Genomic DNA, 45387 nt, shown 5'->3' on the forward strand with positions numbered 1-45387 from the left:
CAGGAAGTTTGCGGTCGACGCCAGCACGTCGGCCATGCTGCCCCAGATGTCGCGCCGGCCATCGCCGTCGGCGTCGACCGCATAGGCCAGGAAGTTCGACGGCAGGACTTGCGTCTGCCCCATCGCACCGGCCCACGAGCCGATCATCTGTGCGCGGTCGATGTCGCCGTTCTGAAGGATCTTCAACGCAGCCATCAGCTCGGTCTGTGCCCATTTTTCTCGTCGGCCTTCGAACCCCAGCGTGGCCAATGCATCAATGGTCGGGATGTCGCCATAGTGGCTGCCGAAGTTGCTCTCGATGCCCCAGATGGCGACCATGATGCTGGGTGGCACGCCGTAACGCGCGGCGGCGGCATCGGCTTCGGTGCGGACCTGCTGCAGCTTCTCCTGGCCCGAGGTGATGCGCTGCGGCGTCACGACAACGTCGATGTACTCCCAGACGGCACGGGTGAACTCGGGCTGCGCGCGGTCGAGCTCGACGACCCGCGGCAGGTAGCGGACGTTGTCGAGTGCGTCGCGCAGCGTGGCCTCGCCGATGCCTGCCGTGCGTGCGGCGTCTCGCAGCGATGCCACCCACTGCGCGAATCGCTGCCACAGCGCTTCGTCGGTGGGGTTCGCGGTGGTGCCGATGGCGGCGCTGTCGGTGCTAACGGGTGAAGCAACCGGCGCTTCGGGTGGCGGCAGGGGTGTCGAGGTGCAACTCGACAGCAGCACGAAGACCAGCATCGCGGCAGCACGCCGAAGGTGGTGGGCCAGTGAAGAGACAGGTGCTTGCATCGCTGCATTGTCACCATCGCGCCAACCCTGGTGCCGGCGCGGAATAGGCGCCCGCTCAGGCAATCGGGGCGCCAGGCCCTCGGACGCCGGCGCCCAATTCACATGTCAACGTGACAGGCCATCAGCCTTTCTGGCTCTTCTTTTTTTCGGCTCGCTCCGACTGTTCCTGCGCCGGTTTGGTCGCCCGCGGCGGCGCGAACGGCGGTGGGAAGCCGACAAACACCAGGAAGACAAAGATCGGCAGCAGCAGGTAGAGCAGCGGTCGCTTCCAGCTCAGGTTCATGAAGATCTGAACTGGGGGCGGCATTGCCTTGGTTCAAGGGCGTGTGGCTTTGTGTCTCACGCCATGCGGCAGGTTCAGGCCGTGCCTTGACCTGCCTGGCCTCGTTGTCATAGAGCCCACATCAGCCGGCACAGGAGCACCGCCTCGGCGCGCTGCGACCGCGGGCGCTGGCGTCAGCCCGCGGCGATCAGTTCGGCGATGCGGCGGGCGATCTCTCCCACCGGCGCGCTCTTCGACACGCCCGGGCGCCCGCCGACCTCGCCGTCCAGTGCTTCGACTTCGGCCGAGGACACCATCGACGTCAGGTAAAGCACAGGGATGCGCTGGGTCAGCGGGTCGGCGCGCAGGCGACCGCAGACCTCGCCACCGTCCATCTCGGGCATGTCGATGTCGCACACCACGGCGGCCGGCTTCAGCCTGATCGCCAGGGCCTGTGCCTCGCGCGGCTCGTTCGTGACATGCACTTCGAACAATGCATCGAGCTTCAGCTCCAGCAGTTCGGTCACGGCGGGATCGTCATCGACGATCAGGATCCTCGGCTTGTCGGCCATCGCTACTTCCTTTCGCCGGCATTGTGCGGGCGTGGTTTGGCAGACTGTGGCGCAACCGCCGCGGGCGGTGTGCGCGATTCCACACTGTCGATGTGGGTGCGCAGATCACCAAGCTTGCGCTGCAGGTCGGCGATCGTCCACGGGCCGTGTTCGAGCTCGCTGCATTGGGCCGCCGCCCAGTGCAACCCATAGAGGCTGAAGCTGCCGGCCAGCCGGTGAGCCTGGCGGCGGACGCCGGCCACATCGCCGGCCAGGCCGGCGGCTTCCATCGTGGTCAGCAGCTGGCGTCGCGACTGGAGAAAGGCCGGCATGCGGTCACTCAGTTCGGGATCGATGACGACGGCCGCCGGGTCGGCCGCTGCGTCCGCAGCAGTCCGCACCGTGGCGTGCGGTGGCACCGGCAACTGTCCGGCCGCCCATTGCAGCGTCTGCAGCAGCACGTCCTTCGACACCGGTTTGCACAGGTAGTGGTCGCAGCCGGCTGCCAGCGCGCGCCGGCGCGTCTGATCATCGTCGTGCGACGACAGCATCACGATGCGGCAATGCGCCAGGGTACCTTGCTGCTGCATCCCTCGCAGCCGTCGCGTGGCCTCGAGCCCGTTCATCACCGGCATGTCAAGGTCGATCAGCACCAGGTTCGGCTGGCATTGCAGCGCCTGTTCCAATGCGGCCCGCCCATTCACCGCGGTGAAGACGGTCAGCGGCGGCGAGGGCATGTAGCGTCGCATCACCAACAGGTTGAATTCGTCGTCGTCGACGGCGAGCACACGCCATGGCGGCAATGCCTCGGGACGAACCGGGGCCGGGCGCAGGGCACCGGCCTGGCGCTGCAACTGCGCATGGGCCTGTGTCGCGCTGGCGGGCCGCACCGTCCATTCGAGTGTCGTGCCATCGGCATCGGAGGTTTCCATCTGCAGCGCACCGCCCTGGATGCGTGCCATCAACCAGGCCGAGTAGGTACCCAGGCCGGTGCCGTCGGATTTGCCGGCGGTCGTGTACTTGTCGAAGAAGCATTCGCGCACCGCTTCGGGCACGGCTCCGAGGTTGTGCAGTGTCAGGCGCAGCGGGTCTTCCCGGCGCAGGTCGATCGTGATCCTGCTGCCGTCCGGTGCGGCCTCGATCGCGTTCTTGGTCAGATTGGCGAGGATCGAATAGCACAGCAGCTCCTCCGCCCAGGCATGAACGCTGGTGTCCGTCGTCACGCCATGGCCGTCGACTCGAACGTCGAGGTGCAGCTGCTTGGTCGCTGCGTGGGCGCGCACGTCGGCCACCACGTTGCGCATCACCTCCAGCAGATCCACCGGCTGTGGCCGGAAGTCGTAGCTGCCTTGCTCCATTCTGAACAGGTCCAGCGACAGGTTCACCAGGTTGAGGATGCGAAACCCCGCGCGCTCGACGATGCCGAGCAGCTCTTCGTCGTCGCTGCTCAGGTGGTGCCGCTCCCGCAACAGGCGGGGGACCGCGATGATCGTGTTCAGCGGCGTCTTCAGATCGTGCCGGCCGATGCGTTCCATGTCCTCGCGCAGGCGCACGTTCTCTTTCAGCGCCTCGTTCTGGCGCTCCAGCAGCTCGGCCTGGGCCGTGATCTGGTCGTGCGAGGCCCGCAGCGCCTGGTCCTGGGCGCGCCGTTCGCTGATGTCGATGATCGCGGCGATCCATCGCACGACGAAGCCCCGGTCGTCGCGCACCGCCATGCCGCTGGCCTGCACCCACACGTGCTCGCCGTCGGCACGCAACAGTCGATAGTCCTCAGGCGAGTAGTACTCGCCGCGCGGGCCCTCCGGCCCCTTGCCCTTGATGAAGGCCACCCAGCGTCGCGTCACGCGCTCGCGGTCGTCGGGGTGGATCAACACCCTGAAGTAGTCGGGCCAGTTGCTGGTGTCGGCATCGGTCGCGTGGCCCAGGATCTCGCGCAGGCGCGGGGAGTAGTAGGTTTCGTGCGTGTGGCCGTCCCAGTCGACGATGCCGACGCGGGCGCCGCGCACCACCAGGTCCAGGCGGCGCTGCTCGGTACGCGTCAGCTCGATCTGCGCTCGCAAAGCCTCCTCCTGCTCGCGAAAGCGCGTCACGTCGAGGTACGAGGTGATGAAGCGGATGGTGCGGCCGGCGGCATCGACCTGCGAGATGCCTTCGGCGTGGATCCAGATGTAGCCGCCATCGCGCCGGCGCAGCCGGTACGACATCGGCTCGCCAGGGTCTTGCTCGCCGCCTATCGGCTTGCGCCGGATCATCTGGCGGAATTGAGCATGCGCTTGCTCGCGGTCGTCAGGGTGCATCATCTCGAAGATGCTGGGCCACGTGCTGGTGTCCTGGCCGGCGGGGTAGCCGAGCATCTCCTTGAAGCGATCGCTGTAGGTGACGATGTCGTGCACCGCATCCCAATCCCCGAAGCCGGCCTTGGTCGAGCGCACCAGCAGCCGCAGGCGCTCGCGTTCAGTGGCCAGGGCCTGCTCGGTCGCCTTGAGGCTCGTGATGTCGATGAAGGTGCAGATGTAGCGCAGTGTGCGACCGTCCGTGCCGACCAGCCCGATCGCCTCGGCCTGCACCCAGACCGCTTCGCCGTCGGCCTGCAACAGCCGGTAGGTTTGCGGGGCGTGCTCGCGAAAGCCGCCGCGCAGGCGGCGTTCGCGCAACTGGGCATCGAAGGCCTGCCGAACCGCTTCCCGGTCGTCGGGGTGAACCTGCTCGAAGAAGCCGGGCCACAGGTCGGTGTCAGCGTCGGCCGGGTGGCCCAGCATCTGCTTGTAGCGGTCCGAATAGCGCAGGCTGCCGGTCGTCATGTCCCAGTCGAGGATGCCGGCCTTGGTTGCCCGCACCAGCAGGTTGGTGCGGTGGCGCTGTTCAAGCCCGCGCAGTTCCTGCGCCGTCAATGCCCGCGCCAGCCGCTGCGACATCGCGGCGGCGGCGGCGAGCACGAAGGCGACCATGCCGTAGGGCACTCGCTGCCATTCGAAACGTTGCTGGATCTGCAGGCTGTCGGCCACCAGCAGCGCTGCGTAGACCAGCATGCCGAGCAGAAAGGCGCTTGCGCCCTCGCGCCGGTGGCGCACAGCCGCCACGAGTCGGGCTGTCAACCAGCCCGCACTGCACAGCGTGACCACCTGCAGGTAGGGCAGCCATGCGGTGAACACGGGCGCCGGCGTGGCCAGCAGCACGGCGACCGGCAGCGCGCTCGCCGCCAGCAGCACTTGCATCGGGCGCCGCTGCATTTCATGCGGGATCGTCTCGCGCACGAAAAGCAGCAGCAGTGGCGTGCACAGGTGCCAGGCCAGGTACTCCAGGCGCAGGTACGTGGGCATCGCCAGCTGCAGCCCGAGGCGTTCGATCAGTCGCTCGTTGGCCATGCCGGTGTAGGCGACGGCGCTCCAGCAGAACAGGCCGAACCACAGGCCGGTCGCCTCGCTGCGGCGCACGAGGTAGAACGCCAGGGTCAACGCTCCCAGCAGCCCGAAGCAGCCCATCAAGGCGAAGTCGGTTGCCAGGTGACGGCCGCGTTGCAAGCCGAGCGTGCTCTCGTCGCCCAACGCGGCGGCTTGCACCATGCCGCCGCGCGCATGCACGAAGTTCGAGACATGCACCACCAAGCGCATCGGGCAACTGGTCGCCGTGAGCGGAACCAGCCGGGTGCCGACCACTGCTTGCTCCTGGGCCGCGCTGTCGGCGGGCTCACCTTGGCGGTGGACGAGCTCGCCGTTGAGGAACCAACGCGCCGCGCTGTGCTGGGCCGGCAGCAGCAGCGCAAGCCGGTCCGCCCGTCGGCATTGCACCGTCAGCTCGTAGCTGCCCCAGAACGGCGCCGATCCGGTGGTCGCATTCCAGGCGCCGGGTACCTGGATCGGCGCACCGCCGCTGGGCACCGATGGCGCCATCGGGTCGACGAAGGCGGCCGGGTGCCAGCGCCACGTCCCGGCCAACGGCACCGCGCCATCGCGGATGGCGTCCCATCCGCGCAGATCGATCAATCCGTCAACGGCCAACGGCACCTGTTTCGACGTGCTGGCTTGCGGCGCTGCCATCGTTGCCATCGACAAGGCCAGCAGAAACAGGCAGCGCAGGAGGAGGGGACGCACGTTGTGGCGGGAGGAAGAGGTGGCGCAGGGCAGTGTAGGCGCACGACACACTTTGAAACGCTCCGGTGGCTGCGGTCGCTGCCAGGGCCCGTGCTTCAATCCTCGTCATGAACACGACCACGCTGCTTGCCTTCACCCTGGTGGCGCTGATCGCCATCGCCACCCCTGGCCCGACCGTGTTGCTGGCCTTGGCCAACGGCTCGCGATTCGGATTGCGGCGGGCGGTGCCCGGCATGCTGGGTGCAATGGCATCGGACTTCGTGCTGGTCGGTGCCGTTGCATTGGGCCTGGGCGCGTTGCTGGCCGCGTCGGAGTTCTGGTTCACGGTGGTCAAGTGGGTGGGCGCGGCCTACCTGGCCTGGCTCGGCCTGCGGCTGTTGCGCTCGAAGGGCGGGCTGGATCTGGCGCAGGCCCCGGTCGAGCAGGGCGGCGCGTCGGCGCGGTCGGTGTTCGCCAAGTCGTTCCTCGTGGCGGTGACCAATCCGAAGGGCTACCTGTTCTGCTCCGCGCTGCTGCCGCAGTTCATCGACGCCGCCGCGCCGCAATGGCCGCAGTACGTGGTCATCGGGCTGCTGTTCGCCGCGCTCGATTTCGCCGTGATGTTCGGCTACGCGGCGGTCGGTGCGCATGCGGTCAGGCTGTTGCACCGCCGCGCCGTGCTGTGGCTGGACCGCAGCTGCGGCGCGGCCCTTCTGCTGCTGTCGGGTTCGCTGCTGGTCTACCGACGCAACGAAGCATAGTGCCGACCGGGCTGGTGGGCATGACGTCTCGCGTGTTCGGTCGGTTGCGCGACCGGCTTCGTCGACCTGTCAAGGCTTGACCGATGCCGGGTCGAGCCGCAATGCCACCTGTGCATGCAGGCGTCGTGCCATCGACTCGGCGGCCATGGAAGTCAGACAATGCCTCGCATGACCGAACACGACATCGTCATCGCCGGCGGCGGTATTGCCGGCTTGTATTGCGCGCGGCGGCTGGCCGATGCAGGGCACCGCCTGCTGATCCTCGAAACCGCGTCCGACCGCTGGGGCGGGCGCATCGAGACCGAAGACCTCGACGGCTTCATCGCCGAGATGGGGCCGATGCGTTTCGAGCCGACGCTGCAGCCGCGCTTTGCCGCGCTGTGCGAAGAACTCGGCGTGGGCCTGGTGCCGTTCTCGGGGCCGAGCGCCGATGCGACGGTGGCGTCCGATCCTGAGCTGCCGCCGGAAGAGCAGGGGCTGAATTCGCTGCAGCTGCTGCAGCGCGGGATCATGCTGATCATGGGCCGCGCGCCCGATGATCAGGCCTGGATCGACAGCCTGACCGAGGGCGACTACATGCGGCTGCGCAAGCACGCCCAGCTGCATGGCCAGCCGCTGTGGGCGACGGGTTTCTGGAACGCGTTGTCGGCGCAGGGCATCTTGAGCCACCGCGCGCTGGTCAAGCTGCGCGACACCGGGACCTTCTATCACATGATCCCGGAGAACCTGAACGCGATCGAGTGGATCATTTGGTGGCTGCGGGCGCTGAAGACAGTGGGCCGTGAGCTGGCCAGTATCGGGGGCGGTTCGGCGCGGCTGACCGAAGAGATGCTGGCCGGCCTGCGTCGGCACCCGAACGTGACGCTGGCGGGCGGCCACACGTTGCTGGGCTTCCGGCCCGCCGGGCTGGGCAGCTCGACGCTGGTGCTGGATGTGCGCACACAGAGCGGCGTCACGCAGCTTTGCACCGAGCGGCTGATCCTCGCGCTGCCGCGGCAGCCGCTGGTCAAGCTCGCCTCGCAGCTGCCGCAGCACATTGAAGAGCAGCTCGACAGCGTCAACGGCTTTCCGATGCTGAAGGTGTTCCTCGTCAGCAATGCGCCGTGGTGGGACTACGACCAGCCGCCGCAGCAGCATGCGCACTGCATGCCGACGCGCGAGGTGCACTACTTCCGCCGCCCGCGTGACAACGACCCCGACGGCCACGGCATGGTGCTGCTGTACATGGACCGGCCGTCGACTGAGTTCTGGCGTCCGTACGTGATCGACACCGACCGGCACGATCGCGCCGAGGTCGATCTCAACCCGCGCATCGTCGACGCGTTCGCGCTGTTCATCGCGCGTGACGTGAAGCGCGCGCTGGAGGCGACCGCGGCGCAGGCGGCGGCCGATGCGGCGGCCGGTGACCCGATCGTCAACCTGACCGACCAGGCGCGCCGTATCTTCGAGCACATGAGCCTCGAAGAGGCGGCGGCGCATGTGCGCCAGTCGATCATCACCTACGGCATCCGCGACTGGGCGCGGGCACCTTACGGCGCGGCCAACCACGGCTGGCAACCGGGCGTGCGCTCGTGGAAGGTGATGGAGGCCTTCAAGGCCTTCGACTTCGGCAGCGGTGCGCGCAACGTGCACATCGTCGGCGAGGCCTATTCCGACTACCAGGGCTTCATCGAAGGTTCGTTGAACAGCGCCGAGATGGCGCTGCGGACGATCCCGTTGCCGTCCGCCAAGCCCGGTGTACTGGTGGATGTTGAAGGCGGCCTGACGAACCTGGGTTGACCGGTTCGCCAGGCCCCGGGGCTCAATGCAGCCCTACTGCAACAGTCGCACGTTGCGCACTTGGAAGTCGACCCCTTGCTGGTCGTCCCAGACCGGGAAGATGCCGAACGGCACGACGATGTTGTCGAGCGTGAAGCACTCGGCGTTCTTCGCACCGGCCACATCAGCGATGTTCAACGTGATCGTGTGGAACTGGCCGTCGGCGGGTGGCTTCACCGCGTCGGGCATGATGTAGTCGACGTTGCGGCAGCCGTCGCCCGGGCTCTCCATCTTGATCGCGAGGCCCTGGGTGTTGGTGCCGTAGCTGCTGACCGCCACGTCGAACTGCAGCGTGCCGTTCGCGTAGTTGCTGAGATTCAGCGCGCTGCCCTTGAAATTGAACGTGCCGTTGCCGCCGTCAGCCGCGAAGTTCAGATCGGCCACGCCGGCGGTGACGGACCAGCCCACGTGCGTGCCGTTGCTCGACCACGAATCCACCGCCAGGTCGCCGTAGAAGCCGGTGGGACCCAGCAGCGTCACGCTCGGCCCCGGCAGCGGGTCGATCGTGGGCGGAGGCGGCGGCACGAGATCTTCGCAGGCGTGGGTGTCGGCATCGCCCGTCGCGTTGACCAGCCAGCGCACGCGCGCGAAGCTGGCGGCGAACGGATGGCTGGTCTGGACGAGGAACGGCGCATCGATGGCACCGAAATCGGCGCCTGCATCGGCAAAGCACGACAACGGGATCTTCACGGTCGTCCTGGTGTTCAACGGCAGCCCGCGCAACACGGTGGTGCCGTCGAGCTCACCGCGGCACGGGTAGCCACAGTCGATGCGCACGATCACGTTGCCGGCCGGCGCCTGGTGCACGACCACGTCGAACGCCAGCACCGCCTTCGCATCCGGGTGGAGGTAGCTCATCAGGTCTTGCGGATGGCGCGTGCCGGGTGACTGCGGGTCGGCGGCCATCGCCTTGAACTCCGCCAGGCCCGTCCAGGCGATCTTCTTCGCGTCCTGCTGCACGTTGACCTGCGCGGTCTCGAGTGTCAGCGTGCCGTCTTCGGTCGCGAGTTTGGCGTTCAGATCGTCGCCAACCGGCATCATCCAGTTCGGCGACGAGCCGATGAACAGCGGAAAGGTCGCGCTCTGCACCTGATTGAACACTTCCAGCGGCTCGGTCGCGGCCGGGCCGGTGTTGCCGGTCTGGCCACAGCCGAGTTCGGGCGTGGTCTCGTCGAGCGTCTTGCCCACCGCAGTGCCGGGTTCGGCATAGCTCAGGCCGTAGCCGAATGCGAACAACGGGTCGTAGGTTGCATCGCCCTTGTTCAACGGCACCTGGCAGGCCGCCTTGGGCCATGAGAACGACAGCTTGCCGGTGAAGTCGACGTTGACCGAACCGTCGGCTTGGCGGAACAGCACGTCCGCGACGCCTTTGCCTTCGGTGCCGGGCAGCCAGGCGGCGACGAACGCGTCGCTGCGGTTCAGCTCCTTGTTAACCCACAGCGGCCGGCCGCTGACCAGCACCGTGACGACCGGCACGCCCTTGTCGTTCAGCGAGTCGAGCAGCGCCAGGTCAGCCGGATAGCGCCTGGCGTGCTCCAGCGTGCCGGTGCGACCGATGTCGCCACCACCTTCGGCGTACGGCGTCTCGCCGATGATCGCGATCACCGCCTTGTAGTCGGTCAACGTCAGGCCGGTGGCGTCCAGCGCGTAGGTCACGTTGGCATCACCCGCCGCTTCGCGGATGCCGGCCAGCAGTGTGTCGCCATTCGGGAAGTCGGCGTTCGTGTTCGAGGTGCCTTGCCAGGTCAATGACCAGCCGCCGGTCTGGTTCGACATGCTGTCGGCACTGCGGCCGACGACGAGGATCTTCTCGCCGCGCTTGAGCGGCAGCACGCCGCCGTCGTTCTTCAGCAGCACCAGCGATTTGCGCACGGCTTCGCGGGCGAGCTCGCGATGGACCAGCGCCGTGGCGTCGCCGGCACCAGCGCGTTGCGAGGGCTTGACCGCCACGCTCGCGCCGTTCTCGATCTTGAACAGCCCGGCACGCAGCTTGACGCGCAGGATGCGCGTGACCGCGTCGTCGATGCGCGCCATCGGGATCTCGCCGGCTTCCACCTGCGCGATCGTGTTCGCGATGAAGGCCTTCCAGTCGTCGGGCACCATCACCAGGTCCATGCCGGCGTTGATCGATACCGGGCATGAGGCATTGCTGCAGGTCCGGGTATCACCGTTCGCGTCGGTGTACTGGACCTGGCCGATGCCGTTCCAATCCGACACGACCAGCCCATCGAAGCCCATCTTGGTCTTCAGCACGTCGGTCAGCAGGTACTGGTTGCCGTGCATCTTGGCGTTGGCGAAGGCCAATGCCTGGCCATCCTTCGTCGTGCCGGTGAAGGTCCAGCTGTTGAACGAGGCCATCACCGTTTGGGCACCGGCTTCCAGCGACGAGTAGTAGCCGGCGCCGTGGATGTTCATCATGTCGGTCAGGCTGGCCTTGGTCTCGCCCTGGTCCTTGCCCTGGTCGGTGCCGCCGTCGCCCATGAAGTGCTTTGCCGTGGCGACCACGGTGGGCCGGCCGGACGAGGTGAACGTGCCCTGCAGGCCGGTCACGTAGCGGCCGCCATAGGCGCCGACGATGGCCGGGTCTTCCGAGAAGCCTTCGTAGGTGCGGCCCCAGCGGTCGTCGCGCACGACGGCCAGCGTGGGTGCGAACGTCCAGTCGATGCCGGTGGCCACCACCTGCTTGGCCACCGCTGCGCCGATGCGCTCGATCAGCTCGGGGTCGTTCGCCGCGCCCAGGCCGATGTTGTGCGGGAAGAGGGTGGCGCCATAGACGTTGCCGTGACCATGGACCGCGTCGGTGCCCCAGATCACGGGGATCTTCACCGCCATGTCGGTGTCCATCGAGGCCTGCCAGTAGGCGTCGGCCAATGCGAGCCAGTCGCCCACGGTGGCAGTCTTCTGGTTGCCGGGCCATGCGCCGCCGCCATTGAGCACCGAGCCGATGTAGTACTGCCGCACCTCGTCGGGTGTGATGCTGGTGATGTTGGGCTGGGTCATCTGGCCCACCTTCTGGGCCAGTGTCATCTTGGCGACGATGTCCTTGATCGCCGCCTCTTGAGCGCTGTCCTGCGCGATCGCGCTGGTCACATGAGGCCAGTCGTCCAGAGGCTTCGGCGGATCGGGTTCATCGTCACCACCGCCGCAGCCGTTCAGCGCGAGCACGAGGCTCGCCGCCGCCAGGGTCAACCACTTGTTCATCTTGTCTCCTCGCTCGTTTGATCGCGCTCCGGCAATGGAACCGATTCCAGTTGTGCGGAGCGCACTCTAGGAGACCTTATCGAATTATTACCATTAGGTTAAATACTTATGAACACTGGCACTGGCTTTGCCGTCACGATGCTTAATGAAAAATGAACAAAACCGCGGGTTCTCACCGTTTCGTTCAGCTTCGGGCTTGATGACAATACGATCAAGTTGGAATCGGTTCCAGATATGACCCCCATGCCCGTGTCGCCTCAGCTCGTTCTTCCGCCCGCCGGCTCGGCGATCTGGCGGCGCGACTTCCTGTTCGGCGCCGCGACCGCGGCCTACCAGATCGAAGGTGCGACCGAGGTCGATGGCCGGCTGCCGTCGATCTGGGACAGCTTCGGTGCCGTACCCGGCAACATCGCCAACGGCGACACCGGCGCGGTGGCCTGCGATCACTACCACCGTTATGCGGACGATGTGGCGTTGCTGGCCGGCTTGGGCTTCAGCGCCTACCGCTTCTCGATCGCCTGGCCGCGGGTGATCGATGAGAACGGCCGCCTGAACCCGAAGGGCGTCGCCTTCTATCAGCGCTTGCTCGACAAGCTGGACGAGCGCGGCATCGCGCCGTACGCGACGCTGTGCCACTGGGACTTGCCGCAGCATCTGCAAGACCGCGGTGGCTGGCTGAACCGCGACACGTCGCTCCGCTTCGCCGACTATGCCGACCAGATCAGCCGCGCGCTGGCCGGCAGGGTGCGCGGGTGGATGACGCTGAACGAACCCTGGGTCTCGGCCTATGTCGGCCATGCCGAAGGCCGCCACGCACCGGGCCTGCGCAGCCCGCGCTATGCGGTCGAAGCCATGCACCATCTGCTGCTGGGCCACGGCCTGGCGGTGCCGGCGCTGCGCGCCAACGACAAGGCGCCTGTCGGCCTGGTGGCCAATGTCAACGGCGTGACCGCAGCTTCTGACAGTGCTGAAGACCAACTGGCCGCGCGACGCGCCCACGCCAACAACAACCTGTGGGTGTTGGACGCCTTGTTCAAAGGCCAGTACCCCGAAGAGCTGCGCCAGCTCTGGCCCGATGCGATCGCACCGGTGCGCGACGGCGACATGGCAACGATCTCTGTGCCGCTGGACTTCGTCGGCATCAACTACTACTTCCGCGCGGTCGTGGCCAGCGACGGCGGGCACGGCTATGTCGTGCAACAGACGCCCGGTGTCGAGCGCACCCAGATGGGCTGGGAGGTGCACCCGGACAGCCTGCGCAACCTGCTGGTCGAGTTCCACCAGCGCTACCCGGAGATGCCGCCGGTCTACATCACCGAGAACGGCATGGCCAGCGACGACCGGGTGCAAGACGGTCGGGTGCACGACGAGCAGCGCATTCGCTACCTCGGCCGGCATTTCGCCGCGATCGACCAGGCCATGCAGCAAGGTGTGGATGTGCGCGGCTACTTCGTCTGGTCGCTGCTCGACAACTTCGAGTGGGCCTATGGCTACGACAAGCGCTTTGGCATCGTCCACGTCGACTACACGACGCAGCAGCGCACGCCCAAAGACAGCGCGCTGGCACTGAAATCATTCTTCCAACAGCGCGCCGAACGCGCCTGACAATCTCGAACCCCAGCAGGAGACAAATCGAATGAACCAGACCACCACCCGCCTGGCCGTTGCTGTTGCGCTGGCTTGTGGGGCCGCTGCCGTCCAGGCCCAGACCAAGGCCGAGGTCATCCATTGGTGGACCTCGGGCGGCGAATCGGCCGCGCTGAAAGAGCTGGCGAATGCCTACAAGGCGGCCGGCGGCGTGTGGGTCGACAGCGCCATTGCCGGCGGCGAGGCGTCACGTGCCGCGGCGGTCAACCGCATCGTCGGCGGCACGCCGTCGACGGCTGCGCAGTTCAACACCTCGAAGCAGTTCCACGACATCATCGATGCGGGCCTGCTGAACAACGTCGACGCCGTTGCGGTCAAGGACGGCTGGGACAAGATGCTGCCCGCGCCGATCCTGAACGCGATCAAGGTCAAGGGCCACTACTACGCGGTGCCGGTCAACATCCACATGCCGGCGTGGTTCTGGTATTCGAAGTCGGCGTTCGCCAAGGCCGGCATCGCCGCCGAGCCGAAGTCGCCGGATGAGTTCTTCGCCGCGCTCGACAAGCTGAAGGCCGCCGGCGTCGTGCCGCTGGCGCAAGGCGGCCAGCCCTGGCAGGAGAAGCTGCTGTTCGACGGCTGGCTCGCCCATGCCGGCGGCAGCGAGCTGTACCTGAAGTTCTACCGCGACCGGGATGCCGCCACGGTGCAGGGCCCGGCGTTCAAGGCCGTGCTCACTTCGTTCAAGCGCTTGAAGGGTTATGTCGACCCGGGCTCGCCCGGCCGCAACTGGAACGATGCGACGTCGCTGGTGATCAACGGCAAGGCCGGCATCCAGCTGATGGGCGACTGGGCCAAGGGCGAGTTTCAGAATGCCAAGCAGACGGCGGGCAAGGAATTCGGCTGCTTCCCCGGCTTCGGGCCGAAATCGCCGTACATCATCGCGGGCGACGTGTTCGTCTTCCCGAAGACCACCGACGCCGCACAGATCAAGGCCCAGCACCTGCTGGCCAGCACCTTCACCGCCCCGGCCACGCAGGTCGCGTTCAACAACAAGAAGGGCTCGATCCCGATCCGCACCGATGTCGATGCCAAGGGCATGGACGCCTGCGCGCAGACGGGTCTGCAGGTGATGAAGGATTCGTCGCGCCACCTGCCCAACTCGGAGATGCTGGTTGCACCGGACGTGGCCGGGGCGCTGCAGGACATCATCACCAAGTTCTGGAACACCAACCAGAGCGTCGATGACGCGGCGAAGGCGATGGCCGCGGCGATCAAGAGCTGACCCGACCAGAGATGAACCTCCACACCGTTCGCCCTGAGCCTGTCGAAGGGTTCATCCTGAGCTTGTCGAAGGATGGTGCTCCGGTGGATGTATTGCGTGCTTCGACACCCCAGCATGAACGGTAGAGGCGCAATGACGATGTCTCGCAAACGCGGGCTGCGCAATGTCGCGGCCTACATGGCGCTGCTGCCGATGGCTGCCACCGTGCTGCTGGCCTACGTCGGCACGATGGCCTGGTCGGTGAAGGTCTCGTTCAGCAGCTCACGCACGCTGCCGATCGACAACTTCGTCGGCATGACGCAGTACGCCAAGCTGTTCGAGACCGAACGCTGGACGTTGTCGCTGCAGAACATGGCGCTGTTCGGCGTGCTGTTCGTCATCGGCTGCATGGTGCTGGGCTTCGCGCTGGCGGTGTTCATCGACCAGAAGGTCAAAGGCGAAGCGGTGCTGCGCACGGTGTTCCTCTATCCGTATGCGGTGTCGTTCGTCGCGACAGGCCTGGTCTGGCAGTGGCTGCTGAACCCTGAGCTGGGCCTGCAGTCGACGGTGCGCAGCTGGGGCTTCGAGAGCTTCACGCTCGACTGGATCGTGCAGCAGGACGCGGTGATGTACGCGATCGCGCTGGCGGCCGTCTGGCAGGCCTCGGGGCTGGTGATGGCGCTGATGCTCGCGGGTTTGCGGGGCATCGACGACAGCCTGTGGAAGGCCGCGCGCATCGACGGCATCCCGACCTGGCGTGTCTACGTGTCGATCGTGCTGCCGATGCTCGGGCCTTCGATCGGTACGGCGCTGGTGTTGTTGTCGGTCGGCGTGGTGAAGGTGTTCGACGTGGTCGTCGCGATGACGCAGGGTGGCCCGGGCCTCGCCAGCGAAGTGCCGGCGAAATTCATCATGGACAACCTGTTCGGCCGCGCGAACATCGGTCTGGCTTCGGCTGCGTCGACGGTGTTGCTGATCACGGTGCTGGCGGTCGTCGCGCCTTGGCTGTATGTGCGGCATCGTGCGGGCGCTTCGGAAAGGTCCCACGGATGAGCGCCGTGATCCACACTCCAGCCATGCCTGTTGTTTCAATCACTCGCAAACGCCGCGTATTGCCAACGCCCGCCCGCATCGGCATCTACGCCTTCCTGTTCACCGCCGCGGCGTTCTTCCTGCTGCCGCTGTATGTGATGCTGGTCACCTCGGTCAAGCCGATGGAGGAGATCCGCCTGGGGCACCTGTTCGGCCTGCCGATGCAGATGACGCTGGAGCCGTGGGCACAGGCGTGGTCCGAGGTCTGCACCGGCTTGCAGTGCGAGGGCATCAAGGGCGGCTTCTGGAACTCGGTGGCGATCGTGCTGCCGAGCACCCTCGTCTCGATCTTCTTCGGCGCGCTCAACGGCTACGCGTTGTCGTTCTGGCGGCCGAAGTTCGGCAACGGCTTGTTCCTCGTGCTGCTGATCGGCGCCTTCGTGCCCTACCAGGTGCTGATGTTCCCGCTGGTGCGTGCGTTCGCTTCGATGTCGCTGTTCGGCACGTTGCCGGGCATCGTGCTGATCCACACGATCTTCGGCATGCCGGTGATGACGCTGCTGTTCCGCAACTACTACAGCACCGTGCCGCGCGAGCTGTTCATGGCCGCACGCATCGACGGCGGCGGCTTCTGGCGCATCTTCGTGCAGTTGATGCTGCCGATGAGCCTGCCGATCATCGTCGTCGCGGTGATCATGCAGGTCACCGGCATCTGGAACGACTTCATCCTCGGCCTCACATTCGCCGGCCGCGAGCACCTGCCGATGACGGTGCAGCTGAACAACGTCATCAACACCACCACCGGCGAGCGGCTCTACAACGTCAACATGGCGGCCACGCTGCTGACCTCGCTGGTGCCACTCGTCATCTACCTCGTGTCCGGCCGCTGGTTCGTGCGCGGCATCGCCGCCGGCGCCGTGAAGGGCTGATTTCCATGTCTTCGGTTTCGATCCAGCAGCTCGGCATCCGAATGGGTGCCGTCAACATCCTCGAACAGCTCGACCTGACAGTGCACGAGGGCGAGTTCCTCGTGCTGCTCGGCCCCTCGGGCTGCGGCAAGAGCACGCTGCTGCACAGCATCGCCGGGCTGATCGATGTGGATGCCGGCAGCATCCACATCGGCGGCAAGGACGTGACCTGGGCCGACCCGAAGGACCGCTCGATCGGCATGGTGTTCCAGTCGTATGCGCTGTACCCGACGATGAACGTTGAGCGCAACATGAGCTTTGGCCTGCGTGTGGCCGGGTTGCCCAAGCAGGAGATCACGAAACGCGTGCAGCGCGCATCGAAGATGCTGCAGCTCGATCCGCTGCTGGCGCGCAAGCCGGCGCAGCTGTCGGGCGGCCAGCGCCAGCGGGTGGCGATCGGTCGCGCGCTGGTGCGGCAGGCCGAGGTGTTCCTGTTCGACGAGCCGCTGAGCAACCTCGACGCGAAGCTGCGCACCGAACTGCGGCGCGAGCTGAAGCAGCTGCACCGCGAACTCGGCGCGACGATGATCTACGTGACCCACGACCAGGTCGAGGCGATGACGCTGGCCAGCCGCGTGGCGGTGATGCGCGGCGGTCGCATCCAGCAGATCGGCGCGCCGGGGGAGGTCTATGCGCGGCCGGCCAACATGTTCGTCGCGGGCTTCCTGGGGAGCCCAAGCATCAATTTTGTTCACGGCCGGCTCGCCGGGGCAGACGCCGCCGGGGCCGCCGTTTTCAGCGCCGGTGCGTTCGAGGCCAGGCTGTCGCGCGAGGTGTTTCTCAACGCGCCACCGGCCGCGGGCGACGCCGTGCTGGGCGTGCGGCCCGAGCACATCACGCTCGCGCCACCGGGCGAAGCGCACCCGCCCGCCGAGGTGACGCTGGTTGAGCCGATGGGCTCGCACCAGGTCGTCTGGCTCGACATGCAGGGCCAGAAGATCGCCGCGATCGTCAACAGCGCCGAGCCGCCGGCGGTCGGCGAACGCGTCGGCGTCGTGATGGATCTGGCCCGCGCGTGCCTGTTCGACCCGAAGACCGAACAGCGCCTGTAGGCCCGACTCGCTCTTATCATCGCCGGCTGCGAACCGGCAAACAGGTTCGCCTTGGCAGGGACGATGTCGACCATCAAGGACGTGGCGCGGCTGGCAGGCGTGGGTGTGGGTACCGCATCGCGCGTGATCAGCGGCAAGGGTTCATTCTCGAAAGACGCGGCCGAACGCGTCGCGGTGGCGGTCAAGCAACTGGGCTTTCGACCGAGCGCGACTGCGCGCGCGCTGTCGCTGCGCAGCACCGGCACGATCGGTGTCTTCGTGCCTGACTTCAAGGGCCCGTACTACGGCCCGCTGCTGCACGCGATCGATACCGAGCTGCGCCAGTACGACCGCCACATGGTGGTGGCCAACGGCTGCGGCCACGACGACCGCCGCCAGCAGGCGCTCGACGGCGTTCGCTTCCTGATCAGCCGCGATTGCGACGGCATCATCATCGCCAGCACGGCGCTGAAGGATGTCGACTTCGTGCAGCTGCGCGACAGCTTCCCGCAACTGGCGGTCGTCAATCGCGACGTCAAGGGCATGCGCAGCAGCTGCTTCACGGTCGATCACCGCGCGGCCGGCAAGCTGGCCGCGCAGACGCTGCTCGACCAGGGCCACCGCACGTTCGCCGTCGTCTCCGGCCCGGCCTCCGCGAGCGACAACCGCCAGCGCCTGCAGGGATTCTTCGAGGCGCTCAATGAAGCCGGCGTCGATGCAACGAAGGTGCCGGTCGAAGAGGGTGACTTCGCCGCGGAGAGCGGCTGGAAGGCGGCCGAACGGCTGCTCGCGGCCGGGCGCCCGTTCACCGCCTTGTTCAGCGCCAACGACCAGATGGCGATGGGCGCGATGAGCTGCCTGGCGCACCGCGGCATCGCCGTGCCGCGCGAGGTCTCGGTGCTCGGCTACGACGACACCGACGTCGCTGCCTTCCTGTCACCGCGCCTGACCAGCGTGCACATCCCCGTCGACGAGATGGGGCTGAACGCCTGCCGCATGCTGCTCAACAGCTGCTACGGCATGACGCTGAGGGTGTCGCGCGAGTTCGAGCCCAGCGTCGTCGCACGCGATTCGATCGTGCGACGCTGACGGCCCGGGCTGCCGGGCCGGCGCGCCATCGCGGCTGCGCGAGCCGCGGCCGGCGGGCGGGCTGGTCTTAGCGCCAGCGCCGGTGCTTCAGCACCACGTGGGTCGCCTGCTCGGTGGCGACGCGTTCGGTGACCGCGTAGCCGAGGGCCGGCAGGTCGAGACCGGTGAACAGTGCCTCGCCCGAGCCCAGCAACTTGGGCGCCAGCGCCAGGTGCATCTCGTCGACCAGGCTTTCGCGCAGGCAGGCCCTCAGCGTCGCGACGCCGCCGCCAAGGCGGATGTCCTTCTCGCCGGCTGAGCGGCGAGCCCGCTCGAGCGCCTCGTGCAGCCCGCCGGTGACGAAGTGGAAGGTCGTGCCGCCGGCCATGTCGACCGGCGCGCGCGCGTGGTGCGTCAGCACGAAGACATCGGTGTGATAGGGCGGGTTGTCACCCCACCAGCCCTTCCATTGCCCGTCGGGCCACGGACCACGCACCGGGCCGAACATGTTGCGCCCCATGACCCATGCGCCGACGTTTTCGAAGCCGCGTCGGGCGAAGGCATCGTCTTCGCCAGTGGTGCCCGGCTCCTTGCCGTACAGCTGCTGGAAAGTGCGGGTCGGGAAGACCCATTCGTGCAGCGACTCGCCGCCGATGCCCAACGGGTTCTGCAGGCTCTGGTCGGGGCCGGCGCCGTAGCCGTCGATCGAAATCGAGAAGGCGTGCACGCGAAGCTTGGTCATGGGTTCTCCGTTGCAGGATCCGGATCAGGAGGCCGTGCCGTCGTACGCCGCCTGCAGCGCCGCAATGTCGAGCTTGACCATCTGCAGCATCGCGTCGCAGGCGCGCTTGGCCTTCACCGGATCGGTGCCGGTCATCAGCTTGTCCAGCACGGCGGGCACGATCTGCCACGACAGGCCGTAGCGATCCTTCAGCCAGCCGCACTGTTCGGTGGTGCCGCCATCGAGCAATGCGTTCCAGTAGCGATCCAGCTCGGCCTGGGTGTCGCAGCTGACGACGAACGAGATGGCGTGGTTGAACGGGTCCAGCGGGCCGGCGCTCATCGCGGTGAAGGCCTGGCCGAACAGCAGGAACTCGACGATCTTCACCGAACCCGGCGGCCCGCTGGGCGACTCGCTGGGCATCGTCGTCACGCGGGTCACGCGCGAATCCGGGAAGATGGTGGCGTAGAAGCGGGCGGCTTCCTCGGCCTCTTTCGCATACCAGAGGAAGGGGGTGATCTTCTGGATCGCCATGGCGGGTCTCCTTTCGGCGGGTGGGGTCAGGGTCGACAAGGGCAGCCGGGAGGGCTGTCATCTTGACGACGAAGAGCCCGGCCGGCAATCGACACGCCGCACCGACATATTTCCGCTCAGTTGGCCGTCGCTGCCCCCTCGGCGCCTGCGCCCTGGCGGCACAGCGCCGCCACCAGGTCGGACTGGGTGAGGATGCCGACCAGCCGCCGCTCGCCGTCGACGACCGGGATGTGGTGGTGGCCGGTGGTCGCGAACAGCGGCACCAGCTCGGCGATCGGCTGGTCGTCGCGGGCCAACTGCACGTCGGTCGTCATGATCTGGCCGACTGCCTCGGCCTTGTCGGTGTGCACGGTGCGGCTCGGGCTCAGCAGAGTCTGCAGCCGGTGCTTCCAGCCGTCGTGCAGGTCGAGTCTCGGGTCGTCCATGAAGTCGGCCAGCGTCACGACGCCGATCACGCGCGACACGCGATCGACGACCGGCAGTGCCTTGATGCGGCGCTGGCGCAGCAGCCGCCAGGCGTCCTGCAGCGGCGTGCCGTAGTCCACCGAGATCGGCTCGCGCGACATGATGTCGGCACAGGTCAGCCGGCCCAATCGGCGGCGGTAGCCCTCGACCTCGGCATCGGCCAGCAGGGCCTGCAGGTCATCGGGGCTGACGTCGAGCACTTGGTTGTAGCGGGCCAGCGCGGCCTGCAGGGCGTTCGCGTCGGTGCGCGGCTCGCCGGTGCCGGGGGGCGACGTCACCGGGCGCTGCCCGTGCGGGTAGCGCCGGCCCGTGAGCGTGTTGTAGGCGATGCCGGCGACGACCAGCAGCACGGCATTCGCCATCACCGGGTAGAGCGCGAAGGCGGGGTCGTGCACACCGCTGAGCACCATCAACAGCGCGCTGGCGCCGCCGGGTGGGTGCAGGCAGCGCAGCGCGAACATCGCGGCGATCGCCAGGGACACCGCCATGCCGGCTGCCCAATCCGATGTGCCCAGCAGGTGCACGCAGGCCACGCCAACCAGCGCGCACAGCGTGTTGCCACCGACGACGGCCCAGGGTTGGGCCATCGGGCTGGCCGGCACGCAGAAGACGAGCACCGCGCTGGCGCCCATCGGAGCCACCAGCCACGCGGCGCTGGCCGCCAGGCCCAGGTGCGGCCCCAGGCCGTGACACAACAGCGCCGTCAGCAGCATGCCGAAAGCCGCACCACCGACGCAGCGCCAGCGCTCACGGGCATTGACCGCCATTCGGCCGGGCAGGAAATCAAGCAACCACGACATTCCCATTTCGCTGTCTTCGGCCCGCGCGCGGGCATGCTGGCAAGGGGCCGGATCGTAGTCGAACGGCTGCCGCCATGCCGACCAGGCAAGGAACGGCGCTTGCCCCGTTGACCAACAACCGGAGCACCGCGATGAATACCAGCACCACTGCTCAAAGCACGGCATCGAGCCATGCCACCCAGGCCGCCGAAGACCCGCAATCGCAGGCCACCGTCGATGTCAGCGACAAGGCGTCGATCGACCGCTGGGCCAAGGCGCTCGGCACCACCGACGAGGCGCTGATGAACGCCGTCAAGTCGGTCGGCACCCGCATCGACAAGATCAAGGACTTCCTCGGCGCCGGCGGCATGGCGGGCAAGCAGTCGGGCGGGTGACTTCGCCGGGCGACAGCGAGACTTCGTTGCTCCGGCACCACGAGGCAGAGGGCACGGCATTCGACGCTCAAGTTCACTTGGGGGGCGCCGACAACCCGACATACAGGATCGTCAGGCCCACCCATGAACATCGGCAACAGCCCCAGCGTCAACATCGCCACCGCGGCCGCATCCCAGGGGCCGGCCGGTGATGCCGTTCAGATCCTCGTGCTGCGCAAGGCGCTGAATACGCAGGCCGCCGGTGCGTTGGCCTTGATCGAGGCGATTCCGCAGCCGCCGCAGCTTGCCACCGAAGGCTCGCTGGGCCGCCACGTCAACACCTACGCCTGAGGACGTCGGCCCGGCGTCACCTGCCGACCGATGGGGCGTTCGTCGGCAAACCCAGCGGCCCTCAGGCCAGTGCGCCGGCCGTGTCCTGCATGCGGGCCGACACTTCGCCCAGGTGGTGCAGCGTGTCGCCGAACTGCATCTCGATCATCGTCAGCCGCTTGAAGTAGTGGCTGGCGATGTACTCGTCGGTGACGCCGATGCCGCCGTGCAGCTGGATGCACTGCTGGCCGACGAAGCGGGCCGCGTTGCCGATCTGCACCTTGGCCTGCGCGATGGCTTGGCGGCGGCGCGGCTCGAGGTCGTTCAGACGCAGCGTCGCGTAGTAGCTCATCGAGCGCGCCAGCTCCAGCTGCATCTTCACGTCGGCGATGCGGTGGCGCAACGCCTGGAAGCTGGACAGCGTGGCATTGAACTGCTTGCGCGTGTTCATGTAGTCGACCGTGATCGTGACCAGCTTGTCCATCACACCCACCGCTTCGGCGCACAGCGCGGCGATGCCGACGTCGACGCCGGCCTGGAGCGCGGCCAAGCCGTCGGCCGTGATGAGCTGCGCCGGCGTGTCGGCCAGCGTCAGCTCGGCGGCGCGGGCACCGTCTTGCGTCGGATAGCCGCGCACGGTGACGCCAGCGGCACCGCGCGACACCAGGAACAGCGCGATACCGGTGTCGTCGTCGTCGCCGCCGCCCAGGTTGGCCGGCACGATGAAGGCATCGGCCTCGTCGCCCGCCGGCACGATGCTCTTCACACCTGTCAGACGGTAGTTGTCGCCCAGCGCCGTGGCCCGCGTGGCGACGCGGTCGAGGTGATAGCGCGCGCCACGTTCCTGGTGGGCCAGCACGACCAGCGCGGAGGCGTCGGCCACCTTGGGCAGCCATTCGACCTGCAGCGCTGCGGGCGCATGGGCCAGCAGCGCTGGGGCCATCAGCGCGCCTTGTGCCAGCGGCGCGTTGACGAGGCCACGGCCCAGTTCTTCCATCACCACCATCGCCTCGACCGGGCCGAAGCCCATGCCACCGTGCGCATCGGGCACCGCGAGCGCGGTCAGGCCCAGTTCGGCCAATTCGTTGTAGACGTCGCGGGTCTTTCCGCCATCCTTGGCGATCGTGTGGCGGCGTTCGAACGCAAAACCCTTGTCGACCCAGCGGGCCACCGCGTCGCGCAGCGAAACCTGGTCATCGGAAAAATCAAAGTCCATGTCAGCGTCCTGTAGTCAATCTGACTGGCGCCCCTTCCCGCTCGGAGGGAAGGGGCTGGGGAAGGGAGCTCGAACTCGGCTCAAAGGGCATCGCGGCTTGCCGCTATGCTCCCAGGACGGTTTGGCTCACGATGTTGCGTTGAACCTCGTTGCTGCCGCCGTAGATCGTGGTCTTGCGGAAGTTGAAGAAGGTGCTGGCCAGCGGCGCGCAGTGCGCGGCCCCGCCGGGCCACAGGCCACCGAGCGCCTGGTCACCCTGCCAGCCGGCTTCCATCGCTTCGAGCATGAAGGGCATCGCGAACGGGCCGGCGGCCTGCATCATCAGCTCGGTGTAACGCTGCTGGATCTCGCTGCCGCGGATCTTCAGCAGGCCGGCGATGTCCAGGCTCTGCTTGCCGCTCTTCTCGGCACTCAGCACGCGCAACACCAGCATCTCCAGTGCGACGACGTCGACCTCGAGCAGCGCGATCTGGTCGCGAAAGCGCGTGTCGTCGTAGACACCTTCGGTCTTCGCGATGCGCTTCAGGCGTTCCAGCTCGCGCTTGGCGCGGTTGACGTCGGCGATGTTGGTGCGCTCGTGCGCGAGCAGGTGCTTCGCGTAGGTCCAACCCTTGTTCTCTTCGCCGATCAGGTTCTCTGCCGGCACCTCGACGTTGTCGAAGAAGACCTCGTTCACCTCGTGCTCGCCGTCGAGCATGATGATCGGCCGCACCGTGACGCCGGGCGACTTCATGTCGATCAGCAGGAACGAGATGCCGGTCTGCGGCTTGCCTTCGGTGCTGGTGCGTACCAGACAGAAGATCCATTCGCCGTACTGGCCCAGCGTGGTCCAGGTCTTCTGGCCATTGACGATGTACTTGTCGCCCTGGCGTTCGGCACGGGTCTTGACCGAGGCCAGGTCCGAGCCCGAACCCGGCTCCGAGTAGCCCTGGCTCCACCACACCTCGCCCGACGCGATGCCGGGCAGGAAGCGCCGTTGCTGCTCGGGTGAGCCGAAGGCCATGATGACAGGCGCCACCATCACCGGGCCGAAGGGCACGATGCGCGGGCCGCCGGCCAGTGCGCATTCTTCTTCGAACAGGTGCTTTTGCACCGCGTTCCAACCCGGGCCGCCGAACTGCTTGGGCCAGCCATAGCCCAGCCAGCCCTTGGCGCCGAGGATCCTGGCCCAGCGCTGCATGTCGTCGCGCGACAGCCGCAGCGAATTGAGCACCTTGTGGCTCAGGTCGGCCGGCAGGTTGGTGCGCACCCAGTCGCGCACTTCGTGGCGGAACGCCTGTTCGTCCGGCGTGAGGTTCAGGTCCATCGCGGCTTGTCTCCAGAGGCTAAGGACTTTTCGGCGGCCGGCAGCACCGTTGCTGCGCGACGGGAAAGCCTACGCCGATTGCGTCAACAAGGGTTCTAGCACGATCGTGCTATTTCCCCTTGTCCCCCTGGCGACAAACCCCAGGCCGGGGCGGTACGGAGTTACTCCACCCGGCGCACCCGGGCCGTGCGGTTGGACTTCTCGAACTCGAGGTAGAACACCCCGAGCGTGCCGCGGCGGATCGTCACCTTCGGGTTGGTGACGCTCAGCGCTGCCGTGCTGTCGTCGGCGATCTGCCAGACCTGGCCGTTGGCCAGCCTGATGCGGTCCTTCGGGCCCCAGCCGTCGAAGCGGCCTTCGATGCTGCTGTCGATCGACTCGATCAGCGAGCGCGCGGCCTTGGCCTCCAGGCCAAATCTGGTCGAATCGGGCGCCGTTGGCGCGGCGGCCGGTCCGGCAGTGGTCGTTGCAGTGGCGGCTGCCGGCGTCCCGGGGGCTGGCAGCGGCAATGCGTCGTAGCAGGCCAGGCGCTGGGCAGCGTCGGTGATCGCGCGGCAAGCTTGCAAGGAAGGGGCGTTCTGGGCCAGGACGGGGCCGGCGGCGAGCGCCAGCGACAAAAGGACGAGGTGTCTCATCGGTCTTCGAATTCTCGATGGGTCGGGAACGCGACGGTATCGCAGCCGGGGCCCCCGGGCGTCTTCAAGGCTTCTTTTCGAGCCGCATCGTGTCGCCGTCGCGCCGCATGTTGAAGCGCGACAGGAAGTTGTTGCCCAGCAGGATGTAGGGCATGTCGGCCTGCACCACGCCAGCGCTGAGGTTGTAGACCTCGACATCGCCGATGCGCACCGAGTTCAGGTTGACCTCGTACATCGGCACGCTGCCGCCGGCGGTGCTGGCCATGCCGCGGCGGCCGCCGTCATAGCGCAGGCCCAGGCGCTGGGCTTCGGCCATGCCCATCGCGATCGTTGTCGCGCCGGTGTCGACCATGAAATTGGCGCTCTTGCCGTTGATCGAGCCGTTGGCCATGAAGTGGCCGCCAGGGCCGGCTGGCAGCACGATGGCACTGCCGCCGCCACCGGATCCACCCCCGCCCAGGCTGACGGGCGAGGCGCCCAGCCGCACCGAGAAAGGCTTGCCGCCGATCAGCACCACCGCCTCGTCGGTGCCGATGCTGCGCAGCGTGACGCCACCGACCGTCTGGCCGATCGCCACGGTGCGCATCTGGCCGTCGATGACCAGGAGGGCTTTCGAGCTGCCCAGCGTGCCCGACAGCAGCACGCTCTGGGCCCGTGCGGGTGCCACGAGCCACGGGGCCAACACCAGGGCGGACAGGCTCAGGGCGAGGCGGCGGCGCGGCAGGTGGGGCATGAGAGGCAGATCAGTCGCGGAAGTTGTTGAAGGAAAGCGGCACGTCGGCCACCTCCTTGCGCAGCAAGGCCATCGCGGCTTGCAGCTCGTCCTTCTTGGCGCCGGTGACACGCACCGCATCGCCCTGGATGGCCGCCTGCACCTTCATCTTGCTTTGCTTGACCAGCGATTGGATCTTCTTCGCCGTCTCGCTGTCGATGCCGGCTTTCACGGGGACGACCAGTTTCAGCTTGTCGCCGCCGAGTTTCTCGGGCTTGGCCGTGAGGTCGAGGAAGCGCACGTCGACGTTGCGCTTGCTGAGCTTGGCCATCAGCACGTCTTTGACCTGGCTCAACTGGAAGTCGCTGTCGGCGAACAGCGTGAGCGTCTTGTCCTTGCCTTTGTCGGCCAGCTCGATCCGGGCATCCGAGCCCTTGAAGTCGAAGCGGGTGCCGATTTCCTTGTTGGCTTGTTCGGTGGCATTGCGCAATTCCACCAAATTGGGTTCGAGAACGGTGTCGAAGCTGGGCATGGTCTGGCTGGGGGAAACTGAGGCGGAGGAAGGCCCATGAGCCTGGCGGGGCGGTGAACGACGACCGCCGGCGGCCGGCGCAGCGGTTGCGCAAGCCGATCGGTGAAAATTCTGCCATGCAGGACCCTTCCACGGCGATCACCGTCGAGCATGATGCGCCTTTGCGCCAGCACAACACCTTCGGCCTGCCGGCAACGGCGCGGCGGCTGGTGCGCATCACCAGCGAGGCAGACGTGCGCCGGGTGCTGGCCCACCCCGAACTGGGCCGGGCGCCGAAGTTCGTGCTCGGCGGCGGCAGCAACGTCATCCTGACGCGCGACATGCCCGAGCTGGTGCTGAAGGTCGAGGTACGCGGCATGCGCTGCCTGGCCGAGGCCGCTGATTCGGTGGTCGTCGAGGCCGGCGCCGGCGAGCGCTGGCATGACCTGGTCGCCTGGACGCTCGGCCAGGGCTGGCCCGGGCTCGAGAACCTCGCGCTGATCCCCGGCACCGTGGGCGCGGCGCCGGTGCAGAACATCGGGGCCTACGGGCTGGAGCTGCAAGACCGCTTCGAATCGCTGGACACGGTCGATCTGGTCACCGGTCGCACGGTGACGCTGAACGCCGCGCAGTGCAAATTCGGTTACCGCGACAGCCTGTTCAAGGGCGGTCTGGCCGGCAAGAGCGTGATCACCCGAGTTCGCCTGCGCCTGCCCAGGCCCTGGCAGCCGGTGCTGGGCTACCTCGACCTCGAGCGCAAGATGACCGAGACCGGCAACCGCGCGCCGGACGCCCGCACGGTTTTCGACTGGGTCTGCGCCATCCGCCGCGCGAAGCTGCCGGACCCGGCCGAGATCGGCAACGTCGGCAGCTTCTTCAAGAATCCGCTGGTCACGGCCGAGCAGTGCCGCGACATCATTGCCCGCGACCCACACGTCGTGCACTACCCGATGGACGACGGCCAGTTCAAGCTCGCCGCCGGCTGGCTGATCGACGCCTGCGGCTGGAAGGGCAAGGCCATCGGCCACGCCGGTGTCTACGAGAAGCAGGCCCTGGTGTTGGTCAACAAGGGCGGCGCGATCGGCTCCGAGGTCGTCACGCTGGCCAAGGCGATCCAGGAGAGCGTCTATGGGCGCTTTGGCATCCGGCTGGAGCCGGAACCGCTGATCGTGTAGGCCGCTGCATTGGCGTCAGGAGCGGCGTCAGCCGATAAAGCCGATGCGCCGGCACAGCTTCTCGGCGGTGGCCCAGGCCCGGTGCAGCTCGACGATGGCCGCCTCGGCGTCCTGCGTGGCCCACGGCGTGGCGCGGTGCTCGATCGACTCGGCCAGGGCGGCCAGGGCCTGGAAGCCCAGCAACTGTGCGGCTCCTTTGAAGCGGTGCGCGAGCGCCGGCACTTCCTGGTCGAGCTGCGCCAAGCCGGCCAGCAGGCTCGCGTAGATCTGGTTGTCGTCGGCGAAAAAGCTGGTCACCAGCGGGCGCACGCCGGCGGGCGTCAACAGCCCGCAGAGCTCGCCGAAGCTGGCCAGCTCGAGGGCCGGCAAGGGGCCCGAAGGAGCGGCCGGCGCGGTGCGGCTGCGGGCCGGGTCATCCATTCGCGCCGGTGAGGGCGCTGGCGGCACAGGGGCGTGCGGTGGTGCGCCGCCTTCGCCGAACAGGTCGAGCAGCAGCGCTTCCAGCTCGGGCACCATGAAGGGCTTGGTCAGGTGGCCATCGACGCCTGCCTCGTGCATGCGCTCACGGGTGGTCTCGAAGGCGTCGGCCGTCACGGCGACGATCTTCACCTCGCCCAGCGGTGCCGGCTTGGCGCGCAGCGCGCGCGTGGCGCTCAGGCCGTCCATCACCGGCATGTGCACGTCCATCAGCACCAGATCGGGCGGCGCGCGCTCGGCCTCGGCCACCGCGGCGGCCCCGTTGTCGGCAAAGCGCACCTTGTGGCCGGCGCGTTCGAGCAGCGTGCCCACGTACTGGCGGTTGATCGAATGGTCCTCGGCGACCAGCACGTCCAGCGGACGCGGCAGGTGCCGCGTCTGCTTGGCCGGCGCAGACTCGGCTGGCGCCGCAGGCTCGGGGCATTCGGCCAGCACCGACAAGGGCAGCTCGAGGCTGAATTCGCTGCCTTCGTGGGGCCGGCTTTCGACGTGGATGTCGCCGCCCATCAACCGCGCCAGCCCACGCGAGATCTCCAGCCCCAGGCCGGTGCCGCCGTGGGCACGCGTCACGCTGGCGTCGGCCTGCATGAAACGCTCGAACAGGTGACCGCGGGTGTCGGCGTCGATACCGATGCCGGTGTCGCGCACCCGAAAGGCCAGCCACTGCTGGCCGGGCAGTGCGGCGAGTGCGGCGGGCCTGGGCGCTACTGGCGCCACCCGCAGCGCCACCTCGCCCGCGTCGGTGAACTTGATGGCGTTGGACAGCAGGTTGAACAGCACCTGCTTGAGACGGGTGCCGTCGGCCATCACGGCATCTGGCACTGCCGGGTCGATCTCGACCGCCAGGCTCAGGCCCTTGGCTTCTGCGGCTGGCGTCATCACGGTCTGTACCGCCTGGACCAGCGTAGCGAGGTCGACAGGCGCCAGATGCAAGGTCAGGCGGCCGTGTTCCAGCCGCGACACATCGAGGATGTCGTTCAGCAGCGCCAGCAGGTGCTCGGTGGATTCGCGCGCCGTGCGCAGCGAGCGCCGCTGGTCAGCGTCGAGGCGGCTGTCGTCGAGCAGGCTCAGCATGCCCAGCACGCCGTTGAACGGCGTGCGCAGCTCATGGCTCATGTTGGCCAGGAAGACACTCTTGCTTTCGTTGGCCACCTCGGCCGCAGCGCGTGCCGTGTCCAGCCCGTGGGCCAGCTCGGCCAGCTCGGCCTGCCGGCGCGACGCGGCGCGCAGCTGTTGCATCAGCAGCAAGGCAAAGCCGACGGTGGCCAGCGCCTGCAGCAGCGTCAGGGCCAGCGTGGTGCGCCGGTGTTCGTGCAGCGCGCGATCGCGCTGCTCGCCGCGCCGCACCGTCAGCTGGCTGGACATCAGCGACAGTTCGTGGACCGGCATCGTCAACCCGTCCAGGTCGGCCTGAAGCCAGGCCACGTCGGCCGGCGTCAGTGGTGAGCTGACCTGGTCGGACAACAGCGGATCGGCCCGTTTGACGAAGGCGTTCAGCCGCGCCAGCGTGGCCAGGTGCTGCGGGGTGCCGGGCAGTTCGGCATGGACCTGCTGCGGGTCGACCAACGTGATGCGGCTGACGAAGAGCTCGTAGCGCTCGCGCAGGCGCGCCGCCTGTTCGACCGGTGCCGGCCGGTCGCTGGGCAAGCTGCGCAAGGCGTCCTGCAGCGCGCGGAATTCGGATTCGAGCTGGAAGAAGCTCCAGGTGATGTTGTTGTCGGCCAAGGTGGATGCTCGGCCGATGAGTCCGTCGAGCCGGGTTTGCAGCCAGGCCGTGCCCAGCAGCATGCCGACCAGCACCCCGCCGACGCCCCAGACCAGGCGGCGCGCCGCCCATCGGCGCCAACGGGCAAACAAGCCGGGTTCGACGTCAGCCATGGACGCGTGTGGCGACGCGGTGACCGCGATGCCCGCAGGCCCGCGCCAGGATCGGCCGACGGGCAGCGCCGTTCACGGTTGCACGATCAGGCTGCGCAATTGCCAGGCCGCGCGGGCGTAATAACGGTCCGAGCGCAACCGCGCGTCGCTGTCGAAGGGGTAGACGATGAACAGCGGGCCCTTGTCGCGCACGCGCATCGGCTCGCCGTTGTGCAGGCGGGCGAGCACCACGTCGTACCGGGTTGTGTCTTCGCTGGGGATTTCGCAGCGGTAGTCGTTCAGCGCCACGGCGATCAGCAGCTTGCCCGCGGCGCCGGCCTGCGCGAGCACGTCGCGCAGCAACGGGCCGGTGAATGTCTGCGCGCCCTGGTGCCAGGGGGTGTGGGTGACGAGCTGGCGCTGCGGCAACGCGGCCAGCATGTCGAGATCGAAGTCGGCTCGACCGGGGGTGTTGCGGCGGGTGATCTGGCCGCTGATCGACAAGACGACCTTGCCTTGCGGCGCAGCCAGCGGTGGTGGTGCCCCGGTGTCGGCGGCGCGCGCCGCCCCGCAGGCCAGCAGACCCACCAGGCATCGACGGCGGCTCAGCAAGAGGTGGCGCATGGCGTGAACCGGAAAAAAAACAGGCGATGCGGCAAGCCCCGCACCATGGAACGGCGTCGAAGAATTCTAGGCGGCGCGCGGTGGCGAATGCGGTGGCGCCGCGCAGGGCGGGGCATTGCCGCCTGCGTGCAGGCTGCCGAGCGCCTTTTGCAGCACGCGGGCATCGTTGCTCGCGCGATGGCGGTCGATGCGCAGGCCGGCCCGGGCTCGTGCACAGGCAACATCCCAGCGTTCGATCTGTTGTTCGTTCAGCAGCTCGCGCAGGTGGCGCAGGCGGAAGGCCGGTGTCAGCTCGGCACTGTCGTACAGCCGGGCCAGCCAGGCGAAGTCATGGGCCCAGTTGTCGCAGTAGACGCTGCAGCCGCCGAGGTGTTCGTTCAGCAGCGCGGCCACCTCCGTCGTGGGCCGGCCATGGCGCAGCAGCAGTTCGCGCGTCAGGCCATGCAGGCGTTCGGCGTTGCAGTCCCAGTGGGTCCAGTCGTCGAGTGGGCGGACCAGCGTGCAACGGGCAAAGCCGTCGGGCAGCACGAAGCCGACCTCGATCGGGTAGCTGCCGCGGCCGAAGCCCGAGGCCTCGATGTCGATCACGCAGGGCAAGGTCGTCATCGTCGAAGGCGGTGCGTCTCTCAAGGAAGCGAAGGCATGCAGGCCCCCTGCGTCCGAATGTAGCGCTGGCGCGGGCCGGCGGCGAGTTTTTGTCGCCAGCGTGACAAGGGTCACTCGGGTGGCCCCGATGGCGGGGCGTCGCTACCCGGGCTATACCCTTGCATGACCGCGCCGAGCCCGGCGTTCCCTTCGATGCCCGCCTCCTCATCGGACCCGCCCGCCATGACCCCTGCCCATCGCCCGCACCTGAAGCACTGGCCGCGCCGCCTGCCACGGGAGCTGACCGTGCCCGAGACGACGCTGTGGTTCAACCTCGAGGTCTCGGCGGCGCGCTACCCGAACAAGGTGGTCACGTGGTTCCTCGGCCAGCCGATGCGTTATGCCGAGCTGAAGGTCCAGGCCGAAACGCTGGCCGGCTGGCTGCAGGCGCAGGGCGTGGGCAAGGGCGACCGCGTCGCGCTGTTCCTGCAGAACTGTCCCCAGTATCTGGTCGCGTTCTATGCGGTGATGCGGGCCGATGCGGTGGTGGTACCGGTAAACCCGATGAACCGGGTCGACGAGTTCGGCCACTACATCACCGACCCCGAGACCAAGGTCGTGATCTGCGCGGCTGATCTCGCCGGCATCGTGGCCGAGGCTGATGCCCGCCTGCCCGAGGCGCAGCGCCTGAAGGCGATGCTGGTGACGCGCTATGCCGACACGCTGCCCGCCGCGTTCGACTCGGCTTTGACGCCGCAGCCGGCAATCGAGCAATGGCTGCGCGCCGACCCGCCGCTGCCCGTCGGCGCCACGCGCTGGGTGGACGCCTTCAGCGCCGGCCTCACCCCCGCCGGCCCACCCACCGCCACGGTCGATGACCTGGTGCTGCTGCCCTACACCTCAGGCACCACCGGCCTGCCCAAGGGCTGCATGCACACCCCCCGCACGTTGCTGCCGAACGCGGTCGGCGGGGCGTTGTGGGGTTACGCGACCGCGGAGTCGGTCAGCCTCGCGGTGGTGCCGATGTTCCACATCACCGGGATGATGTACGGCGTGATCGGCTCGGTGATGACCGGCGTCACGATGGTGCTGTTGCCGCGCTGGGACCGCGAGCTGGCCGGACGGCTGATCTCGCACTACCGGGTCACGCACTGGACCTGCATCCCGACAATGATCATCGACCTGTTCGGCAGCCCCAACTACAAGAGCTTCGACCTGTCGAGCCTGGTCTACCTCTCCGGCGGGGGCGCAGCGATGCCCGAGGCGGTGGCGCAGCGGCTGCTCGACGAATTCGGCCTGAGCTTTGCCGAAGGCTATGGCCTGACCGAGACCGCGGCACCGAGCCATGCCAACCCGCCCGAACGCGCCAAGCTGCAATGCCTGGGCATGCCGATCTTCGGCGTCGATTCGATGGTGGTCGACCCAGCGACGCTGCTGGAGCTGCCCGTCGGCGAGACCGGCGAAATCATCACCAGCGGCCCGATGGTCTTCAAGGGCTACTGGAAGCACCCGGATGCGACCGAGGCTGCGTTCGTCGAGAAAGACGGCCGCCAGTACTTCCGCACCGGGGACCTGGGCCGCATGGACGAGGACGGTTACTTCTTCCTGACCGACCGGCTCAAACGCATGATCAATGCCAGCGGCTACAAGGTCTGGCCATCGGAGGTTGAGCTGCTGCTGTACGGCCACCCGGCCGTTGCCGAAGCCTGCGTGATCGCGGCGAGAGATGCCTACCGCGGCGAAACGGTCAAGGCCATCGTCGTGCTGCGCGCTGAAAGCCGGGGCAAGGTCACTGAGCAGGACGTGATCGACTGGGCCCGCGACCACATGGCGGCCTACAAGGCACCACGGATCGTGCAGTTCGTCGACAACTTGCCCAAGTCGGGCTCGGGCAAGGTGATGTGGCGGCTGCTGCAGGAGCAGCAGCAGGCGGTGGACGCCCAGGCTTGACGCACGCTCCGCTCAGAACAGCGACTGCCCGGTCAGCGTCGTGAAGCGCTCCAGTGCATGGCTGCCGGCCAGCGAGTTGCCCGAGGGCTCGAGTTCCGGCGACCAGACGCAGACGCCGAGCCTGCTGGGGATGTGGCCGACGATGCCGCCGCCGACACCGCTCTTGCACGGGATGCCGACCCGGTAGGCGAAGTCGCCGGCCGCGTCGTAGGTGCCGCAGGTCAGCATCAGCGCCGACAGGCGCTTGGCCGAGCTGGCGTCGATGATCGTCTCGCCGTTCCACGGGTTGACACCGCCGTTGGCCAGGAAGGCCACCGCACGGGCCAGGTCCACGCTGTCCATGCTGATTGCGCAATGGCGGCAGTAGGCGTCGATCACCTCGTCGACCGGATTGACCAGGTTGCCGAAGCTGCGCATGAAATTCGCCATCGCACGGTTGCGAAACCCGGTGGCCAGCTCGCTGCGCGCAACACGGTCGTCGTACTGGATCGTCGCGTTGCCGGTCAAGCGACGCACGAACTCGACCAGCGCGGTCTCGGGGTTGACGAAGCGGGTACACAACACATCGGTGACGACCAGCGCGCCGGCGTTGATGAACGGGTTGCGCGGCTTGCCTTGCTCGGTTTCGAGCTGTACCAGCGAGTTGAAAGCCGAGCCGGAAGGCTCCCGCCCGACGCGCGCCCACAGCGCGTCGCCTTCACACTGGTAGGCCAGCGTCAGCGCGAACAGTTTCGACACCGACTGGATCGAGAACGGGATGCGGGCATCGCCGCAACTCGAGACATCGCCGTCCAGCGTGACGACCGCCATGCCGAAATGGTCGCCCCGGACCTTGGCCAGCTCCGGGATGTAGTTGGCCACTTGGCCACGGCCCAGCAGCGGCTGGACTTCGGCGTGGATCTGGTTGAGGACGGCCTGGTAGTCGACGGGGGCGGTGGTGCTCAAGATGGCGGAGTCAGTGGGCCAAGGTGGCGGCCGGCAGAGTTTAGGAGGACAGGCTGCCGTCGTCCCGCTCGGGCATCTGGCCGGATGAAGGAGGCATCAAGTTGATGCGGTGGCCCGAACTGTCCGGCACCAGCACGAGGCGAAGCAGTTCCCACTCGCCCAGCAAGGCAGCGGCCTCGACATGGGCCATCCCTTTGCCGTTCGGGCCTTCCACGCTGAACGACAGGCTGGCGTGGCCGTTCGGCCCCGAGAGGTGGATCTCGCCCATCGGCAAGCCGCTCGACAACGGCTTGCCGATCACGGCCAGCGCGCGCTCGTCGGTTTCCAGCCGCAGCACCGCCAGCTTGTAGGCTTCGCTGTCCTTCATCGCAGCCGTGGCGCCGAAGAACAGCGCGATGCCGAGCGCGATGAAGGCCAGCCAGACGATCACGCCCCACTTGGCCCAGCTGCGCTGAACGCGCTGGAACTGCTCGACGCTGTCCCACTTCTTGTTCCGCCAGGCCCAGGCGCTGCCTTTGACGCCCAGGACGATGACCATCACCATGTTGACGAGCGGCACGAACATCAACAAGGCCATCAGCGTGTTGTTGCCGATGCCCCAGATCCAGTTCAGCAGGAACGCGCCCCAATTCCAGCGGTCGATCTCCGCAGGAACGGCGGCGCTGGCGCCTTGACCGGAGGTGTTTTCCATCGCTGTCGGGTTCAAAAGAAAGGCCCCTCGCGGGGCCTGGGTGGTGTCAGCGTCCCAATTGCTGCCACAAGTACGCGAATTCCAGCGCCTGGCGGTCGGCACGCTGCGCATTGTCGGCGGCGGCGCTGTGACCGCCTTCGATGTACTCGTGGTACAGCACCGCGTGGCCCTGCTCCATCATGCGCGCGGCCATCTTGCGGGCATGGCCAGGGTGAACCCGGTCGTCACGCGTGCTGGTGATGATCAACGGCTTCGGGTACTTCGCGTTGGCTTTCAGGTTCTGGTAGGGGCTGTACTTGGAGATCCAGGCCCACTCGTCGGGCATATCCGGGTTGCCGTACTCGCCCATCCAGCTCGCGCCGGCCAGCAATTGGTTGAAGCGGCGCATGTCCAGCAGCGGCACCTGGCAAACCACGGCGTTGAACAGGTCGGGCCGCTGCACCATCACGGCACCGACCAGCAGGCCGCCGTTGCTGCCGCCCTCGATGCCGAGGTGGCGAGGGTCGGTGACCTTGGTCGCGATCAGGTCCTCGGCCACGGCGATGAAGTCGTCGTAGCTCTTTTGCTTGTTCTGCTTGATCGCGGCTTGGTGCCACCCGGGGCCGAACTCGCCGCCGCCACGGATGTTGGCCAGCACGAAGACGCCGCCCTTGTTGTACCAGCCGTTGCCGATCGCGCCCGAGTACGACGGATTCATCGAGACCTCGAAGCCGCCGTAGCCATAGAGCAGCGTCGGGTTGCTGCCGTCGGCCTTCGCGCCCTTGGGCCAGACGATGAAGTAGGGCACCTTGGTGCCATCTTTCGAGGTGGCGAAGCGCTGCTCCGCTTTCATGCCGGCGGCGTCGAAGAAGGTCGGGCGGGCTTTCAACTTCTCCAGCGTGTCGTTGCCGGTGCTGCCCAGCGAGAGCGTGTCGGGTGTCAGGAAGTCGGTGTAGCTGGCGAAGAAATTCTCGGCCAGCGGATCGTTCTTGACCTGCGGGTCGTGCAGCCCGTTGACGCGCAGCGTGCCGGGGTAGGGCGCGACGATGTCCTTCTTGACCCACGAGCCCTTGGTGTCGCGGTGCCAGGCTTCGGCACGGCCGGACACGTTGTCCAGCACGTTCACCAGCACCTGGCTGCGGGTGGTGGAATAGCCGGCCATCGAGCGGCTGGCCGTCGGCGTGAACAAGGCGGTGAACTTGCGTTCGCCGCGCAGGTAGCCGGCGGCGTCGGCCACCAGCAACGAGCCGCGGGGCCAGGTGCGGCCACCGACCGTCCAGTCGCTGCGCAGCTCGATCATCACCAGATCACGCCAAAAGCCCAGCTGGGCGTCGGCAGGCTTGTCGATCGTCACCGCCTTGTCGCCCTGCCAGAGCGCCATCTCGGTGCTGAAGAAATCGGGCGAGCGGCCGAAGACCACGCGTTCGAAACCGGGCGTGTGGTCGACGCTGGCAAAGGCCGACACGTCGGTTGCCTGGCCTTCGTAGACGGTGACGGCAGCCGACAGCGGCTCGCCACGCTTCCAGCGCTTGATCACGCGCGGGTAGCCCGAATCGGTCAGCGAACCGGGGCCGAAGTCGGTGCCGACGAAGGTGGTGTTCTCGTCGAGCCATTCGAGCGAGCTCTTGGCTTCGGGCAGCGCGAAGCCACCCTCGACGAAGCGACGCGTGGCGAGATCGAACTCGCGCACGACGCTGGCATCGGCGCCGCCGCGCGACAGCGAGATCAGACAACGCGTCGAGCCGCCGCCAAGGCAGTTCGCGCCGGCCCAGACCCAGCTCTCGTTCTCGGCCTTGGCCAATGCGTCGAGGTCGAGAACGACGTCCCAGGCTGGTTGGGGTTTGCGATATTCGGCCAGCGTGGCGCGCCGCCACAGACCACGCGGGTGCTGCTCGTCGCGCCAGAAGTTGTAGAGCCAGCCGCCCTGATGGGTGGCGACGGGGATGCTTTCCTTGGAGTCGAGGATCTCCTTGAAGCGCTTGCGGTTGGCTTGGAAATCCGGGTGGGCTTCGAGCAGCGGACGCGACACGGCGTTGCGCTCGCGCACCCAGGTCAGCGCCCGTTCGCCGGTCACATCTTCGAGCCACAGGTACGGGTCTGCAGCCGCGGTGGCGGGGGCGGGCGTGGTCGGGCTGGAGGTCTGGGCCATGGCAGAAGGGCCCGCGGCGCCGATCAGCGTGGCGGCGAGCGTGGTGAGCAGGTGTTTGGACATGGGCAGCGAGGTGGGAGGTCGCGGGTAGCGAGAGGTGCCGGCCCATCGGGTCGGGCCAGCGCGGCGGATGATAGGCGAGCCCCGGCGACCAACCGATCAAGATCGGTCAGCGTCGCGCAGCCTTCAACGCCGTGTCTGGATCTCTTTCAGGCGCCGAGGTTCCAACGCGACCGAATCGCGGCCGTTGCCGACATAGATATGGCCTTCTTGCACGGTCACCTGCAGCTGCATGCTGCGCTCGGCCATGGCCGCCAGCGCCTGGCTTTCGGCCGCGTCGATCTGCCAGACCTCGAGGTTGGCCAGGCGCGCGACCTTGTTTTCGATGCCGCTCCACCAGATCGGGGTCGAGCTGCTGTACGACCAGATGCGCACCCGCTCGGCGCGGCCGCAGGCCTTGGCCAGGCGGCGGTCGTCGGGCTGGCCGACCTCGATCCACTGCACCAGCGCGCCGGTCAGGTCTTTCTGCCACAGGTCGGGCTCGTCGGTGTCCGACAGGCCGGCGGCGAACTCGAGCGCGCCGCGGTCGGTGTCGGCCGGCACCGCGAGCGCGAACGCCAGCAGCCGCATCATCATGCGTTCGTCGGTTTCCGAGGGGTGGCGGGCCAGCGTCAGCGCATGGTCGGCGTAAAGCGCGCGGTCCATGTCGGCGATTTGCAACTGGGCCTTGAAGACGGTCGATTTGAGAGCCATGGTGCAGGAAGCCACGAGAAGGCGTGGGGCGGCGGATGGTATCAACCCGCCACGCCATCGCCGCCAATCAAGCCGAAGTCGGCACCACCTTCAGGCGCACGATCGGCCGTTGGGGCTTGCGGCGTGCCACTTCGCGGAAGCCGGCGCGGTCGTACATCGCTTTGGCGCCGAACCACATCGAGTCGTCGGCGGCGCGACCGGGTTTGTCCATCGGGTAGGCCTCGAGCAGCGACACGCCCAGCGTCTTCGCCCACACGACGGCGCCTTTCAACAAGGCACTGGCCACCCCTTGGCCGCGGTGTTCCGCCGGAACGACGAAGCAGATGATCGACCACACCGGCTGCTCGTCGACAGGCTTCATCACCGGCGAGCGCCGCAGCTTGGCGAAGTCTTCACGCGGGCCGAGCGAGACCCAGCCGACGGGCGTGTCGCCGCGGTAGCCGATCAGGCCAACCGGCCGCCCGGCGTCGACCAGCGCCTTCAATTCGGCACGGTTGGCCTGGGCGCCCGTCGTTCCGGCGGGCAAGGGGGCGGGTTCGCCGGTGTGGCGGTAGTACATGCACCAGCAGCTGCGTGCGACCGAGCAGCCCCGGGCCGCGAAGATGGCTTCGAGGTCGGGCCAGCGCTCGGGTGTCAGTGGGTGGATGTCGAGCTTCATGCTTCCTCGACCGGCAGTTCGCGCCGTTCCGCCGCACTGCGCCGGCCCAGGTCCAGCAGCCGCATTGCCGTCAACGCCTCGCGCGGCGGTACCGGGTTCGGCGCTCCACTGCGCAGCGCGGCGCAGACGCCGCTGTAATAGTCCGGGTACCGGCCGTTGCGGGTTGGCAGCAAGCGGCTCTCGAGCACGTCACCGGGTTCTTCGGCTCGCCACAGTGCCAGCTCGCCGGCTTGCGGGTCGGCACCCCAATCCGCCAGGTGGGCCGGGTCGGGTTGTTCGCCGGCTTTCAGCCTGTCCTCCTGGCAATCCAGCCCCCATTTGCGGTAGCCGCCGCGCGTGCCGTGCAGCACGAAGCGCGCACCGGTGTGCGCGGCCAGCGCACTGGCGTGCAGCGTGACGCGCAGCCCATCGACATACCGCAGCTGGGCGTGGAACCAGTCGTCGGCGACGGCGCCATCGCGCACCGAGGCGATGTCGGCGTAGAGGGTCTCGGGGGTGCCGAACAGCTGCAGCGCCTGGTCGATCAGGTGCGGCCCGAGGTCGATCCACAGCCCGCCGCCGGCTGCGGTCGACTCGCGCCAGCGTTCGCGCACCTGGCCGCGGAAGCGGTCGAAGTGCAGCTCGGCGTGCACGATGCGACCCAGCTGGCCGCTGGCCAGCAGCTGGCGCACGGTCAGGAAATCGCCGTCCCAACGGCGGTTGTGGAACACGCTGAGCAACAGGTTGCGTTGCTCGGCCTCGCGCACCAGTTCTTCGGCTTGGTCGGTGGTCAGCGCGAAGGGTTTGTCGACCACCACGGCCTTGCCGGCGCGCAGGGCCGCCAGCGCCAGCGGGTGGTGGCTGTCGTTCGGCGTGGCGATCACCACCAGCTCGATGTCGTCGCGGCGCAGCAGCGTGGCAGCGTCCGGCTCGATGGCCACCTGCAGGCCCAGCGCGGCCTGCACCGCGGCGGTTTGCGAGCTGGCCACCGCCACCAGCGCCAGCCCAGGCGTGGTGCGCAGCAGCGGGGCGTGGAAGGTGCGGCCGGCATAGCCGAAGCCGATCAGGCCGGTGCGGACCGGCGTGGAGGTGGAGGCGGACATGAGCCGATTGTGCGAGCCCTGGCGCCGCGGCACGAAGCCGGGGCGGGCACTGGGGTGATTGGCGAGGGCGGCTTTGGGCGCCCGATGGCATCATCCCCGCCATCAAATTGACATCCAGCCGCCGCTCATGCCCTCCACCACTGCTGTACCGATCCCCAACCCGCTGCTCGCAAACTGGACCGGCCCGTTCGGCTTGCCGCCGTTCGACCGGATCCGCCCCGAGCACTTTGCGCCGGCGCTGGCCGAGGCGATGCGGCAGCACCTGGCCGAGTTGGACGCGATCGGTGCGCAGGCCGAGCCACCGAGCTTTGACAACACCGTGGCGGCGTTCGACCGCGCGGGCGCGTTGCTGTACAGGCTGGAGGCGGTGCTCGGCAACCTGACCGCATCGGAAACCTCACCGGCCTTGCAGGCGGTACAGCGCGAGATGGCCGCACCGCTGGCCGCGCACGACAGCGCGGTGAAGATGCACGCCGGCGTGTTCCGGCGCCTGGACGCATTGCACGCCGAGCGTGCGAGCCTGGGCCTGACTCCCGAGGCATTGCGCCTGCTCGAACGCCTGCACGACGATGCCGTGCGCTCCGGCGCCCGTTTCGACGCTGCGGCGCAGGCGCGCTACTCGGCGATCATGCAAGAGCTGGCCACGCTGACCACCCGCTTCGCGCAGAACGTGTTGGCGGACGAGTCGAGCTACCTGCTGCACCTGAACGGCGAGGCCGACCTGGCCGGTCTGCCCGGCTTCGTGCGCGCGGCCGCGCGCCAGGCGGCCGCCGAGCGGGGCCTGCCCGAGGGCAGCCATGTGGTGACGCTGAACCGCTCACTGATCGTACCGTTCCTGACGTTTTCGGAGCGGCGCGACCTGCGTGAGGCCGCCTGGCGCGCCTGGGTCGGCCGCGGCGAATCGGGTGGGTCGACCGACAACCGCGCACTGGCCAGAGAGATCCTGCAACTGCGCCAACAGCAGGCCGCCGCGCACGGTTGCACCAGCTACGCCGACTACGCGCTGGCCGACACGATGGCCGGTGAGCAGGGCGCCGTCAGGCAACTGTTGAACGAGGTCTGGCGCCGCGCGCTCCCCGCGGCCGAGCGTGAGCGCCAGGCGTTGATCGCGATGATGCGCACGCACCACATCCAGGGCGAACCCCAGGCCTGGGACTGGCGCTACTGGTCAGAGAAGGTGCGCCAGGTCCGCTACGCCATCGACGAGGCCGAGCTGAAGCCGTACTTCTCGCTGGACAACATGGTGCAGGCCTTGTTCGACTGTGCGCAGCGCCTGTTCGGCGTGCGCTTCGAGCCGAGGCCCGAGGTCAAGGCCTACCACCCGGACGTCAAGGCCTACGAGATGTTCGACGGCGCAGGCCGCAGCGCGGGTCTTTTCCTGCACGACAACTTCGCGCGCCAGAGCAAACGCTCGGGTGCGTGGATGAGCGACTTCAACTACCAGTCGAAAAACCGCGGCGTGCCGGCGCCGATCATCGTCAACAACAACAACTTCGCGAAGGCGGCGCCGGGCGAGCCGACGCTGCTGTCGTTCGACGACGCGCGCACGCTGTTCCACGAGTTCGGTCATGGCCTGCACGGGCTGCTGTCGAACGTCACCTACCACCGTTTGGCCGGCACCCAGGTGCTGCGCGATTTCGTCGAGCTGCCGTCGCAGCTGTTCGAACACTGGCTGAGCCAGCCCGAGGTGCTCTCGAAGCACGCCCGCCACTGGCAGACCGGCGAGCCGATCCCGCAGGCGTTGATCGATCGATTGCAGGCCGCGCAGCGTTGGGGCCAGGGCTTCGATACGGTGAGCTACCTCGGCAGCGCGCTGGTCGATCTGGCGCTGCATGCGCGCACGGACGACGCGGCGCCGGACGACATCTGCGTGTTCGAGCGAGACGAACTGGCCCGGCTCGGCATGCCGCCCGCGGTGGGGATGCGGCACCGGCTGGTGCACTTTCAACACGTGTTCGCCGGCTCGAGCTATGCCTGCGGCTACTACGTGTACCTCTGGGCCGAGGTGCTGGACGCCGATGCTTTCGGCGCCTTTGAAGAGGTCGGGAACCCCTTTGATGCGGACGTGGCGGCGCGCTTGCACCGCCACATCTATGCCGTGGGCGACACGGTGCCGCCCCAGCAGGCTTACACCGACTTCCGCGGCCGCTTGCCGGCGCTGGAGCCCTTGTTGTCGAAGCGCGGTTTGCTCGAAGGCGAGAACTTCGCCGCCACGTGAGCCGGGCGCTGCGGCGCACGGTCATGGCGCGGCGGCGCGTCAGCGCGCACGAAGCCAGGCCGGTCACCGCGGTCGCGGTGCTCGAAAGCCGGGCGCTCACGGTGTTCGAAGGCCGGGCGCTGCTGGTCGAAAGCCGGGCGCTCGCGGTGCTCGAACGGGCTGCGGTCGGCCGGCGGACGGCGATCACCGCCGAAGCGGTCGCCATGGGCCTGCTGGCCTTGGTAGCCGCCACCATGGCCACGGTCGTTGTGGCGCGGGCCGCCACGGTGGTTGTTGAAGTAGTCGCCGACACGGCCGTAGCCGCCGCCTGACTTGCCGCGCGGGGCGCCGCTGCGCGGCGGGCGCTGCATCGTTTCCGGCGCGGGGCGCTGCGGCTCCAGGCCTTCGACCGTCGCGACCGGGATCGGCTGCGTCGTGTAGTGCTGGATGCGGCGGATCATCGGCACGTCGCGGCGCTCGGCCAGCGTCACGGCACGGCCCGAGCGGCCGGCACGGCCGGTGCGGCCGATGCGGTGCACGTAGTCTTCGGCCTTCAGCGGCAGACCGTAGTTGATGACGTGGCTGATCGTCGGCACGTCGATGCCGCGCGCGGCGACGTCGGTGGCGACCAGGATGCGCAGCTGGCGCGAGCGCAGGCCTTGCAGCACGCGGTTGCGGCGGCCTTGCGGCATGCCGCCGTGCAGCGATGCGACCTTGTGGCCCATCTCGTGCAGGCGATCGGCCAGGCGGTCGGCGTCGATCTGGGTGCTGGTGAAGACGACGGCCTGATCGACCTCGCGATCGGTCAGCAGCGAGTCGAGCAGCGCGTGCTTGTGGTCGAGGTCGTCGGCCCACATCAGCTGCTGCGCGATGTTCTCGTGCTTGGCCGTGTGGCCGGTGATCTGGATGCGCTCGACGTCCGGACGCTGCAGGCGCTGGGCCAACTGGCCGACTTCGCCGTCAAAGGTGGCACTGGCCATCAGCGTCTGGCGCTTTTCGGGCAGGGCCTGGGCGATGTGCTCGATGTCTTCGATGAAGCCCATGTCCAGCATGCGGTCGGCTTCGTCCAGCACCAGCATCTCGACGTTCTCGAGCACGGCCTTGCCGCTGCCCAGATGGTCGATCAGACGGCCGGGGGTGGCGACCAGGATGTCCAGCGGGCTGCGCAGCGCCTTCAACTGGGCCGGGTAGGGCACGCCGCCGACGACGGTGGTGACCGACAGGAACTGCACGTGGCGACCGTAGTCGGATGCGGCCTTGCAGACCTGCATCGCGAGTTCACGGGTGGGCACCAGCACGAGGATGCGCGGGCCGCGCACGACGCCGCGCTGCGGCTTTTGCGCCGGGTCCTTGCGGGCCTCGATCACCTTCATCAGCGCGGGCAGCACGAAGGCCGCGGTCTTGCCGCTGCCGGTGTTCGAGCACACGCGAAGGTCCTTGCCGGCCAAGGCGGCCGGGATGGCGCGGGCCTGCACGTCGGTGGGGTTTTCGTAGTTGGCTGCCTTGAGCGCGCGCAACAGGGCCTCGTCGAGGCCGAGCGATTCGAAAGTCATGAAAAGTCCTAGCCGCCGGACCATGGCGGTACGGCGAGCGGTGGGGCTAATGAAAAACATCGCCGCCGACCGCTTGTCTGCCACCTGAAATCAATTCAGGCGCGAGGACTTTCAACATGGGTGAGGCATATCGCTCGAATCAACTTCAAGCGGCCGACTCACCAGAGGGGAGGTCAGAGGGGATGAACTGCGTGCAATGGGCTTGGCAGCCTCAGTGCAACCGCGAAGTATATCGTAAACCCCGATGTTGTGCGAGTGATTCAAGCGACACCCAGACACATTCACACAAAATCCACACTTCATCCTGACGCCCAATGCCCTCTTTACGACCCGCGTGCCGGGCGGACCACGCTGAACTGTCCGTCGTCTCGTCTTCGCTTCCCCCGTTTTTCCGCCGCCATGCCGTCGGCTGGCCGCTCGCGCTGTCGCTGTGCTCACCGGCCTTGGCCATGGCGCAGGCCCATCCGATAGCGCCGCCGCCGGCTGTGCCGGCCGCACCTTCGGCGGATGCCGCTCAGCGGGTGGAAGTGACGGGCGAGCGCCAGAACGAGGGCGAACAGCGCCGGCAGTCGACTGCGGCCAAGATCATCGTCGGCCGTGACGAGATCGAGCGCTTCGGCGATGCGTCATTGGGCGAGGTCCTGAAGCGCCTGCCCGGCGTCACGATCGGCGGCAGACCTGGCCGCGGCGGGCAGATCCGCATGCGCGGCCTGGGCAGCGGCTACACGCAGATCCTGCTCGACGGCGAGCGCGTGCAAGGGGGGGTGTCGCTCGACTCCATCGACCCCGAGATGGTCGAGCGCATCGAGATCTTGCGCGCGCCGACGGCCGAGACCGGCGCCCGCGCCGTGGCCGGCACCATCAACATCATCACGCGAGAAGGCTTTCGCAAGCGGCTCAATGACCTGAAGCTGGGCTTCGGGCTTGAGAACGGCATCGTGTCGCCCGGTGTCTCGTGGACGCGCGACGACAAGTGGGGCGACCTCAACTACAACGTGACGCTGAACGCCTGGGTGCGGCGAAACGAGGACCAGAGCGTGGTGACCACGACGTCGCTCGATTCGGATTTCACGCAGGTCGAAGCCAACCAATCGAGCGATCGCCGCCATGGCCTGCACTTCAACGCCCGGCTGCAGTGGCCAATGGAAGACGGTGCGTCGCTGATGCTGATGCCGCTGCTGGTGTTCTCGGAAGGTGAGGGCAGACGCTCGTCGACGCTCGACCATTCCGGCACCGAGCCGCCCGATTTCGATGACTACGACCACAGTGCCGGCGACAGCGAGAGCCGGTTCATGCTGGCGCGCCTGAACGGGCAGTGGCGGCATCGGCTCGGCGAGGGGCGCATGGAGTGGCGTGGTGGCGTCGGTGCGTCGCAGTCGCGCAGCGAATCCGAGCGACACCAGTACTTGAACGGCGCCGAGACCACGCGTCTGAACGAAGACACCGACTCGCGCGAGCAGACCGGCCACCTCAACGCCAAGTACACGCTGCTGATGGGGGAGTCGAACAACCTGGTCGCCGGTGCCGAGGTCGACATGGGCCGTCGCGCCGAAGACAGCAGCACGCTGCTGGTCAGCAGCGCCTCGCCCGACCCTTTGATCAACACGCAGGACAGCCTGCGCGCATCGACCCAGCGCTTGGCGTTCTACGTGCAAGACGAGTGGAACCTGACGCCGCAATGGGCAGCCCATGCGGGCTTGCGCTGGGAGGGCATCACCACTGAAGGCGAGAGTGAGAACACGCCCGACGCGCGCAATCGGTCAAGCGTATGGACGCCACTGCTGCACGCAGTGTGGCGGCCCGAGCCGAAGAGCCGCGACCAGGTCCGCATGAGCCTGACGCGCAGCTACCGGGCGCCGACGCTGCAGAACTTGCTGGGCCACTACAGTGTGTCGTCGCGTGACCCGTTGGGCGAGAACTCAGAGACCAAGCCCGACCGTGCGGGCAACCCCAACCTTCGGCCCGAATTGGCCACCGGCATCGACCTCGCGTATGAGCACTACCTGCCCAGCGGCGGCATGTTCAGCGCGAACGTGTTCCACCGCCGCATCCGCGACCTGATGCGCACGTTGACCACGCTCGAAGACGTGCCCGACTTCGACGAGCCGCGCTGGGTCGCCCGGCCGCAGAACGTGGGCAAGGCGACCACGCAGGGCGTCGAGCTGGAGGCCAAGTTCCGCCTCAGCGATCTGGTGGATGACGCACCGGCGGTCGACTTGCGCGCCAACGTCAGCGTGTTCCGCTCCAAGGTCGACAGCGTGCCCGGCCCCAACAACCGGCTCGATTCACAGCCCGGCGGTACCGCCAATTTCGGCGCCGACTACCGATGGCCCGGTACACCGCTGACGACTGGCGGCAACTTCAACTACACACCCGGCTACACCACGCGATTGGCTGCCGAACAGTGGCTGACGCAATCGGCCAAGCGTGTTTTCGATGCCTATGTGCTGTGGACGATCAACCCGGCGATGCGCCTGCGCGTGACGGCCAGCAACCTGCTGCAGCAAGATGCACAGACGGTGAGCCTGGTGGAACAAGAGCGGGCCGACACGGTGGCGTCGACCTTCATGAACTGGCGGCTCCAGCTGGAGATGAAGCTCTAGCTAGTGCAGTGTTTCGTTCTGTTTGGAACTTAAGCGGCTATTTGCCCGAATGACCTTCTGCAGGATGTCGCGCGCGCTCTTGGTCCAGATGAACGGCTTGGGGTCGGTATTGTGGTGAGCGACGTATTCGTCGATGGCA

At 67.7% G+C, this 45387-nt stretch carries 37 protein-coding genes; 14 read left to right on the top strand and 23 right to left on the bottom strand.

The features are described from left to right. The 4 genes from VFY73_RS19615 to VFY73_RS19630 all read right to left on the bottom strand — a co-directional run. The coding region (locus VFY73_RS19615) for a lytic murein transglycosylase (RefSeq protein WP_329721916.1) at positions 1–777 on the bottom strand (777 nt) is incomplete at its 3' end. Positions 778–898: 121 nt separating this feature from the next. Then, the gene (locus VFY73_RS19620; protein WP_329721918.1) at positions 899–1060 is read right to left on the bottom strand and encodes a hypothetical protein; all 162 of its coding nucleotides are present in this window, start codon (positions 1058–1060) and stop codon (positions 899–901) included. Between the two features lie 173 nt (positions 1061–1233). After that, complete coding sequence (locus VFY73_RS19625; RefSeq protein WP_329721920.1) at positions 1234–1611, bottom strand: response regulator; 378 nt, start codon at positions 1609–1611, stop codon at positions 1234–1236. Positions 1612–1613: 2 nt separating this feature from the next. Continuing rightward, the gene (locus VFY73_RS19630) at positions 1614–5681 is read right to left on the bottom strand and encodes a PAS domain-containing protein (protein ID WP_329721922.1); all 4068 of its coding nucleotides are present in this window, start codon (positions 5679–5681) and stop codon (positions 1614–1616) included. 107 nt (positions 5682–5788) lie between these two features. On the opposite strand from VFY73_RS19630, the gene VFY73_RS19635 reads away from it, so the two are divergent. Further along, complete coding sequence (locus VFY73_RS19635; protein WP_329721924.1) at positions 5789–6421, top strand: LysE family translocator; 633 nt, start codon at positions 5789–5791, stop codon at positions 6419–6421. 168 nt (positions 6422–6589) lie between these two features. After that, positions 6590–8200 (top strand): flavin monoamine oxidase family protein, encoded by a 1611-nt coding sequence (locus VFY73_RS19640; RefSeq protein WP_329721926.1) that lies wholly within the window; start codon positions 6590–6592, stop codon positions 8198–8200. Between the two features lie 33 nt (positions 8201–8233). Here the strand turns inward: VFY73_RS19640 and VFY73_RS19645 are convergent, their stop codons facing one another. After that, positions 8234–11440 carry a glycoside hydrolase family 3 protein gene (locus tag VFY73_RS19645; RefSeq protein WP_329721928.1) on the bottom strand — a complete coding sequence of 1069 codons (3207 nt, stop codon included), beginning with the start codon at positions 11438–11440 and terminating at the stop codon, positions 8234–8236. Between the two features lie 243 nt (positions 11441–11683). Here VFY73_RS19645 and VFY73_RS19650 point away from each other — a divergent pair, with 243 nt between their 5' ends. The 6 genes from VFY73_RS19650 to VFY73_RS19675 all read left to right on the top strand — a co-directional run bounded on the left by VFY73_RS19650 (position 11684) and on the right by VFY73_RS19675 (position 18408). Continuing rightward, a complete protein-coding gene (locus VFY73_RS19650; RefSeq protein ID WP_329721930.1) occupies positions 11684–13045 on the top strand; it encodes a GH1 family beta-glucosidase in 1362 nt (453 codons plus the stop codon). A gap of 31 nt (positions 13046–13076) precedes the next feature. After that, the gene (locus tag VFY73_RS19655; RefSeq protein WP_329721932.1) at positions 13077–14309 is read left to right on the top strand and encodes an ABC transporter substrate-binding protein; all 1233 of its coding nucleotides are present in this window, start codon (positions 13077–13079) and stop codon (positions 14307–14309) included. Between the two features lie 138 nt (positions 14310–14447). Beyond that, entirely contained in the window at positions 14448–15341 is an 894-nt protein-coding gene (locus VFY73_RS19660) for a sugar ABC transporter permease (protein WP_329721934.1), read from the top strand. Positions 15342–15349: 8 nt separating this feature from the next. Continuing rightward, positions 15350–16249 (top strand): carbohydrate ABC transporter permease, encoded by a 900-nt coding sequence (locus VFY73_RS19665; protein WP_414654494.1) that lies wholly within the window; start codon positions 15350–15352, stop codon positions 16247–16249. A 5-nt stretch (positions 16250–16254) separates the two neighbouring features. After that, entirely contained in the window at positions 16255–17340 is a 1086-nt protein-coding gene (locus VFY73_RS19670) for an ABC transporter ATP-binding protein (protein ID WP_329721938.1), read from the top strand. Positions 17341–17403: 63 nt separating this feature from the next. Beyond that, the gene (locus VFY73_RS19675; protein WP_329721940.1) at positions 17404–18408 is read left to right on the top strand and encodes a LacI family DNA-binding transcriptional regulator; all 1005 of its coding nucleotides are present in this window, start codon (positions 17404–17406) and stop codon (positions 18406–18408) included. A gap of 67 nt (positions 18409–18475) precedes the next feature. Here the strand turns inward: VFY73_RS19675 and VFY73_RS19680 are convergent, their stop codons facing one another. The 3 genes from VFY73_RS19680 to VFY73_RS19690 form a co-directional block, all read right to left on the bottom strand. Next, a complete protein-coding gene (locus VFY73_RS19680; protein WP_329721942.1) occupies positions 18476–19129 on the bottom strand; it encodes a dihydrofolate reductase family protein in 654 nt (217 codons plus the stop codon). Positions 19130–19153: 24 nt separating this feature from the next. Further along, positions 19154–19642 (bottom strand): VOC family protein, encoded by a 489-nt coding sequence (locus tag VFY73_RS19685; RefSeq protein ID WP_329721944.1) that lies wholly within the window; start codon positions 19640–19642, stop codon positions 19154–19156. Between the two features lie 116 nt (positions 19643–19758). After that, entirely contained in the window at positions 19759–20907 is a 1149-nt protein-coding gene (locus VFY73_RS19690; protein WP_329721946.1) for an HPP family protein, read from the bottom strand. Between the two features lie 131 nt (positions 20908–21038). Between VFY73_RS19690 and VFY73_RS19695 the strand changes: the two genes are divergently transcribed. Both VFY73_RS19695 and VFY73_RS19700 read left to right on the top strand, forming a co-directional pair. Then, positions 21039–21281 carry a DUF3606 domain-containing protein gene (locus VFY73_RS19695; protein WP_329721948.1) on the top strand — a complete coding sequence of 81 codons (243 nt, stop codon included), beginning with the start codon at positions 21039–21041 and terminating at the stop codon, positions 21279–21281. A 123-nt stretch (positions 21282–21404) separates the two neighbouring features. After that, a complete protein-coding gene (locus VFY73_RS19700) occupies positions 21405–21611 on the top strand; it encodes a YjfB family protein (protein ID WP_329721950.1) in 207 nt (68 codons plus the stop codon). A 61-nt stretch (positions 21612–21672) separates the two neighbouring features. Here the strand turns inward: VFY73_RS19700 and VFY73_RS19705 are convergent, their stop codons facing one another. The 5 genes from VFY73_RS19705 to VFY73_RS19725 all read right to left on the bottom strand — a co-directional run bounded on the left by VFY73_RS19705 (position 21673) and on the right by VFY73_RS19725 (position 25991). Continuing rightward, positions 21673–22806, bottom strand: a complete 1134-nt coding sequence (locus tag VFY73_RS19705) for an acyl-CoA dehydrogenase family protein (protein WP_329721952.1) — start codon at positions 22804–22806, stop codon at positions 21673–21675. A 103-nt stretch (positions 22807–22909) separates the two neighbouring features. Beyond that, positions 22910–24112, bottom strand: a complete 1203-nt coding sequence (locus tag VFY73_RS19710; protein WP_329721954.1) for an acyl-CoA dehydrogenase family protein — start codon at positions 24110–24112, stop codon at positions 22910–22912. 161 nt (positions 24113–24273) lie between these two features. After that, positions 24274–24747 carry a hypothetical protein gene (locus VFY73_RS19715; protein ID WP_329721956.1) on the bottom strand — a complete coding sequence of 158 codons (474 nt, stop codon included), beginning with the start codon at positions 24745–24747 and terminating at the stop codon, positions 24274–24276. 64 nt (positions 24748–24811) lie between these two features. Beyond that, entirely contained in the window at positions 24812–25480 is a 669-nt protein-coding gene (locus tag VFY73_RS19720; protein ID WP_329721958.1) for a retropepsin-like aspartic protease, read from the bottom strand. A gap of 10 nt (positions 25481–25490) precedes the next feature. After that, on the bottom strand, positions 25491–25991 hold the full coding sequence (locus VFY73_RS19725; protein ID WP_329721959.1) for a YajQ family cyclic di-GMP-binding protein: 501 nt from the start codon (positions 25989–25991) through the stop codon (positions 25491–25493). Between the two features lie 116 nt (positions 25992–26107). Here VFY73_RS19725 and murB point away from each other — a divergent pair, with 116 nt between their 5' ends. Then, positions 26108–27145 carry a UDP-N-acetylmuramate dehydrogenase gene (murB, locus tag VFY73_RS19730; protein WP_329721961.1) on the top strand — a complete coding sequence of 346 codons (1038 nt, stop codon included), beginning with the start codon at positions 26108–26110 and terminating at the stop codon, positions 27143–27145. A gap of 27 nt (positions 27146–27172) precedes the next feature. On the opposite strand, the gene VFY73_RS19735 is transcribed toward murB, so the two are convergent. The 3 genes from VFY73_RS19735 to VFY73_RS19745 all read right to left on the bottom strand — a co-directional run bounded on the left by VFY73_RS19735 (position 27173) and on the right by VFY73_RS19745 (position 30709). Further along, positions 27173–29500, bottom strand: a complete 2328-nt coding sequence (locus VFY73_RS19735) for an ATP-binding protein (protein ID WP_329721963.1) — start codon at positions 29498–29500, stop codon at positions 27173–27175. A gap of 72 nt (positions 29501–29572) precedes the next feature. Continuing rightward, positions 29573–30103, bottom strand: coding sequence for a molybdopterin-dependent oxidoreductase (locus VFY73_RS19740; RefSeq protein WP_329721965.1), 531 nt, complete (start codon positions 30101–30103; stop codon positions 29573–29575). Positions 30104–30169: 66 nt separating this feature from the next. Continuing rightward, positions 30170–30709, bottom strand: a complete 540-nt coding sequence (locus VFY73_RS19745; RefSeq protein ID WP_329721967.1) for a hypothetical protein — start codon at positions 30707–30709, stop codon at positions 30170–30172. Between the two features lie 222 nt (positions 30710–30931). Between VFY73_RS19745 and VFY73_RS19750 the strand changes: the two genes are divergently transcribed. Then, positions 30932–32638 (top strand): long-chain fatty acid--CoA ligase, encoded by a 1707-nt coding sequence (locus tag VFY73_RS19750; RefSeq protein ID WP_329721969.1) that lies wholly within the window; start codon positions 30932–30934, stop codon positions 32636–32638. A gap of 12 nt (positions 32639–32650) precedes the next feature. On the opposite strand, the gene VFY73_RS19755 is transcribed toward VFY73_RS19750, so the two are convergent. The 6 genes from VFY73_RS19755 to VFY73_RS19780 form a co-directional block, all read right to left on the bottom strand. Beyond that, positions 32651–33583, bottom strand: coding sequence for a glutaminase (locus VFY73_RS19755; RefSeq protein ID WP_329721971.1), 933 nt, complete (start codon positions 33581–33583; stop codon positions 32651–32653). Between the two features lie 40 nt (positions 33584–33623). After that, on the bottom strand, positions 33624–34274 hold the full coding sequence (locus tag VFY73_RS19760; RefSeq protein WP_329721973.1) for a cytochrome c oxidase assembly factor Coa1 family protein: 651 nt from the start codon (positions 34272–34274) through the stop codon (positions 33624–33626). A 46-nt stretch (positions 34275–34320) separates the two neighbouring features. Then, positions 34321–36402, bottom strand: coding sequence for a prolyl oligopeptidase family serine peptidase (locus VFY73_RS19765; RefSeq protein ID WP_414654495.1), 2082 nt, complete (start codon positions 36400–36402; stop codon positions 34321–34323). A gap of 186 nt (positions 36403–36588) precedes the next feature. After that, positions 36589–37155, bottom strand: coding sequence for a YaeQ family protein (locus VFY73_RS19770; RefSeq protein ID WP_329721977.1), 567 nt, complete (start codon positions 37153–37155; stop codon positions 36589–36591). A 67-nt stretch (positions 37156–37222) separates the two neighbouring features. Continuing rightward, positions 37223–37813 (bottom strand): GNAT family N-acetyltransferase, encoded by a 591-nt coding sequence (locus tag VFY73_RS19775; protein ID WP_329721979.1) that lies wholly within the window; start codon positions 37811–37813, stop codon positions 37223–37225. Further along, the gene (locus VFY73_RS19780) at positions 37810–38895 is read right to left on the bottom strand and encodes an oxidoreductase (protein WP_329721982.1); all 1086 of its coding nucleotides are present in this window, start codon (positions 38893–38895) and stop codon (positions 37810–37812) included. The genes VFY73_RS19775 and VFY73_RS19780 overlap by 4 nt, the downstream gene beginning before the upstream one ends. A gap of 127 nt (positions 38896–39022) precedes the next feature. Here VFY73_RS19780 and VFY73_RS19785 point away from each other — a divergent pair, with 127 nt between their 5' ends. Then, positions 39023–41113, top strand: a complete 2091-nt coding sequence (locus VFY73_RS19785; protein WP_329721984.1) for a M3 family metallopeptidase — start codon at positions 39023–39025, stop codon at positions 41111–41113. Here VFY73_RS19785 and VFY73_RS19790 read toward each other — a convergent pair. After that, positions 41023–42645 carry a DEAD/DEAH box helicase gene (locus VFY73_RS19790; protein ID WP_329721986.1) on the bottom strand — a complete coding sequence of 541 codons (1623 nt, stop codon included), beginning with the start codon at positions 42643–42645 and terminating at the stop codon, positions 41023–41025. The two genes, VFY73_RS19785 and VFY73_RS19790, sit on opposite strands and share 91 nt — an antisense overlap. A 449-nt stretch (positions 42646–43094) precedes the next feature. Here VFY73_RS19790 and VFY73_RS19795 point away from each other — a divergent pair, with 449 nt between their 5' ends. Continuing rightward, positions 43095–45248 (top strand): TonB-dependent receptor, encoded by a 2154-nt coding sequence (locus VFY73_RS19795; RefSeq protein ID WP_329721988.1) that lies wholly within the window; start codon positions 43095–43097, stop codon positions 45246–45248. Positions 45249–45387 lie beyond the last annotated feature (139 nt).

This window comes from Ideonella sp., assembly GCF_036277275.1.
In the GTDB taxonomy this organism is placed as follows: Bacteria; Pseudomonadota; Gammaproteobacteria; order Burkholderiales; family Burkholderiaceae_C; genus Ideonella.

Excerpts from the sequence above, each read along its gene's own strand:
- VFY73_RS19620 (WP_329721918.1), bottom strand. The coding sequence starts at position 1,060 with ATGAACCTGAGCTGGAAGCGACCGCTGCTCTACCTGCTGCTGCCGATC.
- VFY73_RS19625 (WP_329721920.1), bottom strand. The coding sequence starts at position 1,611 with ATGGCCGACAAGCCGAGGATCCTGATCGTCGATGACGATCCCGCCGTG.
- VFY73_RS19635 (WP_329721924.1), top strand. The coding sequence starts at position 5,789 with ATGAACACGACCACGCTGCTTGCCTTCACCCTGGTGGCGCTGATCGCC.
- VFY73_RS19640 (WP_329721926.1), top strand. The coding sequence starts at position 6,590 with ATGACCGAACACGACATCGTCATCGCCGGCGGCGGTATTGCCGGCTTG.
- VFY73_RS19645 (WP_329721928.1), bottom strand. The coding sequence starts at position 11,440 with ATGAACAAGTGGTTGACCCTGGCGGCGGCGAGCCTCGTGCTCGCGCTG.
- VFY73_RS19650 (WP_329721930.1), top strand. The coding sequence starts at position 11,684 with ATGCCCGTGTCGCCTCAGCTCGTTCTTCCGCCCGCCGGCTCGGCGATC.
- VFY73_RS19655 (WP_329721932.1), top strand. The coding sequence starts at position 13,077 with ATGAACCAGACCACCACCCGCCTGGCCGTTGCTGTTGCGCTGGCTTGT.
- VFY73_RS19660 (WP_329721934.1), top strand. The coding sequence starts at position 14,448 with ATGTCTCGCAAACGCGGGCTGCGCAATGTCGCGGCCTACATGGCGCTG.
- VFY73_RS19670 (WP_329721938.1), top strand. The coding sequence starts at position 16,255 with ATGTCTTCGGTTTCGATCCAGCAGCTCGGCATCCGAATGGGTGCCGTC.
- VFY73_RS19675 (WP_329721940.1), top strand. The coding sequence starts at position 17,404 with ATGTCGACCATCAAGGACGTGGCGCGGCTGGCAGGCGTGGGTGTGGGT.
- VFY73_RS19680 (WP_329721942.1), bottom strand. The coding sequence starts at position 19,129 with ATGACCAAGCTTCGCGTGCACGCCTTCTCGATTTCGATCGACGGCTAC.
- VFY73_RS19685 (WP_329721944.1), bottom strand. The coding sequence starts at position 19,642 with ATGGCGATCCAGAAGATCACCCCCTTCCTCTGGTATGCGAAAGAGGCC.
- VFY73_RS19690 (WP_329721946.1), bottom strand. The coding sequence starts at position 20,907 with ATGTCGTGGTTGCTTGATTTCCTGCCCGGCCGAATGGCGGTCAATGCC.
- VFY73_RS19695 (WP_329721948.1), top strand. The coding sequence starts at position 21,039 with ATGAATACCAGCACCACTGCTCAAAGCACGGCATCGAGCCATGCCACC.
- VFY73_RS19700 (WP_329721950.1), top strand. The coding sequence starts at position 21,405 with ATGAACATCGGCAACAGCCCCAGCGTCAACATCGCCACCGCGGCCGCA.
- VFY73_RS19705 (WP_329721952.1), bottom strand. The coding sequence starts at position 22,806 with ATGGACTTTGATTTTTCCGATGACCAGGTTTCGCTGCGCGACGCGGTG.
- VFY73_RS19710 (WP_329721954.1), bottom strand. The coding sequence starts at position 24,112 with ATGGACCTGAACCTCACGCCGGACGAACAGGCGTTCCGCCACGAAGTG.
- VFY73_RS19715 (WP_329721956.1), bottom strand. The coding sequence starts at position 24,747 with ATGAGACACCTCGTCCTTTTGTCGCTGGCGCTCGCCGCCGGCCCCGTC.
- VFY73_RS19720 (WP_329721958.1), bottom strand. The coding sequence starts at position 25,480 with ATGCCCCACCTGCCGCGCCGCCGCCTCGCCCTGAGCCTGTCCGCCCTG.
- VFY73_RS19725 (WP_329721959.1), bottom strand. The coding sequence starts at position 25,991 with ATGCCCAGCTTCGACACCGTTCTCGAACCCAATTTGGTGGAATTGCGC.
- murB (WP_329721961.1), top strand. The coding sequence starts at position 26,108 with ATGCAGGACCCTTCCACGGCGATCACCGTCGAGCATGATGCGCCTTTG.
- VFY73_RS19735 (WP_329721963.1), bottom strand. The coding sequence starts at position 29,500 with ATGGCTGACGTCGAACCCGGCTTGTTTGCCCGTTGGCGCCGATGGGCG.
- VFY73_RS19740 (WP_329721965.1), bottom strand. The coding sequence starts at position 30,103 with ATGCGCCACCTCTTGCTGAGCCGCCGTCGATGCCTGGTGGGTCTGCTG.
- VFY73_RS19745 (WP_329721967.1), bottom strand. The coding sequence starts at position 30,709 with ATGACGACCTTGCCCTGCGTGATCGACATCGAGGCCTCGGGCTTCGGC.
- VFY73_RS19750 (WP_329721969.1), top strand. The coding sequence starts at position 30,932 with ATGACCCCTGCCCATCGCCCGCACCTGAAGCACTGGCCGCGCCGCCTG.
- VFY73_RS19760 (WP_329721973.1), bottom strand. The coding sequence starts at position 34,274 with ATGGAAAACACCTCCGGTCAAGGCGCCAGCGCCGCCGTTCCTGCGGAG.
- VFY73_RS19765 (WP_414654495.1), bottom strand. The coding sequence starts at position 36,402 with ATGGCCCAGACCTCCAGCCCGACCACGCCCGCCCCCGCCACCGCGGCT.
- VFY73_RS19770 (WP_329721977.1), bottom strand. The coding sequence starts at position 37,155 with ATGGCTCTCAAATCGACCGTCTTCAAGGCCCAGTTGCAAATCGCCGAC.
- VFY73_RS19775 (WP_329721979.1), bottom strand. The coding sequence starts at position 37,813 with ATGAAGCTCGACATCCACCCACTGACACCCGAGCGCTGGCCCGACCTC.
- VFY73_RS19780 (WP_329721982.1), bottom strand. The coding sequence starts at position 38,895 with ATGTCCGCCTCCACCTCCACGCCGGTCCGCACCGGCCTGATCGGCTTC.
- VFY73_RS19785 (WP_329721984.1), top strand. The coding sequence starts at position 39,023 with ATGCCCTCCACCACTGCTGTACCGATCCCCAACCCGCTGCTCGCAAAC.
- VFY73_RS19790 (WP_329721986.1), bottom strand. The coding sequence starts at position 42,645 with ATGACTTTCGAATCGCTCGGCCTCGACGAGGCCCTGTTGCGCGCGCTC.
- VFY73_RS19795 (WP_329721988.1), top strand. The coding sequence starts at position 43,095 with ATGGCGCAGGCCCATCCGATAGCGCCGCCGCCGGCTGTGCCGGCCGCA.